Below are 57,671 nucleotides of genomic sequence, written 5' to 3' on the forward strand. Positions count from 1 at the left end.
AGGTAGAGCAAGTCAAATTATTGTAAAAGGCGATGTGCTTACTACCAGTAATGTAAAACATGAAAGCGCTAAAGTTTTTGAAAAAACAGAATCGATAGGTTGGACTGTTCCTAATATTGATAAATGGAAAGACAGAACTTTTGATGGATATCATAGAGAAGATGGGCAGGTAGGAACTGAAAATGTTTGGTTGTTTTTTCCATTAGTTTTTTGTGAAAACAGAAATATCGAAATATTAAAAGATATTTTTGAAAAGGAGTTAATGAAACCCAAAGAGAATGATTATCAGTTACTACTTCGTTCTTTGGTAAAATCAGAAAGCGGTGGCGCTAGTAATGAAGCAGCTTCTAATGATTCTAATTTATTCAATAATATCGAAGTAAAATTTATCACGCATCAAGGTGGTTGCGGAGGAATTCGTCAGGATTCGCATAGTTTGGCAAAATTGTTGGCAGGTTATGTAAATAATCCAAATGTAGCAGGAGCAACGGTATTGAGTTTAGGTTGCCAGAATCTTCAAATACAAATCTTTAAAGATGCGCTAGACGAAATAAACCCAAATAGTAAAAAGCCTGTTTTAATTTACGATCAGCAACAAATAGGAACTATCGAAGCAATGCTAAGTAGTGTTGTAAAAGATACATTTGAAGCTATTAAAAAAGCGAATGAATTACAAAGAACACCTGCTCCATTATCTAAATTAACAATAGGTTTAGAATGTGGTGGATCGGATGGATTCTCAGGGATTTCGGCTAACCCAACACTTGGTATAACTTCAGATTTATTGGCTGCTTTAGGTGGAACTACAATTCTTTCAGAATTTCCCGAATTATGTGGAGTAGAGCAGGAGCTGGTAAATCGTTGTGTGGAGGATGAGAGCGGAAAACGTTTCTTAGAATTGATGAAATGGTATGAAAAAACGGTTGTAGATGCAGGCTCAGGATTTGATATGAATCCGTCTCCAGGAAATATCAAAGATGGTTTAATTACTGATGCTATGAAATCGGCAGGAGCTGCAAAAAAAGGAGGAACATCACCAATAGTAGGTGTTTCAGATTATGGAGAATATATCACTAAACCGGGATTAAATTTGCTTTGTACACCGGGAAATGACGTAGAATGTACTACGGCAATGGTCGGTTCTGGAGCTAATATGGTTTTATTTACAACAGGTTTAGGAACTCCAACAGGAAATCCAATTGCACCCGTTGTAAAAATTTCATCGAACTCTGAGTTGGCCGCAAAAATGTCGGATATTATCGATATTGACACTGGTGGAATCATCACAGGAGAAAAAACTATCGAAGAAATGGGTGATGAAATGCTGGAGTTTATAATAAATGTTGCTAGCGGAAAAATAAAAACCAAAGCAGCAATTTTAAATCAAAACGATTTTATCCCTTGGAAAAGAGGGGTTTCGCTTTAAGATAAAAGTTGACTATATTCTATTTGTTTATCCGCAAAGGACGCAAAGCTTTCAGATTAAAGAATTAACTGTAAAAGGAGCTTCGGGATTGCTATAAAATCCTTTTAATTCTTTTAATCTGTGGCAGTAAACGAGTAAAGACAAACCTTAATTTTTCTTAATATCTTAATGGTGAAAAGAAAATAACTTAACAGTAAAAAACCTAAGAGGTAGTTCTTGCAGATGATTTACGAATGTGTAATTCAGGCTTCAGGACTACCTTTTTTTCTATCATTATTTTATCCGTTTTCTCCATTTGTTCTAAGAAAACACGAGCCGACATTTTTCCCATTTCCAGTGGAGATTGATCAACAGAAGTAATAGATAGTTCCATGAATTTAGTAAACGGTTCGTTACTAAATCCAGCAACACAAAAATCGGCAGGAATATTAATTTCTCTAGCTTTCAATTCCTGAATAGCACCCAAGGCTGCAAAATCACTCGAAGAAAATATAGCATCTGGAGGCGTATCGTATTGCATTAAAATATTTAAAGCTTCTTTACCTGCATCAACACTACTTTTGGATTGAATAACATATTTTTCATCAAATGTTAATCCACTGTCTAACAGAGCTTGTTTGTAACCAAGAAACCTATTTTTGAAAATTTCCAGCGATTGATCACCAGAAAAATGAGCAATGCTTTTGCATCCTTGATTAATCAAATGTTTGGTAGTTTCGTATCCACCTTTAAAGTCATCAATAGTTACAGAACTTACTCCACTGATGTCTTTTTTTCTATCAAAAAATATTAATGGAACGTTATTATTGACGATATTTCTAAAAGCAGCATCATTTTCGTTGCTAACATCTGTAACCGACATTAAAATACCATCTACTTGAGCATCAAGCAAAGTATGTAGATTTTCGTTTTCTCTTTTTGGATCTTCATGAGTTTGACAAATAATAACCTGAAAACCATGCGGATGCAGTTCTTCTTCAATACCTCTAATCACCGAAGCAAAAAAGTTACTATCAATACGAGGAACTATAACACCTATATTATTGCTTCTTCCACTTTGAAGAGCTAATGCAAGTCTGTTTTGCTTATAGTTCATAGCAGCCGCAGTTTCTATTACTAACTTACGTGTGCTTTCTTTTATCTTCGGATTATTATTTAACGCTCTAGATACTGTAGCAGCTGTGATATTTAATCTTTTTGCAATATCGTAGATAGTTATTTTCTCGCTCATGCTGTAGTAGTTTATTTATTAATGCGTTACAAAAATAAGAATTTTTTATCATAAACAACTTGTTGTTGTTATCGATTACTTTATTTCTTTGGCAACTGTTAGTAAATGGATGTTATAACAATAAATTGTTAGTTTTTTTACACTAAATATAATTTTTTTTGTGATTAAAAATTAAATATATAATTTTTATCTAAATATATTTGGCGCATTCAAAGTAATTATATATTTTCGTGTAATCGATTACATTTAAATGTTTAATTATTTCAAAATGAATTTTAAAAAACATACCACAATGCTTATAAACAAATCAGTACTAGCGAATACTAAATATATTTATATAGTAATTACAGCTTTATTTTTATCGTGTCTGACTTCTTCAAAATTACAAGCTCAAAAAAATCCTTGGAAGGAAATGGAAGAAATAATTAAAAAAATTCCTACTACAAAGTTTCCTGATAAAAATTTTAACATAAATGAATATGGCGCAGTAGCCGACGGAGTTACTGATAATACACAGGCGTTTAAAAAAGCCATTGAAGCTTGTGTAGCAAGTGGTGGCGGGAAAGTAGTAGTTCCAAACGGAAAATACCTTACAGGAGCGATACATTTAGATAGCAATGTGAATTTATTTTTAGAGGATAATGCAGAGATTTTATTTAGCACAAATCCTAAAGATTATCCGATAGTTCATACTTCGTTTGAAGGTACAGAAATGATGAATTATTCTCCTTTTATATACGCATACAATAAGACAAATGTTGCAGTTACTGGAAAAGGAACGCTTAATGGGCAGTCTAGTATTAAAAATTGGTGGACATGGGCAGGTAAAGGATACGGATGGGAAAAAGGAATGCCTAGTCAAAACGACCCGCTTAATCGTCCGACTTTGGTCGAAATGGGAGAAATAGGAACACCAGTATCTGAAAGAATTTTTGGAGAAGGACATTATATACGTCCAAATTTCTTAGAGTTCTTTGAATGTAATACCGTTTTAGTAAAAGATGTAAAAATCATCGATGTGCCTTCGTGGGTTATTCACCCAATGAAATCAAGAGATGTAATTGTTGATGGAGTAACTATTATAAGTCACGGTCCTAATAATGATGGTTGTGATCCAGAATATTCTCAAAATGTAATTATTAGAAATTGCACTTTTAATACCGGAGATGATTGTATTGCAATAAAATCGGGACGTGATGGTGATGGAAGAAGAGTTGGGATTCCGAGTAAAAACATTATTGTACAAAACTGCAAAATGATCGATGGTCATGGAGGAGTTGTAATGGGAAGTGAAATATCTGCGGGTGTAAGCAATGTTTTTGTAGAAAATTGCATTATGGATAGCCCAAATCTTGATAGAGCTATTCGAATCAAAACCAATTCGAAAAGAGGCGGACTTACTGAAAATGTTTATGTGAGGAATATTGAAGTTGGAACTGTCGCAGAATCAGTTTTAAGAATAACTATGTTTTACGATATCTACGGTAGTCAGGTTGGGAATTTTATTCCAGCAATAAGAAACATAAATCTAGAAAATATTAAAGTGAAAAACGGAGGGAAATTTGGAATCTTAGCTGATGGATATGAAGAATCTCCTATAGAAAATATAACACTAACCAATGTTATAATCGAAAAAGTTGGAGCTCCATATTCGCTTAAACATGTAAAGAATTTAAAATTTAATAATACCTATATCAATGGTACTAAAATGAAAAGCATAAAATAAAAACCTTAACAAACCTTAACTATTAAAACCAAATTTATGAACAATAACCATTTATTAAAAAAAGGTACAAGAAGTTATTTTGTCTGGACCTTTTTTCTGATAATTTTCATGAGCAATCAAATATCTGCTCAGAATGTCACAGTAGAAGGTACCGTAAAAGACGCAGCGGGGTTAACCCTACCGGGTGTAAATGTATTAGAAAAAGGGACAAAAAATGGTGTTTCTACTGACTTTGACGGACATTTTAAAATAAAACTTACCAACCCAAAAGCAATATTGACTTTTTCGTTTATTGGGTTTAAAACCAAAGAAGCTTCTGTTGCAGGAAAAAATAAAATAGAGATTGTATTAAATGAAGATGCTAATGCATTAAATGAAGTTGTTGTTGTAGGATATGGTACAGTTAAAAAAGGGGATTTAACAGGTGCAGTTTCTACTTTATCAGGTAATGATGTGAGAAAAACACCTATTGCCAACGTTGCCGAAGCTCTGACAGGACGTATAGCTGGGGTTCAGGTAATATCTTCAGAAGGCTCACCAGATTCAGAAATTAAAATTAGAATTCGTGGTGGTGGGTCATTAACTCAGGATAGTTCACCATTAATAATAGTAGATGGATTTCCAGTTAATAGTATGAATGATGTTTCTTCATCAGATATTGAAACTATTACAACTTTAAAAGACGCTTCATCTACAGCTATATATGGATCAAGAGGAGCAAATGGGGTTATTATTATAACTACTAAAGGAGGTAAAGAAGGAAAAATAGCAGTGAATGTAAATATGTTCTACGGTATGAAAAAGATGGCTAATGAAATAGATGTTCTAGAGCCAGAAGATTTCGTAAAGTGGCAATATGAATATGCTTTGCTTGCAAAAGGCAATGCCGATTCGTATGAAAAATATTTTGGATCATGGCAAGATTATGATATTTATAAAGGGGTAAAAGGAGATAATTGGCAAAAACAAATTTATGGACGTACAGGAGAAGTACAGAGTCGTGATTTAGGAATACGCGGTGGTTCGGATAAAATAAATTTCAATTTTAATTATGCGCACTATGATGAAAAAGCGATAATGTTAGGTTCAGATTTTAAAAGAGATAATTTATCACTTGCATTAAAAAGTAAAGCGAGTGACAAAATTGACCTAGCCTTTACGATGCGTTATTCTAATACAGAAATAAACGGAGGAGGAGCTAATGAGCAAAATGAAGTTTCGTCAAATGATTCCAGATTAAAACACGCTGTGGGGTATTCGCCACTTCCAATGCCAGGTTTAACCACAGATGATACAGATGAAGCGGTGTCAGGATATCTTGTAAATCCTTTTGTAGCTGTAGCGGATAATGATCGCGAACAGCTTAGAAAAAACTTCAATATGTTAGGGAGCTTTTCATGGAAGTTAACAGACAAATTGGTGTTTAAAACAGATTTAGGATTAGATAATTATAACTATTTAGATAATCGTTTCTACGGACGATCAACGTATTATGTTGCAAACAAGCCTGCAGCCACTTTGCAAGGAATGCCTGCACTTACAATGACAGATCGCAAAGATGTTCGTTTTAGAAATGCAAATACGCTTAATTATGATTTTAAAAAATCATTAGGAGAAAATCATAATTTAAAAATACTAGTAGGAGAAGAGTCGATAAATTATCAAAGAAATGATGTGAATACTGTATTGCAAGGTTTTCCAAAGTTTTTTGATTTTGAGCAAGCAAAAAAACTAACATCACAGGCTAAACCTTTCTCAGTAGATAATTATTATTTTGCAGATGATAAATTACTTTCATTTTTTGGACGTATAAATTATGATTATAAAGACCGTTACCTTTTTACGGCAACGTACCGTGCTGATGGATCAAGTAAGTTTGCAAAAGGAAATAAATGGGGATATTTCCCAGCGGCGGCAGTAGCTTGGAAGATATCAGAAGAAAGCTTCTTGAAAGAAGTATCTTGGGTAAACTCACTTAAACTTAGATTGAGTTATGGAGAAGCTGGAAATAATAATATTCCAACAGGACAAACAGTACAAAGTTTAGAATCAACCACATCATCTTGGATAAATGGTTCAGATAGTTATTGGGCAGCACCTAATATATTAACTAATCCAGACTTAAAGTGGGAAACTACAGTAACACAAAATTTAGGACTAGATTTTGACTTTTTTAAGAGTCGCATAAATGGTTCTTTTGAAGTTTATAAAAATGTAACACAAGATCTTTTAATAAACTTCCTTATACCGGGATCAGGTTATGCAAGTCAATACAGAAATATGGGAGAGACTCAAAATACAGGTTTTGAGGCTACATTAAATGTTACAGCCATACAAAAAAAAGATTACGGTTTAAATTTCTCTTTTAATATCGGTGTAAACAAAAATCGTATAAATTCACTTGGAGTAATGGATAGTTTTAATCCATCGAGTACATGGAATTCAGCTATAGATGGAGATTATTTAGTAAAAGTTGGACAGCCAATAGGTACGATGTATGGTTTTAAGAATGATGGCCGTTATGAGGTATCTGATTTTGATTATGATGGAACAAAATATACTTTAAAAGCAGGAATTACTAATAGTTCAGGAATTGTAGGAACGGTACAGCCGGGAACTATGAAACTAAAGGATTTAAATGGAGATGGAGTTGTTACAGTAGCAGATCGTGCAATAATTGGTGATTCAAATCCAAAATTCAGTGGAGGTTTTGTAATCAATGGTAATGCCTATGGTTTTGATCTTTCGGCTTCATTTAACTATAGTGTAGGTAATGATGTTTATAATGCAAATAAAGTTGAGTTTACAACTTCTACACCAAACGGGCAATATAGAAATTTAAGTACAGATATGGCTGATGGAGCCAGATGGACAAATTTAAATCCTTCTACAGGACAATTAGTAACTGATCCGACTGAATTAGCAGCACTTAATGCTAACACAACTATGTGGTCACCATATATGAATCGTTATGTTTTTAATGATTGGGCAGTTGAAGATGGTTCATTTTTAAGACTTAATACACTTACATTAGGATATACATCTCCAAGTTCACTTATTTCAGCATTGGGAGTTTCAAAATTAAGATTTTACCTTACTGCTACTAATGTTTTTCTGCTTACAAACTATTCAGGACCAGATCCAGAGGTTTCAACAAGAAGAAAAACACCACTAACTCCGGGTGTAGATTATTCAGCATATCCGCGTAGCAGACAATTGGTTTTTGGTTTAAACCTTAATTTTTAATTTAACACCTATCAAAAAATGAAACATAAAATAATAATAGCAGGATTGATTTTAGCAAGTCTTTTTAGTGCTTGTCAGGAATTTTCAGAAGAAGGTTTGGATGCTCCTGGAAAATCGACATTAGAAGAAGCAGAAGTTTTTTCTAATGAAGGATTAACCAAAAGTGCTGTAGATGGAATTAAAATACCGTTTGCTGATACTAATGGACATAGAGGTCGTTTTCTTCCTTTTTATGGATTTAATACAGATGTTGAATGGTATAATGCTTCGGAGTCAACGTCAGATGACAAACCGGGTTTAAGTACTTACGATGCTAAACCTAATAACGGACAAATGAATGTTGCATTAACAGATGGAGGAGGAGGTAATCCATGGACATCAATGTACACTGGAATTGAACGTGCTAATATGTGCATACGCGGAATTCGTAAATATGCTGATCCAAAGCCAGGAACTGAATTCGGATATTTATTAGGAGAGGCTTTAACATTGCGCGCTGTTTATTACGCTGATTTAGTTAAGGCACATGGAGATATACCAGCTCGTTTTGAGCCTGTAAATAGCGAGACGATATATTTAGCAAAATCAAATCGTGATGTAATTTACAAGCAGATTATTCAGGATTTGGGAGAAGCAGCTACGTTAGTGCCATGGCCAAATGAAAGCCCAGCGACTAGTAGTGTTGAACGAATTAATAAGGCTTTTGTAAAAGGATTGCGTGCTCGTTTGGCATTGGTTGCTAGCGGATTCCAGCAATATCCAGATGGTGTGCGCAGAAGTAATGATGCAGAGCTTTCAGTTGACAAAATGTATAAACTAGCATTAGATGAATCACGTTCGGTAATCCTGAGCGGAAAAGCGAATTTAGAACCTTCATTTGAAACTTTCTGGAGAAAATACAACGAAGAGAATATTGCTGCAGGAGGAGAGTCGCTTTGGGAAATTCCTTTTTCAGATGGTAGAGGAAGAATGCTGTATAGCTTTGCTGTTAAACACACAGATAGCGATCAGTTTCATAAAAACGGAGCTAACCGCGGAGGTACTGCGGGACCACTTCCTTTTATTTTTTATGATTACGATAAATCAGATACCCGAAGAGATGTTACTTGTGTTCCTTACATATATGGTAAGCCAGTAAATGGGATTGCTAAACAAGAATTAGCAGCATTAAATAAATGGTGTTTTGGGAAGTACCGCTACGAATGGATGAAACGTTTGGTTACTTCGACTAATGATGATGGTGTAAATAAAATTTACATGCGCTATGCCGAAGTACTTTTAATTGCTGCTGAAGCGGCAAATGAATTAGAAGGTCCAGCAGCAGCAGCTCCATATTTAAAAGAGGTGCGCAGAAGAGCTTTTGCAGCCGCAGATCATGCTCAGAAAGTAGATAATTATGTAAATAATTTAGGTGGTAAAACAGCAATGTTTAATGCTATTGTAGATGAGAATAAATATGAATTTACAGGAGAAATGGAACGCAAACAAGCACTTATTCGTTGGAACTTACTTAAAGTAAAATTAGATGAAGCCAAGCAAAAAATGTTCGATTTGCAAAAACGTACACAAGAGTATGCCGATGTACCTACCACCTTGTATTATAAATATAAAGCAGATAATGTTAGTTTAGATATTTATGGATTAAATCGTGGAGAAAACGTAAATCCAGGAGCAGATTACACCTCTTTTGCATGGAATGTACTTACAGATAGCAAGATAAATTCTATTTATAAAGTAGGAATCGATCCAAATACAAGACAATTTTGGCCAATATGGCAAATGATTATTGATGGAAGTAATAGCAAGTTGTTCAATGATTATGGCTATTAAAATAGTAATTAAATAACTGGAGAATAATTAAACGTTTTATCATTTTAATTTTAGATTTTCTCGCAAAGCCATAAAAAACATAAAGCTAAAATTAAGCGCCTTTGCGCCTTTGCGAGAATTTATAGTTGCTGAATTCTTATTAAGATAAATAAAACAACGTATTTTTTATTAATTAGGCCCAATGGGGTATAAATTATTTATGTTTATGAAATTAAAATATATACTAAAAGGATTAATAGCCACTTTGTTACTTGCGTTAGCAATTTCTAGTTGTGAAAGTTACAATGAAGGATTACTTGATGGAATAGGGGCAACCAGAGAATTCTCTCCTATAGGAATTAGCGCAACAGTTAGAAATCAAACTGCAGTTGAGTTAAATTGGACAGTAAACGAAAGTGCAGATCATTATGTTGTAGAATTCAGTGCAGATGATCCAGACTTTAAGACTATTTATAAAACAGTTAAAGTTAGTCCAACGGAATTGCCTATTCGAGTACAATTAGAAGGAGAAACTGTTTACTCTGTACGATTAAAAGCTATAAGCAAAACGGGGTTAGAAGACTCTAAATGGACAATTGGAAAAGTAACAACATTATCGGAGCAAATTTTCTTAGCAACTCAAGATGGTGATGTAGAAGCAAATAAAGTAACCTTGAGATGGGGGGCTAATAGTAACGTAACGCAAATTATTGTTAACCCAGGGGCGATTAAGCACGATATCACTGCGGATGAAAAGGCAAAAGGGATAGCAGTCGTTGAAGGATTAAAAGGAGAAACACTATATACAGCAGAATTGTTTAATGGTTCTAAAAAAAGAGGATATTTTACTTTTACAACAGGAATTGATATAGGAACAGGAATCTTGGTAAAACCAGAAGATGATTTAAGTGTTAAAATAGCCGATGCAGCACCCGGAGCAGTATTAGTATTGATGCCAGGAGATTATACTGTTTTTAAAGGTACAATAGCAATAAATAAGCCAATCACAATTAGAGGTTTGTACAGTTTTAAAAAACCATTGCTGCATGTTAATTTCAATCTTAATAATGGATCTTCAATGCTAAGTTTAATAGATTTAGATTTAAATGGAGATAAAATACTTTCAGATGTTGTTAAGTATAATGAAGCAAATGTTAGTTATGGACCGCTTTTAATAAGTGGATGTGTTATTCATGATTTTGCAAAGGCATTAATTTATTCAAGTCTTGCAAATACAAAAGTTACTTCTGCAATAGTAGAGAACTCAATTATATCAAATGTATTGACAGCTAATGGTGATTTTATTGATTTTAGAATTGCTCATATTGGTCAAATCACGTTAAAAAATAGTACGTTTAATAACTGTGCATCAGGGCGTGATTTTATCCGTATAGATAATGCAGCTGGATTAACAGCGACAGGTTTAACAACCAATATATTAATTGATGGCTGTACGATTTACAATAAGTCTATGACAGCTTCAAATAGAATTTTATATATACGTTTTGTTAGCAATGCATCAACTATTCGTAATACATTGTTTGTACAAACAGCAGCAATCTATGCAAATCAAGCAGCCACAGTCGCTCCGACGTTTGTAAATAATAATTACTTCAATTCAGGAGCTCTTTTTGCTACAGCAGCAACTCCAATAAAATTTGATAATTCAGGTAGTTATACAACATTAGATCCTGTACTTGCAAACGCTGCAGAAGGTGATTTTACAGTTGGAAATCAGACATTAAAAGATAACAATATTGGAGACCCTAGATGGCTTAAATAGGCTTACTATATAATTTGGTTTAAGGAAAAGAGGTGTGCATTGCATGCCTCTTTTTTTTGTTTTCAGTTTCCAGTCTCAGTATTCAGTATTCAGTATTCAGTATTCAGTATTCAGTATTCAGTTTCAGTTTCAGTTTCAGTTTCAGTTTCAGTCTCAGTATTCAGTTTCGGTATTCAGTCTCAGTTTCAGTATTCAATATTGAATGGTTACAACTAAATGCTCCAAATCGCCTGTAAACTGCAACTGAATACTGAGACTAATAAAATAACAATCGATTACTTTAATTCAGGTATTTAAATATTATATAAATCATTATAGTAATAAATTACCAGTTTTTTTATACTTATTATAATTTTATTCTTATATATAAATCAAATACACAATTTTTATATAAATTAATTTGGCTCGTTCAAAGTAATTTTATACTTTCGTGTAATCGATTACATAATTATTGTTTTTTAATTTTGAAAAGAACATGATCGACTTAGATGATTGTAAATAAGTTTATAACGTCTTAAAGGGTTGCCGTTTTAATGTGATTATAATGTTAGTTTTTTCATATAGAAAAATAGGTTCATAATGTTTCTGAAACCGATCCACGGAATAAGAGGGATTAATCGCAAGAAAAGCAGATTAGGTTTATTTACTAAAGAATATTAAAAGCATAAATTTTATTAATAGCTATCAATATAAATGATAATAAGTAGAATCAATTATGAACTAAAAAATACTATCAATTAACCAAACCATTAAAACCAAACTATGAACATTAAGCAATTATTAAAGAAAAAAATAAAATACAATCTTGTATTTCTGTTTTTCCTGAATTTTCTGTTGAGCAACACAATAAATGCTCAATCGACAGTAATAGAAGGAAAAATTACTGATGCCGCTGGATTATCTCTGCCAGGAGTGAATATTCTAGAAAAAGGAACTAAAAACGGAACTTCGACAGATTTTGAAGGGAGTTTTAAAATAAATGTAATAAACAGCAAAGCTATCTTAGTATTTAGTTATCTGGGGTTCCAGACCCAAGAAGTTAGTGTTGCAGGAAAATCCAGAATTAATATAAGCCTTATTGAAGATACAAATTCGCTGAAAGAGGTTGTAGTAGTAGGATATGGAACTGTTAAGAAATCAGATCTTACTGGATCTGTAGGTACATTGGATGCTAAAACTTTGACAGAGAGAAACACAACAAGTGTTATGGAATCCATACAAGGAAACGTAGCTGGTGTTCAGATTAGTGCATCAACAGGACGTGTTGGAGATCCATTCGCAATTGCAATTCGTGGAAAAAGCACTATGAGTGGTGATGCTGCACCGTTATTTATAGTTGATGGTGTTCCTACAGATGGAATTGATTTCCTGAATCCACAGGATATTGCTAGGATAGATATCTTAAAAGATGCATCATCTACAGCTATTTACGGATCTCGAGGAACAAACGGAGTTGTTATTGTTACCACCAAAAGCGGTAGTAATATAAAATCGAGTATGACAGTTTCTTTTGATTCTTATATTGGAGGAAAAGAAGTTGCGAGATTACCAGATATGATGGATGGGCAAAAATGGTGGCTATATCATCAATCGGCATACTTGCCTACAGCAAAGAAAGATCCAATTACAGGAACAGTTACAGCAGCAACTTTGGACGCTACAGTAATTGGACCAGAAAACTCATTATTGGCTACAAGAATTGCAAATAATGATACTTTTAATTGGTATAACGCAGTATTAAAACCAGGTTTGCAACAAAACAATTATTTGTCTATTGCCGGACGTTCAGATGGAGGTTTGTCTTATACAATAGGATTAGGATTGCAAAATGAGACTGGGAATATTCAAAATGAATCATTAGATAAATACAATTTTAAAGTTGGATTAACCCATAAAATAAATGATAAATTTACTGTAGGAGTAAATTTGAATGTTGCAAGAACAGAACAAGAATTAGGTAGTGCGCTTGCTATGCAAGAAGCATTTAGATTAAGCCCGTTTTACAAACCTTATGATGAAAATGGAAATTTAATTGCGCTTCCTGGTAAGCCAACAAACGCTGCAGGAGCTTTTTTAATCAATAAAACAAGTACTTACAATCCATTGTTGGAAATTGATAACACAACCAATGAAATCAAAAGTTGGAATGGTGTAGGTAATTTATTTGTAGAATATAAACCAGTTTCATGGCTGAGTCTTAAATCGACATATTCTGCGGGATTAAACCAGACAAAACAAGGACAGGCATGGGGAGCTTTGACAAATACAGGAGTTGCAAATAGAAATTTACCATCGGCAAGCTTACTAGAAACTGAAAGGTTTAACTATACATGGGATAATCAGTTTACAATAAATTATAAATTAAATAAAGATCACGCTTTTACGATTTTAGGACTTCAAAGTTTGTATTCCAATACCTATAATACGATGTCTGCTAGTTCTAGCGATCAGCCTTTTGATGTAGGATATCATAATTTAGGAACAGGAAAACAATCTACTTTTCTTTTAGGCTCATCATATGATAAATTTACCATGTCATCTTATGCCGTACGTATAAATTATAGTTATAAAGATCGTTATTTATTGACTTTATCAGATAGATGGGATGGATCATCAAAGTTTGCTGAAGGTAGTAAATGGGGATCATTTCCATCGGCTGCTCTTGCATGGAGAGTTATCGAAGAAGGTTTTATGAAAAATCAAAAAGTAGTTTCGGATTTAAAAGCCAGAGTAAGTTACGGTTTCACAGGAAATAATAAAGTAGCTTCTTATTCAACGCTTAATAAATTAGAGCAACAAACTTATTACGATTTTAACGGTACCGCTGCAAATGGTTTTGTACAAGGTTCGCCTAGTAATAAAGATTTGGGTTGGGAAAAAATGAGAGAGTTAAACGTTGGACTGGATTTTGGATTTTTGAACAATAGAATTACTGGTAGTGTAGATGTGTATGACAGACTTTCTACAGATTTATTACTGCAACAAAAAACAGCAACAGAAAACGGTTATGCAAAAACTTATCCTAACAATATTGGTTCTGTAAGTAATAAAGGAATCGAAGCTATGCTAACAACCAAAATCATTAATACAGACTTCGTAAAATGGGAAACAACCTTCATATTTTCTAAAAATAAGAACAAAATTGTATCTATTTATGATAAAGAAAATGACGATGTTGGAAACAACTTGTTTATCGGACAATCTATCGATGCAATTTACAACTATAAGTTTATTGGTATATGGCAAGCAAATCAAAAAGCAGAGGCTGCATCGTACGGACAATCTGAAGGACAAGCAAGAGTAGAGGATTTGAACGGTGATGGAAAAATAACTACAGCAGACAGGCAGATCTTAGGACATTCTAATCCAGACTGGACAGGAAGTATTACTTCTAAATTAACAGTTGGAAATTTTGACTTGGCAGCTTCAGTAATTACTAGCCAAGGGGTTTATGTAAATAGCCCATTTCACGCCAACTTTACAAATACCGATGACAGAGGGCGTCAAAAATTAGATATCAACTGGTATATTCCTGCAAACGATGCTGGTCTTCCTGCTCAGGTTTCTAATGAATATCCAATGGCAAAAAATGAAGGGACATATTGGAACGCCAATGGAGTTGGTTATTATAGAGATGCATCATTTGTTAAAATTAAAAATATAGCATTAGGATACACATTTAACAAAAGCGTGATCGAAAAATTTAAAATGAAATACCTTCGTTTTTATGTAAATGTTTTAAATCCATTTGTATTTACTCATTATGATGGATATGATCCAGAGTGGGCAGCAGCAGGTCTGGGGATTGGTCGTGTATCATCAATTACCTATCAAATGGGTATGAGTATTAAATTTTAAAAAACAGCAAAATGAAAAAAATAATAGTAAGCTTATCAATAGCATTATTAACACTTAGTTCTTGTAGTGATTATATAGAAGAAGAAAACCTTTCTTATGCCGAAAATACAGAATACCTTAAGGCATCAGGCTTTGAATCTCTAATCAATGCAAATTATTCTCAATTAAGAGAAATATACGGTGGAGAGCCATGGCTGTTTGTTGCCGGTACCGATTTATATGCAGAAGGTAGAAATACCGAGCCAATAGGAGTAAGCCAATACACGCAGTTAACGTCTTCATCACCAAATGTAGATTATCTTTATAAGGAGTGTTATAAAGCAATTCAAAGAGCAAATACAGCAATTTATTATAGCGCATTAACAGAGAAAACGGCAACTTTAAATTCTCGTATTGGAGAAATAAAATTTCTAAGAGCAAATGCCTATTTTTTATTAGTACAAACCTATGGAGGTGTAACTTTGGATACCGAATATCATTTATCTCCGGTAGTTTCTTTTAATAGAAATTCAGCCGAAGAAGTATATACTTTTATAATTAAAGAACTAGAAGAATCTTTATCATTATTACCGACTGGTGCTTACACTGGGCGAGTGACAAAAAGAGCATCACAAGATTTATTGGCAAAAGTATATTTAACAAGAGCATACGAAAAGTTTGGTGCCGCAGGCGATTTTGCAACAGCGGCCAAATATGCAGATGATGCAATTGCAGGAGAAACCCTAACACTTACTTACGCTGCTTTATGGTTACCAACTAAGGTAGCTGCAGATATAAATAAGGAAACAATCTTTTCGGCTCAGTTTAGTGCAGCTTCTAATACTTCGCCAGCACAAACCACAGGAGGATTACCAGGAACTCAAATTACAGGTAATGGGCAGGCAAGTTATTTCAGTTCTTATTTAGGAGGTTCAGAGGTATCAGGTAAAGCACCTTATCGAACTTACAATTTATTACCAACAGATTATGCAATCGGATTATATGAAAAAGGAGATACCCGTTGGGAAGGAACTTTTATGACGCAAACCTATACCAGATATTACGATTATTATGATGTAGCTAATAAAACAGGATTAGCTGTAACACATTTTTATGTGCCTAAATGGATGACCGATGCAGAGTTAGCAACTTATAAACTGGCAAATCCTAAAACTACCATTCACTTATACGGAACTTATGGTGCTGCCAAAGGTTTAAGTAGTGATTATCAAACAATACCAGTGCGTAAATTTGATGATCCGATAGCGCCATTTGCAACAAGTGCAACAAGCCCAAGAACAAGTACGCGTGACTTTGTAATTTCTAGATTGGGAGAAACATATTTAGTTGCAGCAGAAGCTTATTTACATACAAATCCTAGTACAGGATTGGACAGACTTAATGAAGTAAGAAGAAGGGCAGGAGTGGCAAATGCAACCGCAGGACAATTTACGATAGATTATATTCTTGACGAAAGAGCTAGAGAAATGTTAGGAGAGTACACACGTTGGTTTGATTTGAAACGTACAGGGAAATTAATCGAAAGAGCATCACTTTACAATTACAATATTAAAGCAAGTAATTTTGACGGAGCAAATGGTGAAAAGAAAATTTTAAGACCAATTCCACAAGAAGCTTTGGATTTGAACCAGAATAAATCATACCCACAAAATCCAGCTTATAATTAGGCAATAAAAAGTGGTGTGTAATTAATATAACATATAGAAACATAGATTTTGTACTCTAAAAAAAGGATTTTAACTTGTTAAAGTACAGATAGTTAGCTATATAAGGTAAAAACATTTCTTTTTGTATTCTTTATTTATGCATAAAATTTATGTTTCGATGTGTTAAAAAAATGAATTGTATCCGAACGTTAAACAATATAAAATTGGGTATATCAAATCGAATGATTACAGTATTCAATTTTATTATTTTTAGTTTTTTTGAATTAGATTAGAAGCTTGATGAACCTTCAGGCTTCTAATTCTATATTAAATCACGACGCGAAATAACACATGAGATGAAAAAGATATTTTTGCTTGTTTTCGTTTTATTTATGAATGGTATTAAATCACAAATTCCATATCGTATTGATACGTCGTACACTGTAAAAAGTACTTATACGAAGTTAATAAAGCATTATCCATTTATAACAATTGCACAAGCAAAAAAGAGTAAAGAGGTTAATGCCATTTATGATATCGTTTACAATCAAGAGAAAAACAGAGCATTACATTTAGATGCTTTTATTGATAAAAAGCAAAAAATAAACCCAGCTGTAATAATGATACATGGCGGGGGGTGGAAATCAGGAAATAAAAGTCAAATGCAAGTTTTAGGACAAGAAATAGCTTCAAAAGGATATTCTTGTTTTGCAATAGAATACAGATTATCGCTTGAAGCAAAATATCCACAGGCAATTTATGATGTCAAAAATGCGATAAAATTTATAAAAGATAATGCAAACAGATTCCATGTAGATCCAAACAAAATAGCTATTTTAGGATGTTCTTCGGGAGGTCAAATAGCCGCTTTGATTGGTACAACAAATAACGATCTGGCTCTACGGGATACTTTAAATAAAAGTAAATCAACGGCTACAGTAAATGCAATTATCGATATAGATGGAATTCTAGCTTTTAAACATCCAGAATCAGAAGAAGGAGAAATGGCAGCATTTTGGTTAAATGGAACCTATGAAGAAAACCCGAAGAATTGGGAAAACGCTTCGGCGGTAACACATACCAATAAAAACACGCCACCAATACTATTCATCAATAGTAGCTTCGGTCGATTTCATGCAGGAAGAGATGATATGATAGCCATTTTAAATCAAAATAAGATATATAACGAGGTGAAAACAATTCAAAACTCACCCCATTCATTTTGGTTTTTTAATCCATGGTTTGAAGAAACAGTACAATACACAACGCAATTTTTAGCTACACTATTTAAATAAATTAGAATAAAATGAAAACAGTAATTACATTATCAGCAGCATTAATTTTAGGATTTTCGAGTTGTAAAGCGCAAAATAAATATGACATAAAAACAGCCAAAACCTATGCCGAAATATCAGTTAAAACCGATGGAAAATGGGAAGGGCGCAAGTATATTGGAGGAACTGTATTTAAGAATGTAGATAAATTAAAATTAGCACCAGAACATACCGATCATTCATTTGATATTCGCTACGAAGGACCAGGATGGGAAAGTAATAGAATCGGGTATCGTTTATATTTAGATTGGAGAAATGCTATTGATATTTTTGGAAAAAAAACAGCAGCGATAATTTTACCACAAGTAGGTCAGGATAATTTTGACTCCTATCATGAAATGAGCGATTGGGGAGCAGATATTTTAAAAGCAGGAAAAGGAATCGGAATCGGTTCAATAGATCGTTATTTAGATGGGAAAAAATTACATTTTTATGAAGTAGATTCAACTCTAGCTTATGTAGAGAATAAGGTAAATGAATCTAAAGTAAAAGTGGATTATTTTGGATGGAAAACAGCTTCAGATAAAATTGATTTTACATCAGAATTAACCATTAAACCGGACCAATTATATACGCAGCATACAATTAAGACTTCAAAAGAAATTCAAGGTATTTGTACAGGGATAGTAAAACAGAAAAATACAGAATTACTTAAAAAAGAAAGCAAAAATAAAAAGTGGGCATACCTTGCTACTTATGGAACACAATCGTTAGTTCCAGATAAATTAGGAATGGCAATTTTTTATGAAACCAGTACAATCGAAAATATAGCCGATACCGATTTAGATTATTTATTGGTTTTTAAACCAACGACAAAATCCACCTCATTTTATTTCTTAGGTGCTTGGGAACAAGAAAAAGATGGTATTAAAACAAAAGAAGAATTTATAAAATACCTTGACGAAAGATTAGAAGTATTAAATAAAAAAGGCAAAATGTAATTTTTATTTAGTAGCCACAGATTCTACAGATTAAAATAATTTTGTTTTACGCAGATTTTGCATATTTAATTAAATATCAATTATGGAAAATTATCTGTGCGTATCTACTTAAATCTTTTAAGAATCAGCGTGAAAGGAAAAAAGCTAATAATCAAAAAGATTAAAAATAAATCTGCTTAATCTGCAAAATCGGCGAGAAAAAATATATTTATAAAGAGTCATAGTTAATCAGAGGCAAAAAAATAACAAAGGTGCATGTTCAAATATGTTTTTATAAAGGTAAACCATCCCAATTGGCTAATTGTTTTTCTTCTGCTTAGCAGTAGTTTAATAATGGGACAAAATAAATATGTTGTTGAAAAAGAGTTAAAATGGTCTGAAAAGACTGCGCTTTCAATTATAAACAAATACCCAAAAGCATGGCAGATTGATGGAACCGAAAAGCCAAAGTGGGATTACAAAACTGGATTTGCATTACTCGCTTTTGAAAAATTATATCAAAAGACTCAAAATCCCAAGTATCTGGATTATGTAAAAGAATATGCAAATGAATTAATTGATAGTTCAGGAAACATTAGCGGTTATGATGCAAGAGAAAATAATATTGATTATATCAATCCAGGCAAAATCCTTTTTGAATTATACGATTTAACCAAAGAAGAACGCTATCATAAAGCATTGGTGCTTTTGAGAAATCAAATCGAAAATCAACCCAGAACGGCAAGCGGAGGATTTTGGCACAAGCAAATTTATCCCAATCAAATGTGGCTTGATGGATTGTATATGGCAGAACCTTTTTATGCACGATACACGGTTGAATATGAAAAAGGTAAAAGGCTAGATGATATTGCCAAACAATTTGAGTTAGTCCAAAATCATTTTAGGGATAAAAAAACAGGATTATTATATCACGCTTGGGGCGAAAGTAAACAAATAGCTTGGGCAAATCCAGAAACAGGGACATCGCCAACAATTTGGTCACGAGGAATGGGTTGGTATATGATGGCGCTAGTAGATGCATTAGATTATTATCCAAATAATCACCCGAAGCAAAAAGAATTGGTTTCGTATTTAAATAAATTAGCCAAAGCGTTATTAGCTTATAAAGACAAATCGGGATTATGGTTTCAGGTAACAGATAAACCAGCATTAAAAGATAATTATCTAGAACCATCAGGATCAGCAATGCTTATTTATGCTTTTGCAAAAGGAGTAAATAAAGGATATTTACCTTCGGAATATAAAGCGATTGCCAAAAAATCATTTGACGGATTTATAAAAGAGTTCGTTAGATTTGGAGAAAATGGAGAATTAAATATAATCAATGTTTCATCAAATGTAGGTTTAGGAGGAAAACCATTTAGAGATGGATCAAATGAATATTACATTAACGGAAAAAAGAAAGATAACAGTTCTATAGCATTAACAGCATTTATGATGAGTGCATTAGAGTTGGATAAATAAAAACATAAAGTATATTTTAAAATGAAAAATACAATAAAACGAAATTATTTTGGATCAATAGCATTGGTTTGCGCAATGACATTAATGAGTTGTAAAACTATTTCACAAGAACCAGTAAAAACAGCTGTAGTTATTTCTAAAGATTTAAAATGGTCAGAAAGAATGGCTTTATCAATCATGAAACGTCATCCAGAGTCCTATATGATCGATGATGTAAAAGAACCAAAATGGGATTATGTGCATGGTTTAGTATTAACATCTTTTGAAGAATTATATAAAAAGACAGGAGATATTAAATATTACAACTATATAAAAAAGTATGTAGATGATTTGGTACAAGAAGATGGAAGTATTAAAAGTTATAAATTTGAGACCTTTAATATAGACATGGTAACTGCTGGACGTTTATTGTTTAATTTGTATGATACAACAAAAGATCAAAAATATTTAAAAGCATTAGAACTTTTAAGAAAACAAATAAAAGAACAGCCAAGAACAGCAAGTGGCGGATTCTGGCATAAAAAAATATATCCAGATCAGATGTGGTTGGACGGATTGTATATGGGAGAACCATTTTATGCACAATATACTACTCAGTTTGAAAAAGGAGCAGAGTTAAATGATATTGCAAAACAGTTTGAACTAATTCAAAAGAATGATTTAGATAAAAAAACGGGGCTACTTTTTCATGCTTGGGATGAAAGTAAAAAAATGCCATGGGCAAATCCAGAAACAGGAACATCACCAAATTTCTGGTCGCGTTCATTAGGTTGGTATGCAATGGCATTGGTTGATGTGTTGGATTATTTTCCAAAAGATCACCCAAAGCAAAAAGAACTAGTTACTTATTTAAATCAATTAGCAGAAGCATTGGTAAAATTTCAAGATAAAAAAACAGGACTTTGGTATCAGGTAACTGATATGGGAGATAAAAAAGGAAACTATCTGGAATCATCAGGATCATCAATGTTTATTTATGCATTCGCAAAAGGAGCAAACAAAGGCTATTTGCCAAAAAAATATAAAGACATCGCAAATAAATCTTTTGACGGACTAACTAAACAATTGGTAAAAGTAGATGCCGATGGAGAAATTACGATAACTCAGGCATGTGCAGTTGCAGGATTAGGAGGGAAACCATACAGAGATGGCTCGTATGACTATTACATAAACGAAAGAAAAAAAGATAACGATCCTAAAGTAACAGGCCCATTTATCTTGGCAGCATTAGAATTAAATAGATAAATAGAAATGAAACATATTAAATTCATAGTATTAAATCTAATCACATTATTAGTTTGTAGCACAATGCTGCAAGCACAAAATAATTATAAAAACTGGAGCGATATTATTCGAAAGAGTGATGTGGCTTGGTTTGCAACGCCCGAAGCTCAAGTGATAGCAGAGAATGTGCTATTATATCAACGTAATATTGGCGGTTGGCCAAAGAACATTGAAATGCAGAAACCGCTTTCAGATACAGAAAGGCAAAATTTAATAGCATTAAAAAGCGATCAACATGATATTACAACCGACAATGGAGCCACATATCAGGAAATGCTTTTTCTGGCAAAAATATACAAACAAAAACCAGATGAAAAGTATAAAAAAGCCTTCCTTTTAGGATTAGATTATTTACTGGAAGCACAATATGATAATGGAGGTTGGCCACAATTTTATCCTTTAAAAAAAGGGTATTATACACATATTACTTACAATGATGATTCGATGTTTCATATCCTATCGATACTAAAACAAATTGCAGAAACTTCAGATTATTATGGTATTCCTATTCCACAAGATTATGTTATAAAAGCCAAAGTAGCTTTTGATAAAGGAATAACTTGTATTGTAAAAACACAATACAAACAAAATGGAGTTTTAACAGCTTGGTGCGCGCAACATGATGAAAATACTTTGGCTCCAGCCAAAGCGAGAGCTTATGAATTGCCTTCTTTAAGTGGAAAAGAATCTGCTAAAATTGTGTTGTTATTAATGACAATCGATAATCCATCTCCTGAGGTAATTACAGCAGTTAAAAGTGCTTACGCATGGTTTGAAAAAACTAAAATTACTAATCTTGAGGAAAAACGTATGCTAAATGATGCAGGAAAAGTAATAGATAAAAAAATGATTGCAACTACAAATGCTTTGCCTATTTGGGCAAGATTTATGGAGCTTGACAATAACGAACCATTCTTTAGCGATAGAGACGGAGTTAAAAAGAAATCGCTAGACGAAATAGGAGCAGAGCGCAAAAATGGTTACGCTTGGTACACCGATGAGCCAAAAGAGGTTTTAAAAAAATATCCAAGTTGGGAAAAAAAATACGCTTTTGAAAAAAGCGAAAAAAAAAAGTTGAAAACGTAAATACAATTACCGTAACCCAAGATGGATCAGGAGATTTTAAGCTAATTCAGGACGCGATAAATGCTACAAAAGCATTTCCTGATGAAAGAGTAACGATATATATTAAAAATGGAACCTATTATGAAAAAATTAGAATTCCAGAATTTAATGACTGTATTTCGTTAATTGGCGAAAGCAAAGAAAAGACGATAATTACCTACGATGATTATTTTGGGAAAATGAATTTAGGCAGAAATAGTACTTTTTACACCTACACAATGCTAGTAGAAGGAAATGATTTTTCGGCTACTAATTTAACAATTCAAAATGCATCAGGAGATATAGGGCAAGCAGTAGCTTTATCGATTATGGGAGACAGAGCCTATGTCTTTAATTGTAATATATTAGGAAACCAAGATACATTATATGCTTCAGGAAATAACTCAAGGCAATATTTTAAAGATTGTTATATAGAAGGAACAACCGATTTTATCTTTGGAAAAGCCACAGTTTTATTCGAGAATTGCCAAATTCATAGCCTTAAGAATTCATATATAACAGCAGCATCAACACCAGAAGGCACAGCGTTTGGGTTTGTATTTAAAAACTGTACGCTTACAGCTGATAAAAATGTAACACAAGTTTACTTAGGAAGGCCATGGCGTATTTATGCTAAAACTGTTTTTATAGAATGCAAAATGGGAAATCATATCTTACCACAAGGTTGGGAAAATTGGTCAAAACCAGAAGTCGAGAAAACAGCCTTTTATGCAGAGTATAAGTGCAACGGTGAAGGATATAAACCAAAAGAAAGAGTTTCATGGTCACATCAGTTAACCAAAAAAGAAGCAAAAAAATATACGGTTGAGAATATTCTTTTTAAGGATCAGAGGTTCTTTTAAAGGTTCAAAGGTTCTGAGGTTCAAAGGTTCTGAGGTTCAGAGGTTCAAAGGTTCTGAGGTTCAAAGGTTCAAAGGTTCTGAGGTTCTGAGGTTCTGAGGTTCTGAGGTTCAGAGGTTCAGAGGTTCAAAGGCACAAAGGCACAAAGGTTTGAAGGCACAAAGGCTTCCTGTAGAGGCGCACCGCAGTTCGTCTACGTGATATAGGTTCTTTTAAAGGTTCAGAGGTTCAAAGGCACAAAGGTTTCCTGTAGAGGCGCACCGTAGTGTGTCTACGTAATATAGTTTTTTTAGGTACAAAGGTTCTCAGCAACTAAGGACTAAAAATATAACATTCAAGCAGTCTAAAAAATGAAATACAGCTTTCCTTTAGTTCTATTAATAACATTAAATTGTTTTGGACAAACGGTTGACTTTCCAACAAACAAAGTCGATTCAATCGTAAACAGAATCAAGTTACCAATAATTCCTTCATATCAAATAAATGTTGTTACGCTTGGAGCGAAAGGAGATTCCGTGAGTGATAGTAAACCAGCTTTTGATAAAGCAATGGCAATGTGCAAGAAAAATAAAGGAGGAACAATACTAGTTCCCAAAGGTGTATACAAGCTCAACGGCCCAATACATTTTGTTAGCAATGTAAAAATAGTAATAGAAAAAGATGCTAAAATAAAATTTAGTGATAATCCAAATCATTATCTGCCAATGGTACTTACAAGTTGGGAGGGAACGATGTTATATAATTACAGTCCGCTAGTGTATGCATATAATTGTACAAATATTGCTATAACAGGCGAAGGAACAATTGATGGCGAAGGAGGAAAAATATGGAAAAGTTTTAAAGCAAAAGAAGGAGCAGGGAAAAAATTAAGTCGTGAAATGAACCATAATAAAGTGCCATTAAAAAATCGAAAATTTGGAGAAGGCTATTTTTTAAGACCACAAATGATTCAGTTTTTTAATTGTAAAAATATTTTAGTAGAGAAAATAAGAATCGAAAATTCCCCTTTTTGGTGTTTACATTTATTAAAATCAGAAAGTATAACAGTTAGAGATTTAACTTATAAATCATTAAATCATAACAACGATGGAATTGATCCAGAGTATGCAAAAGATGTTTTAATAGAGCGAATTACATTTAACAACGGTGATGATAATATAGCAATCAAAGCAGGAAGAGATCACGAAGGAAGAGCAAATAGTGCTACGCCAAGTGAAAACATTGTGATTAGAAATTGTAATTTTAAAGGACTTCACGGAGTAGTTCTAGGAAGCGAAATGTCGGCAGGAATTAAAAACGTATATGTAGAGAATTGTAAAACTGTTGGGTACTTAAAAAGAGGAATTTATTTAAAAACAAATGCAGACAGAGGTGGTTATATAAAAGATATTTTTGTTCAAAATATTCAGTTAGATGAAGTAGAAGATTGTCTTTATATTACGGCTAATTATCATGGAGAAGGAAAGGGGTTTCCATCAGAAATATCAAATGTTTCATTCTCAAATATCACATGTAATAAAGTAACAGGAACAGGAATCGTTATTCAGGGATTCCCAGAGAAAAAAGTTAAAAATATCTCTTTGGATAACATTGAAATAAAATCAGCTAAGAATGCAATTTCCAATAGCAATGCCGAAAATGTCACTATGAATGAGGTTTATATAGGAGAAAAAGCAACAGTACCTACGGCGGTATCTCTAGGGAAGCTTTAAGGGTTTGAGGTTCAAAGGTTCTTTTTTAAGGTTCAAAGTTGCAGAGGCACAAAGGCACAAAGGTTCAAAGGTTTCCTGTAGAGGCGCACCGCAGTGCGTCTACGTAATATAGTTTTTTTTAGGAACAAAGGGGGCAAAAGCCTAAGAAGTCTAAAAATCTGAAATTCTAAGAAGTCTAAAAAAAATAAAGAAGTCTAAAAAATGAAATATTATCTATTAATTATATTGTTAGTTACACTTAACATTACAGCACAAAAAACAACTTTATATAGCATTGGAGATTCTACAATGGCAAATAAAAAAGACTCAGAACGAAATCCAGAACACGGTTGGTGTCAAGTATTGCAATCTTTCTTTAGTGAGAATATTGTAGTTGATAATAGAGCAGTTAACGGACGAAGTACAAAAAGTTTTATAGCCGAAAAACGATGGGATTCTGTATATAAATCTCTTAAGAAAGGAGATTATGTTTTTATTCAGTTTGGACATAATGATGAAAAAATAACCGATTCTTTAAGATATACTAATCCGCATACAGCATATCGTCATAATTTAATTCGTTTTATAACCGAAAGCAGGGGAAAAGGAGCAATTCCGATATTGTTTTCATCGATTGCCAGAAGAAATTTTAATGAACAAGGCGTTTTAATAAGTACACATGGGGATTATCCGTTAGAAACTAGATTGGTTGCTCAGGAATTAAAAGTACCATTTATTGACCTGGAGTATTATACCGAATTACTAGAGCAATCGTATGGCCCTGAGCAGTCCAAAAAACTACATTTGCATTATAAAAAAGGGGAGATACCGTTTTATCCGGAAGGCAAAGATGACGATACTCATCTTTCATTATTAGGAGCAACAGAAATTGCTAAATTAGCAGTCAAACAAATTAAAACTTCGGATAATCGCTTACTTAAAAAACTTAAAAGTGAAATTAGGTATAAATTTGATAATTAAATATTTACTCCAAATACATAACCTACTAGAGCAGATACGCCCATTGCAAAAGTACCCCAAATAGAAATTCTCACCACTGCTTTGATAGTGCTAGAACCTCCAACTTTGGCGGCTAACGCTCCAGAAAGAACAAGGAATATTATAGCAAAAGCATACTGCGATATAACAATATTTTTAAGAGGGGCAAAGATAGAAACGAGCAGCGGTAAAACTCCCCCAATAATAAATGATGCAGCAGATGCAAAAGCAGCTTGGAGAGGTTTAGCCTGAGTAATTTCGTTAATGCCCAATTCATCTCTGGCATGAGATTCTAATGCATTATGAGCAGTTAATTGAATTGCTACTTCTTTGGCAAGTTCAGGAGTTAATCCTCTCTTTTCATAAATCTCAGATAGCTCTAAAAGTTCTAATTCAGGCATAGTTTCTAAAGCTATGCGTTCTCTATCCAGATCAGCAGTTTCAATATCAGATTGGGAACTTACCGAAACATATTCACCAGCAGCCATAGATAAGGCGCCAGCTACTAAACCAGCTATAGTTGCCAAAATGATAGGTTCACGAGTAGTACTCGCAGCAGCGATACCAATGGCTAAACTAGTAGTTGACAAAATACCATCGTTAGCACCAAGTACAGCTGCACGAACCCAGCCGCTTCGGTTTATATAGTGCTGTTCCTTTTCCATAACATTTTAATTACTTTTTGGAAGGGTTTTGATAAATTCTTCCTGAACTTTTTGGACACCGCCAAAACTATCTTTTAAAGCACTTTTTACTTGTAAATGCGTCTTATTGCTAAAAGCTTTTTTCCAATCATTTAAGTCATAAATATGGATTTCTTTTGCGTAAATATTTGTAGCAAAGGTAATTCTAGATATAGAATATTTATATGATTTTAGTTCATGCGATACCTGTCGGTTAGGTACAATGATGAGTATTGTTTCCCATTGTAAGTAATCTTTAGGAATATCTTTACGTTTATTTAGACCGATAGCATCAAAAAAAAGCTTTATTTTTTCATCATTAAGCTTATTTATTTTCTTGTCTATTGCAGAGAGTTCCTTCCTTAATAAGGCTTCATTTTCAATAGTACTCATGGTTATAATTTTATAATTCAATTAATAAAATTAATATTAAAAATTGGCAAAGCGCCAGCTAAGGTGGTTAGACTGGTTCTAAATTTTATAAGAAGATTATTTTGCTTTATTTGATATTATTTTACGAAACGGTTATCAGTTAAAAACAGTGTTTTTGTGACTTTTTGTCAGTTATAATAGCTTATTGTTGTTTTTTTAATGTCAATAATTCATTTTTTTAAGGCTAAATTCATTTTTTAATGATTTGGTATTTATTTTGTAATAAACAGGATGTTGAACAAAATTTTTAATGATTATTAAATTAATGTATAACTATTAAAAACTAAATCATCATGTTAAGTATCAGAAAAAATGGAAATAATTCACAATCATTCCCATCATTGTTAGATGATATTTTTGGTCGTGAACTTTTTAACTGGGAAAACAGTAATTTTTCGGCTACAAGTACAACAGTGCCATCAATAAATATTAAAGAAACAGCCGAAAATTTCGAGGTAGAACTTGCTGCCCCAGGAATGGATAAAAATGATTTTAAGGTTACTCTTGACGATAATTTATTAACGATATCATCTGCTAAAAAGGATGAAAAAGAAACAGTTGAGGATAACTTTACTCGTCGAGAATTTAGTTATCAATCATTTCAACGAAGTTTTGAATTACCAAACAACGTTGTAGATGAAGAAAATATAAAAGCGCATTACGATAACGGACTTTTACAGCTTGTTATTCCTAAAAAAGAAGAAGCAAAGGAAAATAAAGCTCCGCGAGTAATTGAAATTAGTTAATTCTAAATTCAGTAACTCATATATAATTACATTTAGTTTTTTTAATAGGGGTTGTCTCAATACGAGATGACCCTTATTTTTTTATGAAATAACAAGAGGATGTAATTTTAAAAGATATTGAGGTAAAAGAAAGATAATAGTTGTTTGGATATAAATAGATTGTAGTTTTTTTGATTATAATTCACTAAATTTAATCATTCCTATTATTTTAAAGAATTTTTATAAAATAAAAAATATCAATTTAATTAATACTTTTTACTATGAATTATATCCCTTTAATCGGCAGAATCTTATTTAGTACAATTTTCATGTATTCTTCAATTGCAAATTTTTCAGATTATTATATTTATGAGGCAACCACCAAAGGAATACCATACTCATATATTTTGGTTCCCTTGGTTGGAGTTTTTGAATTATTGGGAGGATTAAGTATCTTGACTGGATTTATGGCAAAATGGGGAGCATGGTTAATAATTCTAATTCTTTTACCTGTAACAATTATCATGCATGATTTTTGGAATATCGAAGATCCTGTTCGCCATCAATATATACTTATGACTTTTATGAGAAATTTATCTATTATTGGTGCTGCCTTAATGATTTCATTTTTTGGTGCCGGCCCCTACAGCTTTGATGAATATAAAGCGAGGTTATGATTTGTAAATCAAGATTATAGATTTTAATGTAAAAGTAATTTTATTGAGTTATATCGTTTAGAGTTATGATTGAAACTTCTAATATTAGCAGATTAAGTAATGTGAGTTTATTTAAGTTTAGCACTTGTATTTCCTTACATTACTTAGATCGTTAGAAATGATTTTTTACTACAATTGTTTATATTTTTTTCGACTTTTTAGATGAAGAAGAATCATCTTTACGTTCACCAATTTGTTGTCTCCACATTGCATAATACAATCCTTTCTTATCAATAAGTTCATAGTGAGTTCCTTGTTCAATAATTTTCCCACGTTCGAGTACAAAAATTGTATCGGCATGCATTATAGTCGAGAGGCGATGAGCAATAAGAATAGTGATTTGCTGCTTATCGGCAGATATTTCTCTAACAGTTTCTGTAATTTGAGACTCAGTAAGAGAATCTAATGCCGAAGTTGCTTCATCAAATATTAGTATCTTGGGTTTACGCAATAAAGCTCTGGCTATCGAAAGGCGTTGTTTCTCGCCACCCGAAAGTTTTTTTCCTCCTTCGCCAAGAACGGTATCAAGACCTTTACCTGAATTAACTATAATGGGAGTTGCAGAAGCTTTTTCTATTGCCGAAAGCATTTCTTCGTCTGTAGCATCGGGTTTAACAAAAAGCAGATTCTCACGGATTGATCCAGAGAATAGCTGAGTATCTTGAGTTACAAATCCCATTTGTCTTCGAACGCGATTGTATCGCAAATCTTTAATAGATATATCATCATAAAGAATATCACCTTCAACAGGGCGGTATAAACCTACCAATAGTTTTACAAGAGTAGATTTCCCAGAACCAGATGGCCCTACAAATGCAATATTGTCGCCTAGTTTTGCTTTAAATGAAATATTCTGAATTGCATTGTAGCTAGCATTTTTATGTTTGAAAACAACATCGTTAAAATGTAATTGGCTAATTGCACCAACTTCTACAGGGTCTTCGGGACTATATTCGGGTTGCTTTTGCATTAGCTCATTAAAAAGAAATAAAGCTGTTTCGGCCTCGCGATAAGATATAATGATGCTTCCGAGATCTTGTAACGGACTTATAATTCCAGATGATATAAATTGCATAGAAATTAGTTCACCAGGAGATAAAACGTTCTTAAAAATAAGCCATAATAAAATGAATAGAATGGATTGTTTAAGGAATATTAAAATACTGCCTTGCAGAAAAGTAAGCGTTCGCATTTTCTTGACTTTCTCCATTTCTAGGTCATAAATTTCTTGAGTATGAACCTTTAAACGTCGAATTTCTGGATAAGTAAGACCAAGGCTTTTAACAAGTTCAATATTTCGAAGGCTTTCGGTTATGGTACCACTCATTTGACGATTTTGCCGAATAAGCGAACGTTGTAATGTTTTGATAGATCGGCTTAAAATACTAGTCAATCCACCCAGAATAACTACACCTATAAAAAAAACTGGAATAAGAGCCCAATGTTTGGTAACAGCATACCACATTAAGAAACCAATACCCACTACGGAGGTAAATAAGATATTTATAAATGCCGAAATAAATTTTTCGGTATCAGAGCGTACTTTTTGCAAAACAGATAAAATTTCTCCACTGCTCTGGTCTTCAAATTCCTGAAAAGGTAATCTTAGTGTTTGCCTAAGTCCGTCATTAAAAATTTGCATTCCAAATTTTTGTACAATCATGCGTAATACATAATCCTTGAGCGATAGAAATAAACGAGCCGCAAGTGCAATAATAACAGCTATTATCAATAGTTTTATAACCCCGCTTTCTTTACTACTATCACTTTGTTTGTTATTTAAAGCATAATCATCGATGATTTTTCCAAAAATAATTGGGTCATAAAGAGAAAGTATTTGCGATATACCTGCAAAGAATAAAACAAGAACGATAAGCCAACCATACGGTTTAAGGTATTTCCAGAATAAAATCATATAAATCTTAATTGAAATGAATGTACAGCCATAACTAGCAAAAGAATTATAAAGATATTAAATAAAGAAATGAATAGTTGAGATTTAGAAATTCAATTGTTTTACTAGTAATATTTTTTATTTCATATTTAAAATACAGAAAAATTATAGTATAGTTAATTTATTTTTATTTTTTGGTAATAATTTGTATTTCAGTCATTTATGTTTTTGTTTTTTTGTTTTAGTTAGTGTTGTGTAGGAATTTGTTCTTACCTTTATTTTTCCAAAAACTTCTTTTTTATTATAAAAACAGACTACACATTTTAGCTGTTAATCCTACTTAGTTTTAGAATTATTTAAAGTAATACCACAGGTTTAATTTCTGAGCATGTTAAAACGATTGTTTAATCTGATCGTATTCCGTGTTCTTATATTTTGCAATATCATACAACGATTAGTGAATTTAACCGTATATAAACCCCAAAAATTAACCTATTATGTCATTAGAAAAAAACCTCATTCTGCTGAAACAAATTGATGATTGTTTCTTAGCGCTTAACGGAAAAAACCTTCCGAGTCCTGCAAATATTTCAGACCGTTACAAATGGTTACATGAAGATGCACCTTATAGTATATTGGCACAAAATGCTGATGCTGAACCTTATTTTATTTATGCAAATAAATATGCGTTGTCTTGTTTTAGATACACAGATGAGGAAATACTAACGTTTCCATCTAGCTTTAGCGCCGCGATTGAAAATAGGCATGAGCGAGAATTACTGTTTAATAAAGTTGCGCAAGATAGTATTGTATATAATTACACAGGAGAACGTGTCGATAAGTATAAAAATAGTTTTATAATTCATGATACTATAGTTTGGCAATTAGAAAATACTATAGGAGATGTATGGGGGCAAGGGGCATTATTTTGGAGAGAAGAAAAACAACGTCCAGATTGGTATTTTGATGTTTAATTAAAAAATAACGGTATAAAAGTATACCAGTTTGTTGTTATATTAAGTGAAATTAACTGAAAGCCATTTCTTTGAAATGGCTTTTTTGTGCTATTAATTTTAAAAATATTTTAAAAGATTATAGCTGTATTTATTGAGGTTAAGTGAGATATATCAAAAAAAATAATCTTTCAATACTATTTTGATAAAGTCATAATTTTACAGAATTTCATTTTTATATTCTTAAAACCAGTAGGTACTAGTAGGATTGTTTTGTATAAGTATTTATTTTTGGTTTTCTATGTGAGTACAAATAATTTAGGATATTAGCTTTAGCCCGCATTATAAGTTTCTTATTATCTAATTTAATGGCATATAAAAATCTGTACTAATTAACCAAACAAACGATACAAATCAGCAAATAATAATGAATGATATTTTAATCCAGAATACAACCCGTTTTTTTAAAGAAAAATTCGGGAATGAACCACAAAAAATTGTTCTTTCACCAGGAAGAATTAATATAATTGGAGAGCATATTGATTATAATGACGGATATGTTTTACCAGCAGCAATAGATAAAATTATTTGTTTTGCTTTGGAAAAAAATCATTCTAAAAAATCAAAAATATATGCGATAGACATAAATGATGAATTTGAATTTGATTTAACAAAAGAGATTCAATTAAGTCATATTGTGTGGACAAATTATATTTTAGGTGTTGTAAAGCAACTTCAAGATAACGGATTTACTTTAGAAGGATTTAATTGTGTATTCAGTAGTAACATTCCAGTTGGTTCAGGATTATCTTCTTCAGCAGCATTAGAATGTGGGATGATTTATGGAATAAAAGAACTTTTTGACCTTACTATCAAAAAAGTTGATATTGCATTATTAGGACAAAAAGCAGAACATTGGGTAGGGATTAATTGTGGTATTATGGATCAGTTTTCAAGTGTTTATGGTCTACAAAATAAAGTTATTAAATTAGATTGTAAAACGTTGGAGTTTGAATATCATGAAGCAAATTTTAATGATTATGCTTTGGTTTTATTTGATAGTAATGTAAAACATTCATTATTTACATCTGAGTATAATACGCGTCGAGAAGAGTGTGAAAAAGGACTGTTGATAATTAAAAACAATTTTCCAGCAATCAAAAGTTTTAGAGATTGTACAGAAAACCAATTATTGAGTATTCGAGATAAGATGGATAAAACTGTTTTTAAAAGAGTACATTATGTTATAAAAGAAATTAGTCGTGTTTCTCAAGCTTGCGAAGCGTTAGATAATGGAAATATTGAGCTTTTAGGACAGTTACTCTTTGACACTCATGATGGTTTATCTAATGAGTACGAAGTGAGTTGTGAAGAATTAGATATGCTTGTTGCAACAGCAAAAGAGAATGATGCTATAATAGGTTCTAGATTAATGGGTGGAGGTTTTGGAGGGTGTACAATCAATTTAATTAAAAAAGGAAAAGAAAATGAGGTGAAAAATAAGTTTTCGTCCCTTTATTTAGATATATTTGGGATTGAATTAAAATTTTACGACGTAAAAATAGGAAACGGAACATCACTTTTCAACTTAGATAAATAAATGAGAAACTTTAACATTAATGAAGACCCCCACAGAAGGTACAATCCATTACTCAACGAATGGGTTCTTGTTTCACCTCATAGAGAAAAACGCCCTTGGCAAGGACAAAATGAACTAATTACCTCAGAACCTTTGCCAAAACACGATTCAACTTGTTATTTGTGTCCAGAAAATGTAAGAGCAAACGGAATAAATAACCCCAAATATGAAGGTAGTTTTGTATTTGATAATGATTTTGCTGCCATGAAGCAAGATGAAATTATATACGAAGAGGATATTGTATATACTTTTTTTCTAGCTAAACCAGAAAGAGGAATCTCGCGAGTTGTATGTTTTTCGCCAAGACATGATCTTACATTGCCAGAAATGGAAATTAAAGACATTGAAAATATTATTAAAACATGGCAAAAAGAATACGCTGAATTAGGTGCAATCAAATACATAAATTACGTTCAGATTTTTGAAAATAAAGGAAGTGTAATGGGATGTAGTAATCCGCACCCACACGGACAAATCTGGGCGCAGTCATCATTACCCACTCAAGTAGAAAAAACCCAAAATAGTTTAAAAAGTTATTTTGATAAATATGGTAATACTCTTTTGCAAGATTATCTCAAAGCCGAATTAAAAAAAGAAACTCGAATTGTTATTGAAAATGATCATTTTGTTGCATTGGTTCCTTTTTGGGCAATATGGCCGTATGAAACTATGATTATAAGTAAGAGAGCTTTTGGAAGAATAACTGATTTTACAGAAGAAGAAGCTGTTTCGTTTGCTACAATTTTAAAACAGCTAACTATAAAATACGATAACCTTTTTAGTACTTCTTTCCCTTATTCATCAGGAATACATCAAGCTCCTACAGATGGAAATGAACACCTGGAATGGCATTTTCATATGCATTTCTATCCGCCATTGTTGCGATCAGCTTCAGTTAAGAAATTTATGGTTGGCTACGAAATGTTAGGAGAGTCACAACGAGATATGACTCCAGAAAAAAGTGCTGCTATTTTAAGAGAACAATCAAACGTTCATTACAAAATGGAATCATAATCGTAAAATAAAAAATCATTTGCCACTCATTTTCATTTGTTTTTCCCATAATACAAATGAATTTTAAATAAGTTATCTACTAAGAATAAGGAAGCTTCGGTTTCCTTATTCTTTTTTTTTACCCTATTTTTACTTAAAAAGTATTAATTATCGGTTTATTTCGTAATAAAATCAAAAGATTATATATGAGGTAAGTTTGAGAATCATTTAAATAAAAAGACATGAAAATAGGACTAATAGGATTTGGAAAAACAGGTAAATCAGTAGCTTCAGTACTGTTAGAAAATAAGAATTTTTGTTTAGAATGGGTTTTAAGACAAAGTACAGTACTGGAGCATCGATCAGTTCCAGAATTTTTTGGCGTTCCATCGGAGGAGCCTGGATTAATATATTCAAGTTCCAAAACAACAATGAAAGAGCTTTTAGATAAGCACCCTGTTGATATTATTATTGATTTTTCGTCAACTATAGGTATTCATACTTATGGTGAAATTGCAGCTCAAAGGGGAGTTAAAATAATATCAGCGATATCTCATTATACCGATAAAGAGTTAAAGCTATTAAAAAAATTAGCTAGTAAAACAACCGTGTTCTGGTCACCAAATATTACTCTTGGAGTAAATTATTTATTATTTGCAGCCAAATTTTTGAAGAAAATTGCTCCTTGGGTAGATATTGAAGTAAATGAAGAGCATTTTAAATTAAAGCAAGGAACATCTGGTACAGCTATTAAAATCGCCGAAGCTTTAGATGTAGAAAAAGAAAATATAAATTCGGTCAGGGCAGGAGGTATCGTAGGTAAACATGAAGTAATATTTGGATTCCCTTATCAAACAGTACGACTCATTCACGAATCGATTTCGAGAGAAGCATTTGGTACAGGCGTTATTTTTGTCGCAGAAAATATTGAAAATAAGGAAATTGGATTGTATAATTTTGAAGATCTTTTAGCTCCATATTTTCAAATTGATAAGTAAAAATAATTAATCATAAAATTTGCGTATCCCGAATAACTATCGGGCTACGCGATTTAAATCTGTTTAAACTTTTATTATATGCTTATTTCCCTACTCTGTCAATAGGCCTAAAACGCAATGCACTCCAAGTTTCATCTATAGAAATAGCGGTCACTGTTTTTAATCCAAATTCTTCTCCAGTTACGCGGATTGTATCTCTGTTTATGTCGGTTTTTATTTTTGAAGTACCTTTCGGATAGGCAAACCATAATACGCTATCAGATTCAATATTTTCTAAATCATATTTAAGAAAATTTAAAAACTCCTGGTTATTATTAATAAAAATTAAGGTGTTTGTGTTTTTTGTTTTTTTGTCAAAAGTAATTTTCATTCCAAGTTTAATAAACTCTTCTTTTATTCCTTTTGGCGCATTAAGAACAGTTCCGTTGTCCTTAAATTTTAGTTTTTTGATAACGTCTAGCATTATTTATAAATTGCTTGGTTTAGTTAATGCTAATATAAGTGTTTTTTTTAAGGTTCAAAGATTCAGAGTGACAGGGGAAACAAAGGTTAGAGTTACTAAGGAGTTGATATTGATACTAAAACCTTTTTCTGGCGAAGCTTATTTTTCAATAGTTCGCAGAGCTTTTTTTATTATATAAGCTGTTTCTTTAGTAGGGCTATTTTTTTTCCAATTTTCACAAATTTCAATAACAAATTCAGGATTAGTTTTGCTGGCATCATTCAGCCAGTTCCCAACGCTATCTTGTACATATTTCGCGTTATCCGATTTTAGAGGTTCTAAAATGATTAAACCTAATCTGGGATTTTGTTTTATTTCCTCGAGATGCTCACACCAAACTCCTCTTGGTCTCGTAGCTTCACTTGCAAACCGTCTTATATTCTCGTCAGAGTGTTTTGTCCATTCTGATAAGATTGTCAAGCTTTCGGTTAGATTTTTAGTTATAGATGATCTTACAGTCAACCAGCAAATTTCTCTAACGCCAAAATGTTTATCAGCAGAAAAGGGCTGAATCTGATCTAACATTTCACTAATTGACAGTTCCGTATTTTTTCCAATAGTATAGGTTGCCCAACACCTAACTAAGTCTGATTTATGAGTTGATAGTATTGCAAAAAGCGCAGTGTCATTTTTTTGTTTTGCTAACTTAAAAAGGCTTGTTCCAATAGTTTCATTTATTGTATTGACAGTTTGTTTTTTTAGAGAATCAATATTGGTAATGATTGTTTCTAAATAGCTGGAACGATCAGTTTGTAGAAGGAAGTTTTTAAGTAAAAGTCTTTGGTCAATAGCCAACCATTCTACTAAATTGGCAGTTTCAATTTCTCCCTTATTTAGTTTTTCCAAAATAGCAGTAGGTATATCCTTAGTTGAGCGCGATCCTTTACGTTTAATTTCTGTCATAATGATTTATCAATTCTTAAGGGCGCAGTTCATTAAGTATCGTATTTACTTAACTAAATTAGTTGACCATTATTTTATTAATTTTGCAAAGATTCAAAACATTATTTGCATGTGCAATAACGCATATTATTAGCACATAGGGATAAAAAAGTCACTATTATGAAAACAAAGGAAAGAAGTTCAGAAAATAAAATTTGCCCATTAGAAGTAGCCGTTAATTCTATTAGTGGGAAATGGAAAGTTCCTATTGTTTGGCAAATCAATGAAGGTAAAAAGAGACCTAGTGAATTTTTACGTGGAATTGCAAAAGTTGACAGGAGAGTTTTGAATCAACAGTTAAAAGAAATGGAACAAGATGGCATTTTGACCAAAGTGTCTTTTAATGAACTTCCACCAAGAGTAGAATATTCACTCACAGAATTAGGAGAAAAATTAGTCACAATTTTATGGATGCTAAATGATTGGGGCAAATTAATGATACCTGCTGAGGAAGATTAATTTATTTAAGACAGCATTAGGCTTTAAGTTAAAGTAAAGCCCTGTTTGTTATAAAATATGCTAGTTCTTCTTCACTTCTTGTTAAGTTACTTAATCGCTTAAAACCTGCTTTTTGCAATACATTTTGAGATCCACTATTGTCAAGATCTGTTATAGCAACGACTTCGTTTTTATCTGTATTTGAAAAAGAATATTGAGTAAGCGCTTTGCATACTTCTGTAGCAATACCTTTTCCCCAATATGGTTTGCTAAGTACATATCCAATTTCTATTTGATTAGTGTTATCTACAAAAATACGAGCGACACACATTCCTATAAAATTATTATTTGTAGTGTCGAATATTGCCCATCGGCTAAGATTTCCTGTTTTATAATTTTCAAGCAATTCGTTGAACATTTCAACATATCTTTCTGGAGAAACTTGAGGTAAATATTGGGTAACTTCAGGATCTTTAAACAAGTTTAAAAATGTTTGTTTTTCTTCTGGTAAAAATTCACGAATGATTATTTTTTGGCTTTGGTATAGGTTTGACATGTTATTGATTTGTATTTACCAAAAGTAAAAAAATAAAATACATATATTCGCAATTAAAAAATTAGTTAGATTTAAGAATGGAAATACAGCAAATAATAAGGTTTATATTGCCTTTAGTAAGTGTCGTTATGGGATTAGCAATAAGAAATTCAGATAATAAAAATTACGCCTCTATAAAAAAATATTGGTGGTTTTTTGTTGTGATAGGAATCCTTTTGTTCTCATACCGATTATATAAGTTTTTGAATTAATCGATATCATGTAGTTCATATAAAATTAAGTTTATTTAAGAGCGTTAACTCAAATAATTGATTATATTTATTGTAAGATTAGTTTACAATTAATTAGTGGATAATCACTGAATTATACTTTAAGTTATTCTTGATATAAGTTTAGATAATGGGCTTATTATTAATATCTAATAAGGAATATCTATCAATAATAAATTAATATTTTACGCTATGAAATTTTTAAAATCATTAATAATAGGAAGCTTTTTTCTGTTGTCATTTTCGAATAGTATTGCCCAAGATTTAAAACCTGGATTTGATAAAGCAGAATATAGAGAGTTGATATATATAGCTACTCAATCGACAGAATCTCCTGAAAAAGCAAAACTAATTCCTCAGCCAGAGCACTCTAAATTAGTGTATAGAAGTAAGCCAATAGGATTGGACAATCTTTGGGAATTATGGCTAAAGGATGAAAATACAGCTGTATTATGTACAAGAGGAACTACTGAAAAAGGCGAAAGCTGGCTTGCTAACCTTTATGCTGCAATGACACCAGCAAAAGGTGAATTAAAAATTTCAAATTCAGATACTTTTCAATATGAATTATCTACAAATAAAGACGCAGCAGTTCATACAGGATATCTGTTAAGTACAGCTTTTATTTCTAAAGAAATGCTTCCAAAAATTGATTCTTGTTACAATTCAGGAATTAAGAATTTCATAATAATGGGACATAGCCAAGGTGGAGGTATAAGTTATTTGCTTACGGCACACTTTTATAACTTACAAAGTAAAGGACTTTTACCTGCTGACATTCGTTTTAAAACGTATTGCAGTGCAGCACCAAAACCTGGAAATTTATATTTTGCTTATGATTACGAGCGTAAAACGCAAAATGGTTGGGCATTTAATGTAGTAAGTGCAGTAGATTGGGTACCACAAACTCCTTTTTCAGTCGAAACAACAGAAGATTTGCCTATAGTAAGTCCGATTCCATTAGTAGAAGAAACGATTAAAAGCCAAACTTTTTTTAAGAGAATGTTTTTAAACATGGTATATGGTAAATTAACAGCCCCATCGTACAAAACAGTTAAGACTTATCAGAAATTGTTAGGTAAAGAAATTGCAAAAAGAGTGAAAGAATTTTTACCTGAATTTGTGCCACCTCCATTTTATAGCAGTAATAATTATGTGAGAACAGGAAATACGATTGTTCTATATCCGAATCCAAATGATGCGAATTACTATGAGAAATTCCCAAACAATACAAAGGACATAATGATGCATCATTCTTTTCCTCCATATTTATATCTCTTAAACCAATTGGAGTAAGTTTATATCCGTAAAGTTTTGCGCAATTAACTTTTTTTAAATCACCTGATAAGTAAGTCCCAAGGGAACATCATGTTCATAGGAAAGTTTTTTTTTCATAAGAAGCGCATTGGGGGTGTTATATTTAATACCCCGAGATAGGTATTGCTCCGCTGGAGCTATTAAAATTGATTTCTTGCGCTCCGTAACTTTGAGATCGGCCAAAAATAATAACTAAAAATAGCGATTGCATAACCTGAAACCAGAAACAAAAAATCTGAACTAAAAAAATTAGTTAGAAGTAATTTGATAAGCACATCTTCTATCACCTCCGATTATATGACTAACACGATTGATTATAACTTCTTTTCCTAATACAGATCTAAATGTATTTAATTCAGAAGAGCAAAATCCCTGACAAATTGTAGCCGCTGCACAAATAGGACAGTGGTTTTCGACCAAAAGATAGCCTTCCTCATTTTTGGAGTATTCAGCCATATAACCTTCTCTCGTTCTTATTTCGACAAGTTTTTGTAATTTTTGTTCAAGGTTATCAATAGTATCAATTTCTTCATGATACTTCTTTTTCCCTGTTTCTTCATAAACATCAATAACAGTTTGCATGGTGTTTTCTCCCATTGCGCTAATAATGTTTATTAGTTTTAACGTTAATTCGGCATGTGTATCTGGAAATTTTGAATTTCCATCAGCAGTAAGACTAAACATCTTTTGAGGTCTGCCTACACCTTTTGATTCTTCCTGAGGATGAATAAAACCATCCTCAACAAGTTTAAGTAGCTGTTGTCTAACGCCTTCTTTTGTTATCTTAAGTTCATGTGCAATCTCGAGAGCCGTGAGAGAACCTCGCATTTTGAGCAGCATTAATATTTTATTTGTAGTCATAAATTAATAAAACAAGTATTTGGTTGTTTTATTATGCAAAATTATTAATTTTGCATAACTTTTCAAAGCTGATCGGTGATATTATTAACCTAATCCCAATCAATCTGGTAAGTTACAGAATTAATCAATGTAAAATTATAGATTATGTTATTAGAATTACAAGAGCTTCCCATTAGTTCATATGATATGATTGATCTACCCGTATATATTGTTCCGTACTGGAATGTGCTAATGGAGATTTTAAAAACCTCATAGACCTTAGTTAAATAGTGAAACATTTTTTACAGCGTGCTCAACAAGTTTGAATAGTATTCAAATTGGGCTGGGGATACCTATGTCCAAAAACTAGGAAGTTCCAAAAAAAATTAAAATTCAATAATACCTAAATTTTTTAATAATCAGAATATGGAAATAATAAATAAAATAGATGCTTCGGGGATACAAACACTTGATTTACGCCATTATAAACCCAATGGGAATGATTTTATAGTATTTGATATTGTATCATTTCTTATAGAAGATTTTCTATTACAGGAAAAAACATTTCGATCAGAAATGGCTAAGATAGATTGGAATCAATTTACAGGGAAAGATGTGGTTATCTGTTGTTCTAATGATGCTATTATCCCGCTTTGGGCTTATGCATTAATTAGTTCATTGTTAGCTACTCATGCATCTATTATTGTGTACTCAGTAACAGGAAATCATGAAAGTATTTTGTGGATGGAAAGAATAAGAAAGATAGAATTTTCGGCTTATATAGGTCAGAAAGTAGTTTTAAAAGCAAATACAGCCATACCTGAAGAAATTCTAGTATTGGCTACAAGTCAATTAATTAAATACGTACAAACCTTAATGTGGGGAGAAGCAGGTTCTCCTTTAATGATTTATAAAAGAAAATAAGAGATATAATGAAAAAAACAATAGCAATTCTGTTTATAGGAACACTTTCGATGGTTTCATGTAATACAAAAAGTACAGAACAAATAGAAAGTCCGACAGCATATCCAACACTTACACTAAAGGCTCAAGAAGCGAATGTTTCTGTTGAATATCCAACAACATTAGAAGGGGAACAAACAGTCGAAATACGCTCTAAAATTGACGGATATATTGAGCAGGTTTATGTAGAAGAAGGTTCGGTTGTTACCAAAGGAAAGCCTTTATTTAAAATAGATGCCAATAGTTATTTACAAGAAGTAAACAACAAAAAAGCAGCAGTTTTGGCAGCTGAAGCCAGTTTAGAAACAGCAGTTATTCAAACCAAAAGAACAGCAGCATTGGCAGAAAAGAAAATTATAAATACTTATGAATTAACTTCTGCTAAAAATATAGAACGAGTAAAAAGAGCCGAGTTAAGTCAGGCAAATGCCGATTTATCAGCTGCTAAATCAAAACTCGGTTTTACAAATATAGTGAGTCCAATAAATGGAGTAGTAGGAAGCCTACCGTATAAAATAGGAAGTTTGGTGAGTAGTTCGGCACCAGATCCTATAACTACAGTTGCCAATACCAAAAATATTTTTGCTTATTTCTCATTGAGTCAGCAACAGCTAAATTCTTTTTTGGGTCAATATTCAGGAAATCAATTAAAAGATAAATTTAAGAATATGCCAGAGGTTTCTTTACTAACTGCTGATGGAGAAATGTATCCACTAAAAGGAAAAATTCAAACTTTAAGTGGAGTCTTAAACGCAAGTACTGGTGCTGCAAATTTTAAGGCGGTTTTTCCAAATCCAGCTGCTAAACTTTGGAGTGGAGCAAGCGCTACGATAATTATTCCAACACAACTAGAAGATGCAATTTTGGTTCCTAAAAAAGCTGTATTTGAATTGCAAGGACGCTTTTTTGTTTTTACTGTAGATGCAAAAAACGTAGTGCATAATACCGAAATAAAAATAAGAAACACTGCAACCGAAAAAGAATATGTAGTAACAGAAGGTGTAAAATCTGGTGATAATATAGTTACTGATGGAATAGGGAATTTAAGAGATGGAGTAAAAATAGCACCGATAGCTTCTTTAGCTAAAAAATAACAAGTTATGTTTAGAAAATTTATAGAAAATCCGGTATTATCCACCGTTATATCGATAATAATAGTGATTCTGGGATTATTAGGATTAGCTTCATTGCCTATCTCTCAATATCCCGAAATTGCTCCACCTACAGTTGTTGTAAGTGCATCTTATCAAGGTGCAAGTGCCGATGTAGTCATGAAAAGTGTGATTGTACCGCTAGAAGAACAAATAAACGGAGTTGAGAATATGAGCTATATGACTTCTACTGCGAGTAGTAATGGTAGTGCATCAATAACAATATTCTTTAAGCAGGGAACAAATCCTGATATGGCTGCAGTTAATGTTCAGAACAGAGTTACAAAAGCTACAAGTTTATTGCCCAATGAGGTTATAAAATCTGGGATTACAACAAGCAAACAACTAAGTAGTACTGCTTTTAGTTTTTTGTTATATAGTAAAGACGGAAAGTATGACGAAAAATTTCTAGATAATTATTTGAGAATAAATATTATGCCTGAGATGAAACGTGTTGAAGGTGTAGGAGGAACTGAAATATATACAAGTCAGGAATATTCAATGCGTATTTGGTTAAAACCTGATGCAATGGCAAGCCAAGGCTTAGTTCCCGATGATATTATTACAGCATTAAAAGAACAAAATATTGAAGCTGCTCCAGGGAAAATTGGAGAAAATAGTAAAGAATCTGTTCAATATGCGCTAAAATTTACCGGAAGATTAGAAAAACCAACAGAGTTTGAAAACATTGTTTTACGAAGCGGTAAACAAGGTAGTTTGTTACGTCTAAAAGATGTAGCCGATATTGAATTTGGTGCTTTAGATTATACGACTTCACTAATTACTCAAGGAAAAGTTTCTTCGGGAGGAGCAATAAGTCAAATTTCGGGATCCAATGCCAGAGAACTTATTATTGCTTGTGAAGACATATTAAAAAAAGCATCCAAAGATTTTCCACCAGGATTAGAGTATCATACATTTCTAAATGCTAATGATTTTCTAGACGCTTCAATCGAAAAGGTAATTTATACTATTATTGAAGCTTTTATTCTGGTTTTTATAGTTGTATTTATCTTTTTGCAAGATTTTAGATCTACATTAATTCCTGCAATTGCAGTTCCAGTATCGATTATAGGAACCTTCTTTTTCTTAAAGTTATTTGGTTTTACTATTAATTTATTAACTCTTTTTGCTTTGGTTCTTGCCATTGGTATTGTTGTCGATGATGCGATTGTAGTTGTCGAGGCGGTTCATGCAAAATTAGATCAAGGCGCAAAATCAGCTAAGAAAGCAACTATACATGCTATGAGCGAGATTAGCGGAGCGATTATTTCGATTACTTTAATTATGTCGGCAGTATTTATTCCAGTTACATTTATCACAGGTTCAGCGGGAGTATTTTACAAACAATTTGGTTTAACATTGGCTGTAGCCATATTAATTTCGGCAGTTAATGCATTGACTTTAAGTCCTGCACTTTGTGCTATTTTATTAAAACCACACGACTCTCAAAAATCAAATCATCCCAAAGGTTTCTTGCCCAAATTCTATGCGAGTTTTAATGTAGCTTTTGAAACCGTTACAAATAAATACATTAATGCAGTTCGATTCTTGATTCGTAGAAAATGGATTTCATTAATTGCAATTGCAATCTTCGGAATAGTGTTTTATGTACTTATGAAAAACACACCAACAGGTTTTGTACCTAATGATGATGGAGGAGCCATTTTTGGAAATGTAGTTTTACCACCATCATCGACTCTGGAGCGTACCGAAGAAATTACAAAAGAAATTGATAGTATTGCGAGAAGTATTCCCGAAATAGAACTTTCTTCAACTCTTTCTGGAATGGATTTAATTCACGGAAATGGGGGTTCTTATGGAGCATTGTTTATTAGGCTAAAGCCATGGAATGAAAGAAAAGGCAAAACTCAGGATGTTAATTCTATTGTTAGTCAGTTGTTTGAAAAAACTGCACATATAAAAGGAGCAAGCATTATTTTCTTTGCAGCACCAACCTTACAAGGATTTGGAAATAGTAACGGATTTGAAGTACAATTGCAAGATAAAACAGGAGGCAGCTATCAGAATTTTGATAAGAATATCGGAAAGTTTATGGCAGCAATTAATCAACGTCCTGAGATAATGTATGCCACAAGCCCATTTAATATCGGTTTCCCCGAAATGGAAGTCAATGTTAATGTTGCGAAGTGCAAAGATGCGGGCGTATCTGTAAATACTGTGTTAAATACGCTTCAAGGGTATTTTGGTGGAATCTATGCTTCGGATATTAATAGATTTGGAAAACAGTATCGAGTGATGTTACAATCACATCCTGATTATAGAGCAAAAGAAAGCGACATCAATAAAATTTTTGTTAGAACAGATAAAGGGCTAATGGCTCCGATATCGGAATTTGTAACGTTGAAAAAAACGTATGGTCCAGAATTTCTAAATAGGTTTAATTTATTTACTTCTACTACAGTTACTGGTGCACCAAATGCAGGATATAGTTCTGGTGATGCGATAAAGGCAATCGAAGAAGTAGCTGCTCAAACATTAGACAGAGGATATACATATCAGTTTTCTGGTTTAACCAAAGAAGAACTTTCTAGCGGAAGCCAAACAACCTTAATTTTCGGACTTTGTTTAATCTTTATTTACTTCTTGTTAAGTGCACAATACAAGAGTTATATCTTACCATTTTCGGTTTTATTATCCTTACCAATAGGACTCGCTGGGGCATTTATATTTGCGAATCTTTTTGGGGTTGACAATAACATTTTCCTTCAGATAAGTTTGATTATGCTAATTGGTCTTTTGGCAAAAAATGCAATTCTTATTGTAGAGTTTGCATTATTGCATCGCTTAAGCGGAAGAAGCCTTGTGCAGTCGGCAATATTCGGTGCAAGAGCCAGATTGAGACCAATATTAATGACCTCTTTTGCTTTTATCTTCGGACTAATTCCGCTGATGATTGCCACTGGAGCAGGAGCATTAAGTAACAGATCAATTGGTACAGCTGCTGTTGGCGGAATGTTGATTGGTACATTATTCGGGGTGTTTGTAATTCCGGTGCTGTTTATCATTTTTCAGTCTTTACAGGAGAAAATTGGAGGTGTCAAAGAACCAGTTCATGAGCCGAGAGTAATTGATTAAGGAAGGTTCAAAGGTTCAGAGTTGCAAAGGTTCAGAGGGAATAGCTTTGTGATGTTTAAAGGTTTAAAGGTTCAAAGGTGCAGAGTTTCAAAGGTTCAGAGGGAATAGCTTTGTGATGTTTAAAGGTTCAGAGTTTTGTGTTGAGCCAGCTTTGCGAACTTTACCTGAAACTATCAGCTAAAATAGGCTTCGCGAACCTTGCGGTTAAAATTATTGATTAAAACAAAAAACATATAATAATGAACAAATACAATTATAAATTAATAGTCATCGTACTGCTTGTTAGTAGTATATGGAGTTCGTGTAAAATCACGAAACCCTATACAAAACCAGCTACGACAGTAACTTATCGTGAGCCTGTGAATAAGGACACTACAAACATGGCAACGATGAAATGGTCGGAATTATTTACAGATACTAATTTGCAACAACTTATTTCAGATGGATTGGCAGCAAATCTAGATTTAAAGATTGCTGTAGAACGCATCAACCAATCAACAGTTAATCTTAAACTGAAAAAAGCTGCTTTTTTGCCTTCGCTAGATGGAAATGTTTCGGTAAAAGAATCCAGATTGGCTTTTCCGCAAGGGTTTGGGCTTTTTGACCAATCTACGCAATATGATTTAGGAATTACTGCTGGATGGGAAGTTGATATTTGGGGAAAATTGAAAAGCGCCAAAAAAGGAGCTATTGCTAATTTATTGGCTACAGATGCAGCTAAACGTGCCGTTCAAACGCAATTGATTGCTAATATTGCTAATGCGTATTATGAGTTACTCATACTCGATGAACAATTAAAAGTACTTAAAAAGACTGCTAAGAATAGAGAAACAGATGCGGAAACAATTAAGGTTCTTTTTGAAAATTCTATTATTAATGGGGTAGCAGTTGTGCAGAGTGAAGCCAATTTTTATGAAGCTGAATTAGCTATTCCGGATATCGAACAAAAGATAACCGAAACCGAACATGCTTTATGCGTACTTCTTGCTAAATCTCCAACTAAGATTGAACGTAGTTCCCTAGAACAACAAAAACTTGTTTATGATCTTAAAATTGGAGTTCCGATGCAACTTCTTGCCAATAGACCAGATGTACAACAAGCCGAATATAATTTCAGAACAGCATTTGAAGAAAGTAATGTTGCAAGAGCTTATTTTTATCCTAGTTTGACTATTAGCGGAGCAGCAGGTTTTTCTAGCTTCGGGTTAAAAGATTGGTTTACAAACGGAGGGCTTTTTGGCAATATAGCTGGAGGACTTACACAACCCATCTTCAATAAAGGAATCAATAAGGCAAGATTAGCTACAGCATTGTCTTTGCAAAAAGAAGCGCTGTATAATTTTGAACTTTCGATGCTAAAAGCGAGTGAAGAAGTTTCGAATGCTTTGTCTAAATATGATAAAGCCACTTTAAAAGAAGAAAAAAGGAAAAAACAATTAGAAGCTTTATTCAAAGCAGTAGATTTTAATAAAGAGTTATTAAATAATTCTACGACCAATTACACCGATGTATTAACAGCTGAACAGAACTTGCTAAATGCGCAATTAAGAGGAATTGACGATCAAAGTCAGAAACTGCATGCTGTTGTGAATTTGTATCGTGCTCTTGGTGGAGGATGGAATTAATTTAAGATAATCTAAGAAAAACAATAAAGCCCAATTCTATTTTTTTTAGAGTTGGGCTTTGGTTCTATTTATAAGTTAATTAAGAACGTAGTTATTAAAACAAGGTATAAGCAACATTAACAAAAAAGTTTCTTCCTTGTCGCGGAATTTTATTCCAATCAGAGAATGTAGTATAGTATTTATCAAATATATTTTCGATTCCAGCCTGAATGCTTAGCTTGTTATCGTTCCAAGGAAATGTATATCCAGTATTTAAATTAAAAATTACATAATCGGGAGTTTTAGTTTCTCCATATACAGAAGCAAATTTTGTTTGCGCTAAATTTCCTGATGCACCAAATCCTATATTAAACTGTTCTTTTTTGTATTGAATATCCCCCGAATAACGCAACGGACTTATAAATGGGAGATTATTGTTATTATCATCTTTTCCGTAGCTATAAACAAACATTGTTTTAAAGTTCCAGTTTTCTGCTAATTTATATTCCAGATTCAAATCGGTATTAAAAATTGTGGCATAATTTAGAGCATTATATATTTTTACTCCCGAAGCTCCAATAGTCATAGGTTGTATGTTGCTATCAATTTTCCCAACGATATAATCCTGTATATGAAAAAAGGATGAAGTTAGGTTTGAAGTAAATTTTCCGGTTTTAAATCCAAATGAGAGATTAGCTTCAAAGGACTTTTCGTTTTCTAGATTTGGATTTCCGATATAATCATAAAAATCATTGCTATTGTATAAATAATAGCCATAACCTTCAGAAACGGATGGTGCTCTTTCGCCGTAGGCTAAACCAAAACCATATTCAAATTTATTATGATGCAAAATGTAATTTCCAGACAGACTTTTTAATATTCTATTTTTGGATGCATTCATATCGGGATAAAATATCTGAAGACTTTGTAAACCAAATTCATCTGCTACTTTATTTGAATGAATTCCAATAGTAGTAGATACTCTAATATTAGCATTTTGTGAAACCTGTATTGCATCTTCTAAATACAATCCATTATACAATGTTCGGACATCGGGCCAAGTGTACATAAACATTGCATTTTCTTTGGGATTATTTGGATACATTGTCATTTCGGCAATCGATTTATTGTAAAAACCATTGAGGTTTGCCATAAAGTGATGTTTTTTAAATTTTCCTTTCAATTTTGAATAGTATCCGTAGGTGTCTGACCAACCTGGCATATCCATATGAATAGGTACGCTTGGCCTTTTGGTGTCATCCATTCTGTGGGTAATGGTATTAAAATATACTTTCGTTTCCCAATTGGTAAAATAGGTAGCAGTAGGAGTATAGTTATAGCGCAATGAAGTTATTGTCGCTTTCGCCAAAGAAACATCCATCGGTAGCGCAGGATAACCTACATCTGTAGCTTTGTCATAAATTATAGCACCTTCGATTGCACTTTTTTTGTTTAAATAATAACCTGCTGTGGCCGATAGATTGTATTTTGTAAATTGTGAAAAATTAATTTCCTGATGATTTCCAGCTTTATAGTTTTGGGCATCGCGATAAGTAAAATCGGTATTGAAGTAAAATGAACTATCGTTATATCCTATAGATGTTCCGATGATTTTTTGCTGATTATTGGTTTCGTAGCCTGTTTTAAAAATACCATTCCATCCTAATTCTTTTTGCATAAGATTAGTTCGTTTCATATCAATTGCTCCACCAATTGTAGGGCCGTGACAACTTCCTTGCTGACCAGAAGCAATAGTAGCTTCGGATAAGTTTGATACTTCAACGTAGGAGGTCACAGGATCCATTTTATCAGTACAGGCACCAAAAATTCGCATACCATCAATTGTTATAATAGTTCGCTCAGTAGTCATGCTATTAATAATAGGTTCAAGAGCGTATCCGCCTCGTCTTACCATATTTACTTTAGATGATTGCTGTAAGTATTCCTCAACTGTTGCTAGCGATTTGGGTTGTTTTTTATATGCTGGTATTTTTTTGCCAATAACAATAATTTCATTGAGACCTATTGGAGAAATACTATCTTTTTCTTCTTTCTGCGCAAAACAAATACTCGTAAATGTGGCTAACAGAATTGTTGCTATAGTTTTCATAATATCATAAATAATTAGAACCAAGCGCTATCACTTGGTTCTTTCTTGTTAGTAATAGAATGATTAAAATTCAACCTCAAAAAAGAGACTGCTTGGTAGATTTTCTGGAGTAAATTCTTCCCCTTTTAGTATTTGGTCTGAAGTGTTTAATAGTTGTAGGTTAATTTTCCAATACCCTGTCATAGTTAAGGAAAGCTTTCCGTTATATAAACCTCCTGATACCGATTGTACTAAATCAGTATTGTTTGGCGAGCTGTGATTACCCATACTTGGCATTCTTGGATCGATTTTTACTTTAAAATTATCGACTGCAGTAAACGTCATCATATCTTCCATTTTATATAAACCTACGGTCATATTGTTTAGACCTATTTTTGGATTTTTAGGGTTTATGTAAGCCAAGATGTATTTTACGCCATCTGTTCCTGTAAAAGAGTTTACGGTACGTTTATCTGAAGCAGAAACACTTATTGGTGCCGTTACAGTATAATCAATAGCATTAATGATATAATTAATTTTTAATTCCCAAAAAGCAGAAGTGTTTTGAGCCATTTGAAAAATAATATCACCATTGTATAGCGTTTGTTTACCAGAAACCTTTTCGATTAAAGATTTAGGGCAAGAATGTTTCATTGTTGACATATTCATTATTGGCGTCCAGTTAAGAGAAGCGTTAGTAATGTATTTGTTAGTTGTTTTGTCTTTTATCCTTAATGAGATTTGATTATAGCCTTGTATAAGCTTTCCAGTTTCAGTATAAAGTTCAACAGTATGATTGTCATTAGATAGTTCTTGAACTTTAACAAGTCCTGAAGTTTCATTAATAGGATTTTCTTGAACTGAATCACTATCAGAAGAACAAGAAAAAAAGGCAATTGCTAAAAGAAGAATAGATAAATATTTTAAATTTTTCATGAGTATTAAATTAAGAATGGATAATAAAGTACTTGTCGGTTGAGTGACCGAGAAGACAATTAATAAAGATTTCGAAAATTAATACAGTAGTGCAGGTGGGCGAAACAGAAGGTTAATATTAGAATAAGAATAGAGATTTCTAGGAAGAATATCCTTCTTTAGTATTGATTCAACAGCGAGGTTAAAATTAAAAGAGTTCATTTTTTCAATAAACAATAAATCAATTCCTGTTGGGAATATTTTTTTTTCTGTTGATGGGGAAGAATCATTCTCGGAGGCTTTACCTAATTCCTTTTTTAAATAACATTTTCCTTTACAATCTAGTTGTGGCTGACTTTTGTTCTCACAAAGTTCGGTTGCTATATAATCATAATTAATAATGTAATCTAAGACTGGAAATACCGGTCTTAAAATTATGGCTATTAAAAAGATGTAAGCAAGGCTTCTCATTATATTTCTTGAAACCACAAAGTTAAGAGCAACTTTTTTTATAAAATATGATTCTTGTCATATTAATATAAATGGACAATAAGCGCCCTTTTTTATTTATAATTATGAAAATTTTGTAGTTAGATTACATAATTAAGTGATTGGTAATCAAAAGAAAACGTTTTCGGTGGCATTTACTTGTTAAAGCCTAGTGAAATTTCTTTTTTTGTTTCAATACTTTGTTTACTTTTGACCCCAAATGAGAAAACTGATTGTGTTATTTGTGTATTTAGGATTGCTTCTGCTAGGCGGGGGACAATATCTTAATGCGGGTACACATCAAAATCCTAATTCTCATAGTTTAGAGAAAAAACACCGAGTAAAATTTACGAATCAAGATTCTGGCAACTCATTAATTGAGGATGCATATTTAGATATCGACGAGGAGCATCTTGGTGGTGACATCAAAGATGGAATTTCGGATAAACTTTTTGCTAGAAATTATAGCTTATTAGATAATTGGTACTTGACAATCACTTGTCAATCACTTTTAAACCATTGTCAAAAGAATTTCAAAATCTTCACGCCATTTTGTGGCCAAACCAATCCTATTTATATTACTCAACGAGTATTAAGAATCTGATAAACAAGATACATCGGTTACCTAAAGTGTAATGATGCATATCTTGTGGTTGTATATTAAATTTACATCTTCTTGTATGACTGTTCATGCATAACTATGGTTACTGATGTTTTTTTTACATCTAAAGGAATCCTTGCATTCCAAGCATTCAATCGCTTAATTACCATTTTTATACCATGAAGAGAATAGTCGTGTTAACGGGCGTTATTGCCTTGTTGTACCTTACAAGTTGTACAACTAAAAAAGAAGAAAAAGAAGAAGCTGAAAAATTTACAGTGACCAATCCTGTAAAAATTGATACTTCATTTACTAAGGAGTATGTTTCGCAGATAAAATCTGTGAGAAACATAGAAATTCGAGCACAAGAAAAAGGTTTCTTGCAAAACATTTATGTTGATGAAGGTCAATTTGTAAAAGCAGGACAAGTGCTGTTTAGAATTCAGCCTAAAATGTACGAAGCAGAGTTACTTAAAGCTCAAGCAGAGCAAAAATCTGCGGAAATAGAATTACAAAATACAAAGACATTAGTAGCCAAAGACATTGTTTCAAAAAACGAACAGGCAGTTGCTTTGTCTAAACTTCAGGCAGCAAAAGCCGAAGTTGCATTGGCAAAACTTCATTTATCATTCACCGAAATTAGAGCTCCATTTGATGGTACAATCGACCGTATCCCATTAAAATTAGGAAGTCTTATTGAGGAAGGGGAGCTATTGACGAGCCTTTCTGATAACAGTCAGATGTTTGCCTATTTTAACGTGTCTGAACCAGAATATTTACAATATCAAACTGATGTAAAAGATCGTGCAGAGACTAAAGTTAGTTTGCTTTTAGCCAATGGACAAGTTTTTAAGGAAAAGGGAAATGTAGAATTAATAGAAAGTGAATTTAACAACGAAACAGGGAATATCGCCTTCAGAGCAAGATTTCCTAACTCAGGTAAATTGCTTCGAAATGGAGAAACAGGTCAGGTTCAAATGTTAGTACCTCTTAAAAATGCTATTGTGATTCCGCAAAAAGCAACTTATGAAATTCAGGATAAAAAATATGTTTTCATTATTGATAAAAACAATAAAGTGAGCTCTAAAGAAATCACTATTACAGGTGAAATTCCAGATTTATACGTGATTAGCAATGGACTTACTGAAAACGATAAAATTTTACTTGAAGGGGTTCAGAAAGTTAAAGAGAATGATAAAATTAAATATGAATTCCAATCTCCAAAAGCAGTATTGAATAATTTACGTTTAAAAGCAGAATAAGACTAAGTATTCAGTAGCAGTATTCGGTAACGGTTTACAATATAGTACTTACAGTTTACAGGCTACATTTCACTTTGTGAAATTCTAATTTGGTTTAATCATTAAAAAAATATAAAATGTTTAATAAATTTATACAAAGACCTGTGTTGTCGATAGTGATATCGCTGATAATTGTCTTTTTGGGGGTATTGTCGGTACTAAATTTACCGATTACCCAATTCCCTTCCATTTCTCCTCCAATGGTAAATGTTACGGCAGATTACCCTGGATCTAACGGCGAATTGATGATTAAATCAGTAGTTATTCCTTTAGAAAGAGCTTTAAACGGAGTTCCAGGAATGAAATATATGACCTCTGATGCTGGAAATGATGGAGAAGCAAGTATTCAAGTAGTATTTAACTTGGGGACTGATCCGAACCAAGCAGCAATTAACGTTCAGAACCGTGTAGCTTCGGTTACTAATAAGTTACCACCATTAGTAGTAAGAGAAGGTGTAAAAATTACTCGTGAAGTTCCTAGTATGTTGATGTATGTGAATCTTTATAGTACGGATAAAAATACCGACATGAAGTTTCTGTACAATTACGCAGATATTAATGTATTATCAGAACTTAAAAGGGTTAATGGTATTGGATCAGGAGATATTTTAGGAACACGTGAATATGCAATGCGTATTTGGCTTAAACCTGATCGTATGCTGGCTTATAAAATATCGGCTGATGAGGTAATGGAAGCATTATCAAGTCAAAGTTTAGAGGCTTCGCCTGGTAAAACAGGAGAAAGTTCTGGTAAGCGTTCTCAGGCATTTGAATATGTGTTGAAATATTCCGGACGTTTTACTACCAAAGAACAATATGAAAATATCGTAGTAAGATCAACTAGTAATGGAGAGCTTTTGCGCTTAAAAGATGTTGCTAAAGTTGAATTCGGTAGTTCGATGTATGATATTTATTCTAATTTAAATGGTAAACCATCAGCAGCTATAGTACTGAAACAATCGTTTGGAAGTAATGCAAATCAGGTTATTGAAGATGTAAAAGCTAAATTAGAAACTATTAAGAAAAAATTTCCAAAGGGAATGGATTATGAAATTTCATATGACGTTTCTAAATTTTTGGATGCATCTATCGAAAAAGTAATTCACACGCTGATTGAAGCTTTTATTTTGGTAGGATTGGTTGTGTTTCTTTTCTTAGGTGATTGGCGTTCTACGATTATTCCAGCAATTGCTGTACCGGTTTCTTTGATCGGAACTTTTATTTTCATGACATTCTTCGATATTTCATTGAACTTAATTACATTATTTGCTTTGGTTCTGGCTATTGGAGTCGTCGTCGATGATGCTATTGTGGTTATTGAAGCTGTCCATGCTAAGATGGAAGAAGAGCATCTTTCGCCACTTAAAGCAACTAAAAAAGCAATGCATGAAATTGCTGGAGCAATTATCGCTATTACGTTTTTGATGGCTGCTGTATTTATTCCAGTTGCATTTATGTCTGGTCCAGTTGGTGTTTTTTACAGACAGTTTTCGATTACAATGGCAACAGCTATTATACTTTCAGGGATTGTTGCATTGACTTTAACGCCAGCACTTTGTGCGATGATGTTAAAAAATAATCATGGTAAAGCCAAAAAGAAAACACCTGTAAATAGATTTATAGATGGTTTTAACAATAAGTTTAATCTGGCACAAGGCAAATACCAAAATGTATTAGAGAAAATTGTAAACAGGAGAGCTGTTACAATTATTGCGCTTTTAGGTTTTTGTGCAGGAACATGGTTAATTAGCAGCACAGTTCCTTCAGGATTTATTCCAAATGAAGATCAGGGTATGTTTTATGCTATTATTCAAACACCTCCCGGTTCATCATTGGAAAGAACAAATAATATAGCAGAGAAATTACAAAAATTAGCTGAAGGAGTAGAGGGAGTAAAATCAGTTTCTTCATTAGCAGGTTATGAAATTTTGACAGAAGGTACAGGATCTAATGCAGGAACTTGTTTGATTAACCTTAAAGATTGGAACGATAGAAAGCAATCTGTTCAAGAGGTTATGACAGAATTAGAAGAGAAGTCAAAAGATATTCCAGGTGCAAATATTGAATTTTTCCAACCGCCAGCAGTACCAGGATATGGAGCGGCAGGAGGATTTGAGCTTCGTTTGTTAGATAAAACAGGTTCGGGAGATTTCAAAAAAATGGAAACTGTTAATAAAGAATTTGTAGAAGAATTGAACAAGCAACCAGAGCTATCTAATGTATTTAGCTTCTTTAGTGCTAGTTTTCCTCAGTATATGATGAAAGTAGATAATGATTTGGCACAACAAAAAGGAATTTCTATCGAAAATGCGATGAATACTTTGTCAACTCTTGTCGGAAGTAACTACGAAATTAGCTTTATTAAATACGGAATTAATTATAAAGTAATTGTTCAGGCAGCTCCTGAATATCGTGCACAGCCAGATGATATCTTAAAGCTCTATGTGAAAAATAATCATGACGAAATGGTTCCTTTTTCTGCTTTTATGAAATTAGAGAAGGTATATGGTCTTTCTGAAATCACAAGACATAATATGTATAATTCTACCGAAATTAGTGGTGGTGCAGCTCCAGGATATAGTAGTGGTACAGCTATTAAAGTGATTCAGGAAGTTGCTGCTAAGAAATTACCTAGAGGATATGATATCGACTGGGCGGGTATTTCTGCGGATGAAGTTGCACAAGGAAATCAGGCTCTTTGGGTTTTTCTTATTTGTTTAGGTTTTGTGTATTTAGTATTGGCAGCACAATATGAAAGTTTCATTTTGCCATTATCAGTAATTCTTTCTTTACCAGCAGGTATTTTTGGAGCTTTCCTTTTGCTTAAGTTAACCGGATTAGAAAATAATATTTATGCTCAGGTTGCTATGGTAATGCTTATTGGTTTACTGGGTAAAAATGCGGTGTTAATTGTGGAGTTTGCCATACAAAGGCATGCCGCAGGTAAATCAGTTTTTGAAGCGGCTTTAGAAGGTTCTAAGGCTCGTTTCCGTCCAATCTTAATGACATCGTTTGCATTTATAGCAGGATTACTACCGCTAGCTTTTGCTTCAGGTCCAGGTAAAATTGGTAATAGGACTATTGGTACTGCAGCTGCAGGAGGAATGCTTATTGGAACTATTTGTGGTGTATTTGTGATCCCTGGATTGTATTACATATTTGGTAGAATTGCTGAAAAACACAAACTAGTAAAACATGAAGAAGAAAATCCATTAACAGAAGAAATTGATAACAATCATGTATAAATTGAAATTATATAAATATAGTATTGTTTTGGTAGTATGTCTTGCTGTAGTAAGTTGTAAGACTCCACAAACGGTAGCAGAAACTCCAAAGAATCCAATTCCTGAGTCTTTTGGAAGTAATAAGGATACGACAAATATGTCGGACATTAAGTGGAATAATTATTTTAAAGACAAAAATCTTGTAGATTTAATTGATACTGCATTGGAAAACAATCAGGAATTAAACATCACTTTGCAAGAAATCGAAATTGCTAAAAATGATATTCGTGTTCGTAAAGGAGCGCTTTTACCTACTGTAGGAGTACGCGCTGGTGCTGGAGTTGAGAAAGTAGGGCGATACACTAGCCAAGGGGCAGGTGATGCCACCACAGAGATTAAGCCAGGTAAAGAAACACCCGATCCGCTAGGTGATTTTACTATAGCTGCTTATGCAAATTGGGAAGTCGATATCTGGAAAAAGTTGCGTAATTCTAAAAAGGCTGCAGTAAGCAGGTATTTAGCTACTGTAGAAGGGAAGAACTTTGTAATCACAAATTTAATTGCAGAGGTTGCCGATTCTTATTACGAATTATTGGCTTTAGATAGTCAATTGGATATTGTAAAACAGACTATTAAGTTGCAAACAAATGCTTTAGAGATTGTAAAAGTTCAGAAGCAAGCGGCAAGAGCAACAGAATTAGGTGTTCAGAAATTTCAGGCTGAAGTTTTGACGTCAAAAAGTATGGAGTTTGAGATTCTTCAAAAAATAAAAGAAGCAGAGAATAAAATTAACTTTTTACTAGCTCGTTATCCACAAGAAATCAAAAGAGATAATACAGACTTTTTGGCTTTGTTGCCAGCATCAGTTAATTCTGGGATTCCATCACAATTACTAATAAATCGTCCTGATGTAAAACAGGCGGAGTTAGAATTAGTGGCTGCAAAACTTGATGTAAAAGTAGCTCGTGCTGAATTCTATCCTTCGCTGGATATTTCTGCTGCAATAGGAGTACAGGCATTTAAACCTACTTATCTGTTTACTATGCCAGAGTCATTGCTTTATTCGCTTGCAGGAGATTTGGCAGCGCCATTAATTAACAGAAATGCAATAAAGGCAGAGTTTAGCAGTGCAAATGCACGACAGCTTCAAGCGTTGTATAATTACGATCGTACGGTTTTGAATGCTTATTTAGAAGTATCCAATCAGTTATCTAAAATTGATAACCTACAAAAAGGATATGATCTTAAATCGCAACAAGTTGCAGCTTTGAATAGATCAATTGATATTTCTAATGACTTATTTAAGTCAGCTAGAATTGATTATTTTGAAGTATTGATGACACAACGTGATGCATTAGAAGCTAAACTAGAATTAATAGATACTAAAAAAGAGCAACTTAATGCTGCAGTTTATGTTTATAAGGACTTAGGTGGTGGTTGGAAATAAAATTAGTTATTTGTAGTTAAAAACCTCTTGAGAGTAAAATCTTAGGAGGTTTTTTTGTTTTGATAGGTTTTAAGTTTTTCATTTTAAATGGATTGAATTAGAATTTTGATTATAGATAATTTTAAGTAAGAATTGTTGCCAATAATTTTGAATAAATTTGACTAGTTTTGTTTTGTAAGAAATATATAATTTAAATCTTGTATAATTATAAAAATAATCAGAATAATAAAAAGTCATGAAAGTAAAATTGTTAATAATTGTTTTTTTTGTTTACCAAATTAATTTTGCTCAGTATAAACTTGAAGCTGGAAAGTTTGTAATCAATAATGATGGAGAATTCAATACTGGTTTTAATAGTGGAAATGTTGCTAGTATGATTATGGGGTATGATGGAAGAACAGGATTTGTTAAATTTGGGACTCATACAGGAAATGGGCATAGAGATAATATCATTTATATGAGAGGTATGGATGGAAATGTTGGTTTAG

Annotated in this window: 43 protein-coding genes (2 of these 43 running past the window's edge); 32 read left to right on the forward strand and 11 right to left on the reverse strand. The window is 32.7% G+C overall.

What is annotated here, in order from left to right; all coding sequences use genetic code 11:
• A protein-coding gene (locus OIU80_RS12695; RefSeq protein WP_264287379.1) for a UxaA family hydrolase crosses the window boundary here: on the forward strand, nt 1-1,426 show its 3' portion. The gene continues 191 nt to the left of window position 1, outside the view; only the last 1,426 of its 1,617 coding nucleotides appear in the window; its start codon lies beyond the left edge, outside the window; the stop codon is at nt 1,424-1,426.
• 202 nt (nt 1,427-1,628) lie between these two features.
• Here the strand turns inward: OIU80_RS12695 and OIU80_RS12700 are convergent, their stop codons facing one another.
• Nucleotides 1,629-2,657, reverse strand: coding sequence for a LacI family DNA-binding transcriptional regulator (locus OIU80_RS12700; protein WP_264287380.1), 1,029 nt, complete (start codon nt 2,655-2,657; stop codon nt 1,629-1,631).
• A 268-nt stretch (nt 2,658-2,925) separates the two neighbouring features.
• On the opposite strand from OIU80_RS12700, the gene OIU80_RS12705 reads away from it, so the two are divergent.
• The 14 genes from OIU80_RS12705 (at nt 2,926) to OIU80_RS12770 (ending at nt 26,385) form a co-directional block, all read left to right on the forward strand.
• Nucleotides 2,926-4,383, forward strand: a complete 1,458-nt coding sequence (locus tag OIU80_RS12705; protein WP_264287381.1) for a glycoside hydrolase family 28 protein — start codon at nt 2,926-2,928, stop codon at nt 4,381-4,383.
• Nucleotides 4,384-4,419: 36 nt separating this feature from the next.
• Nucleotides 4,420-7,629 carry a SusC/RagA family TonB-linked outer membrane protein gene (locus tag OIU80_RS12710; protein WP_264287382.1) on the forward strand — a complete coding sequence of 1,070 codons (3,210 nt, stop codon included), beginning with the start codon at nt 4,420-4,422 and terminating at the stop codon, nt 7,627-7,629.
• Between the two features lie 18 nt (nt 7,630-7,647).
• The gene (locus OIU80_RS12715) at nt 7,648-9,459 is read left to right on the forward strand and encodes a RagB/SusD family nutrient uptake outer membrane protein (protein WP_264287383.1); all 1,812 of its coding nucleotides are present in this window, start codon (nt 7,648-7,650) and stop codon (nt 9,457-9,459) included.
• A 205-nt stretch (nt 9,460-9,664) separates the two neighbouring features.
• A complete protein-coding gene (locus OIU80_RS12720; protein ID WP_264287384.1) occupies nt 9,665-11,221 on the forward strand; it encodes a DUF5123 domain-containing protein in 1,557 nt (518 codons plus the stop codon).
• 762 nt (nt 11,222-11,983) lie between these two features.
• Nucleotides 11,984-15,079, forward strand: a complete 3,096-nt coding sequence (locus OIU80_RS12725) for a SusC/RagA family TonB-linked outer membrane protein (protein ID WP_264287385.1) — start codon at nt 11,984-11,986, stop codon at nt 15,077-15,079.
• A gap of 11 nt (nt 15,080-15,090) precedes the next feature.
• On the forward strand, nt 15,091-16,746 hold the full coding sequence (locus OIU80_RS12730) for a RagB/SusD family nutrient uptake outer membrane protein (protein ID WP_264287386.1): 1,656 nt from the start codon (nt 15,091-15,093) through the stop codon (nt 16,744-16,746).
• A 335-nt stretch (nt 16,747-17,081) separates the two neighbouring features.
• Nucleotides 17,082-18,020, forward strand: a complete 939-nt coding sequence (locus OIU80_RS12735) for an alpha/beta hydrolase (RefSeq protein ID WP_264287387.1) — start codon at nt 17,082-17,084, stop codon at nt 18,018-18,020.
• A gap of 11 nt (nt 18,021-18,031) precedes the next feature.
• On the forward strand, nt 18,032-19,000 hold the full coding sequence (locus OIU80_RS12740) for a DUF4861 domain-containing protein (RefSeq protein ID WP_264287388.1): 969 nt from the start codon (nt 18,032-18,034) through the stop codon (nt 18,998-19,000).
• Nucleotides 19,001-19,333: 333 nt separating this feature from the next.
• Complete coding sequence (locus tag OIU80_RS12745; protein ID WP_264287389.1) at nt 19,334-20,464, forward strand: glycoside hydrolase family 88/105 protein; 1,131 nt, start codon at nt 19,334-19,336, stop codon at nt 20,462-20,464.
• Between the two features lie 21 nt (nt 20,465-20,485).
• Entirely contained in the window at nt 20,486-21,709 is a 1,224-nt protein-coding gene (locus tag OIU80_RS12750) for a glycoside hydrolase family 88/105 protein (RefSeq protein ID WP_264287390.1), read from the forward strand.
• Between the two features lie 6 nt (nt 21,710-21,715).
• The gene (pelA, locus tag OIU80_RS12755; RefSeq protein WP_264287391.1) at nt 21,716-22,834 is read left to right on the forward strand and encodes a pectate lyase; all 1,119 of its coding nucleotides are present in this window, start codon (nt 21,716-21,718) and stop codon (nt 22,832-22,834) included.
• A 56-nt stretch (nt 22,835-22,890) separates the two neighbouring features.
• Nucleotides 22,891-23,715, forward strand: a complete 825-nt coding sequence (locus OIU80_RS12760) for a pectinesterase family protein (RefSeq protein ID WP_264287430.1) — start codon at nt 22,891-22,893, stop codon at nt 23,713-23,715.
• Nucleotides 23,716-24,063: 348 nt separating this feature from the next.
• Nucleotides 24,064-25,425, forward strand: a complete 1,362-nt coding sequence (locus OIU80_RS12765) for a glycoside hydrolase family 28 protein (RefSeq protein WP_264287392.1) — start codon at nt 24,064-24,066, stop codon at nt 25,423-25,425.
• Between the two features lie 201 nt (nt 25,426-25,626).
• Nucleotides 25,627-26,385, forward strand: a complete 759-nt coding sequence (locus tag OIU80_RS12770; protein ID WP_264287393.1) for a rhamnogalacturonan acetylesterase — start codon at nt 25,627-25,629, stop codon at nt 26,383-26,385.
• On the opposite strand, the gene OIU80_RS12775 is transcribed toward OIU80_RS12770, so the two are convergent.
• Entirely contained in the window at nt 26,382-27,068 is a 687-nt protein-coding gene (locus OIU80_RS12775) for a VIT1/CCC1 transporter family protein (protein WP_264287394.1), read from the reverse strand. The two genes, OIU80_RS12770 and OIU80_RS12775, sit on opposite strands and share 4 nt — an antisense overlap.
• A gap of 6 nt (nt 27,069-27,074) precedes the next feature.
• A complete protein-coding gene (locus OIU80_RS12780; RefSeq protein WP_264287395.1) occupies nt 27,075-27,479 on the reverse strand; it encodes a hypothetical protein in 405 nt (134 codons plus the stop codon).
• 332 nt (nt 27,480-27,811) lie between these two features.
• On the opposite strand from OIU80_RS12780, the gene OIU80_RS12785 reads away from it, so the two are divergent.
• Both OIU80_RS12785 and OIU80_RS12790 read left to right on the forward strand, forming a co-directional pair.
• Nucleotides 27,812-28,264 (forward strand): Hsp20/alpha crystallin family protein, encoded by a 453-nt coding sequence (locus OIU80_RS12785; RefSeq protein ID WP_264287396.1) that lies wholly within the window; start codon nt 27,812-27,814, stop codon nt 28,262-28,264.
• A gap of 260 nt (nt 28,265-28,524) precedes the next feature.
• Complete coding sequence (locus tag OIU80_RS12790; RefSeq protein ID WP_264287397.1) at nt 28,525-28,920, forward strand: DoxX family protein; 396 nt, start codon at nt 28,525-28,527, stop codon at nt 28,918-28,920.
• A 178-nt stretch (nt 28,921-29,098) separates the two neighbouring features.
• Here OIU80_RS12790 and OIU80_RS12795 read toward each other — a convergent pair whose 3' ends face one another.
• Nucleotides 29,099-30,874: an ABC transporter ATP-binding protein gene (locus OIU80_RS12795; RefSeq protein ID WP_264287398.1), complete on the reverse strand. Its 1,776-nt coding sequence runs from the start codon at nt 30,872-30,874 to the stop codon at nt 29,099-29,101.
• A 476-nt stretch (nt 30,875-31,350) separates the two neighbouring features.
• On the opposite strand from OIU80_RS12795, the gene OIU80_RS12800 reads away from it, so the two are divergent.
• From OIU80_RS12800 to OIU80_RS12815, 4 genes are all read left to right on the forward strand, one after another.
• The gene (locus tag OIU80_RS12800) at nt 31,351-31,827 is read left to right on the forward strand and encodes an MEKHLA domain-containing protein (RefSeq protein ID WP_264287399.1); all 477 of its coding nucleotides are present in this window, start codon (nt 31,351-31,353) and stop codon (nt 31,825-31,827) included.
• A gap of 406 nt (nt 31,828-32,233) precedes the next feature.
• Nucleotides 32,234-33,406, forward strand: a complete 1,173-nt coding sequence (galK, locus tag OIU80_RS12805) for a galactokinase (protein ID WP_264287400.1) — start codon at nt 32,234-32,236, stop codon at nt 33,404-33,406.
• A complete protein-coding gene (locus OIU80_RS12810) occupies nt 33,407-34,459 on the forward strand; it encodes a UDP-glucose--hexose-1-phosphate uridylyltransferase (protein ID WP_264287401.1) in 1,053 nt (350 codons plus the stop codon). It begins immediately after the preceding gene.
• 221 nt (nt 34,460-34,680) lie between these two features.
• On the forward strand, nt 34,681-35,436 hold the full coding sequence (locus tag OIU80_RS12815; protein ID WP_264287402.1) for a dihydrodipicolinate reductase C-terminal domain-containing protein: 756 nt from the start codon (nt 34,681-34,683) through the stop codon (nt 35,434-35,436).
• Between the two features lie 82 nt (nt 35,437-35,518).
• Here OIU80_RS12815 and OIU80_RS12820 read toward each other — a convergent pair whose 3' ends face one another.
• Together OIU80_RS12820 and OIU80_RS12825 are read right to left on the reverse strand one after the other, a co-directional pair.
• Complete coding sequence (locus tag OIU80_RS12820) at nt 35,519-35,899, reverse strand: hypothetical protein (RefSeq protein ID WP_264287403.1); 381 nt, start codon at nt 35,897-35,899, stop codon at nt 35,519-35,521.
• 138 nt (nt 35,900-36,037) lie between these two features.
• Nucleotides 36,038-36,841: a DNA alkylation repair protein gene (locus OIU80_RS12825; RefSeq protein WP_264287404.1), complete on the reverse strand. Its 804-nt coding sequence runs from the start codon at nt 36,839-36,841 to the stop codon at nt 36,038-36,040.
• A gap of 159 nt (nt 36,842-37,000) precedes the next feature.
• On the opposite strand from OIU80_RS12825, the gene OIU80_RS12830 reads away from it, so the two are divergent.
• Nucleotides 37,001-37,339, forward strand: a complete 339-nt coding sequence (locus OIU80_RS12830) for a winged helix-turn-helix transcriptional regulator (RefSeq protein ID WP_264287405.1) — start codon at nt 37,001-37,003, stop codon at nt 37,337-37,339.
• A 28-nt stretch (nt 37,340-37,367) separates the two neighbouring features.
• Here OIU80_RS12830 and OIU80_RS12835 read toward each other — a convergent pair whose 3' ends face one another.
• Nucleotides 37,368-37,874 carry a GNAT family N-acetyltransferase gene (locus OIU80_RS12835; RefSeq protein ID WP_264287406.1) on the reverse strand — a complete coding sequence of 169 codons (507 nt, stop codon included), beginning with the start codon at nt 37,872-37,874 and terminating at the stop codon, nt 37,368-37,370.
• A 461-nt stretch (nt 37,875-38,335) separates the two neighbouring features.
• On the opposite strand from OIU80_RS12835, the gene OIU80_RS12840 reads away from it, so the two are divergent.
• Nucleotides 38,336-39,439 (forward strand): lipase family protein, encoded by a 1,104-nt coding sequence (locus OIU80_RS12840; RefSeq protein WP_264287407.1) that lies wholly within the window; start codon nt 38,336-38,338, stop codon nt 39,437-39,439.
• Between the two features lie 270 nt (nt 39,440-39,709).
• Here OIU80_RS12840 and OIU80_RS12845 read toward each other — a convergent pair whose 3' ends face one another.
• Complete coding sequence (locus OIU80_RS12845) at nt 39,710-40,288, reverse strand: helix-turn-helix transcriptional regulator (protein WP_264287408.1); 579 nt, start codon at nt 40,286-40,288, stop codon at nt 39,710-39,712.
• A gap of 438 nt (nt 40,289-40,726) precedes the next feature.
• On the opposite strand from OIU80_RS12845, the gene OIU80_RS12850 reads away from it, so the two are divergent.
• From OIU80_RS12850 to OIU80_RS12865, 4 genes are all read left to right on the forward strand, one after another.
• On the forward strand, nt 40,727-41,224 hold the full coding sequence (locus OIU80_RS12850) for a DUF2480 family protein (protein WP_264287409.1): 498 nt from the start codon (nt 40,727-40,729) through the stop codon (nt 41,222-41,224).
• 8 nt (nt 41,225-41,232) lie between these two features.
• A complete protein-coding gene (locus OIU80_RS12855) occupies nt 41,233-42,357 on the forward strand; it encodes an efflux RND transporter periplasmic adaptor subunit (RefSeq protein WP_264287410.1) in 1,125 nt (374 codons plus the stop codon).
• Nucleotides 42,358-42,363: 6 nt separating this feature from the next.
• Nucleotides 42,364-45,513: an efflux RND transporter permease subunit gene (locus OIU80_RS12860; protein WP_264287411.1), complete on the forward strand. Its 3,150-nt coding sequence runs from the start codon at nt 42,364-42,366 to the stop codon at nt 45,511-45,513.
• 239 nt (nt 45,514-45,752) lie between these two features.
• Entirely contained in the window at nt 45,753-47,138 is a 1,386-nt protein-coding gene (locus tag OIU80_RS12865) for a TolC family protein (RefSeq protein WP_264287412.1), read from the forward strand.
• Between the two features lie 94 nt (nt 47,139-47,232).
• On the opposite strand, the gene OIU80_RS12870 is transcribed toward OIU80_RS12865, so the two are convergent.
• From OIU80_RS12870 to OIU80_RS12880, 3 genes are all read right to left on the reverse strand, one after another.
• The gene (locus OIU80_RS12870) at nt 47,233-49,227 is read right to left on the reverse strand and encodes a TonB-copper family protein (RefSeq protein WP_264287413.1); all 1,995 of its coding nucleotides are present in this window, start codon (nt 49,225-49,227) and stop codon (nt 47,233-47,235) included.
• 63 nt (nt 49,228-49,290) lie between these two features.
• Nucleotides 49,291-50,142 carry a hypothetical protein gene (locus OIU80_RS12875; RefSeq protein ID WP_264287414.1) on the reverse strand — a complete coding sequence of 284 codons (852 nt, stop codon included), beginning with the start codon at nt 50,140-50,142 and terminating at the stop codon, nt 49,291-49,293.
• A gap of 78 nt (nt 50,143-50,220) precedes the next feature.
• Complete coding sequence (locus OIU80_RS12880) at nt 50,221-50,592, reverse strand: hypothetical protein (protein WP_264287415.1); 372 nt, start codon at nt 50,590-50,592, stop codon at nt 50,221-50,223.
• A gap of 238 nt (nt 50,593-50,830) precedes the next feature.
• On the opposite strand from OIU80_RS12880, the gene OIU80_RS12885 reads away from it, so the two are divergent.
• The 5 genes from OIU80_RS12885 to OIU80_RS12905 form a co-directional block, all read left to right on the forward strand.
• Nucleotides 50,831-51,214, forward strand: coding sequence for a hypothetical protein (locus OIU80_RS12885; RefSeq protein ID WP_264287416.1), 384 nt, complete (start codon nt 50,831-50,833; stop codon nt 51,212-51,214).
• Nucleotides 51,215-51,390: 176 nt separating this feature from the next.
• Nucleotides 51,391-52,473 carry an efflux RND transporter periplasmic adaptor subunit gene (locus tag OIU80_RS12890; RefSeq protein ID WP_264287417.1) on the forward strand — a complete coding sequence of 361 codons (1,083 nt, stop codon included), beginning with the start codon at nt 51,391-51,393 and terminating at the stop codon, nt 52,471-52,473.
• Between the two features lie 116 nt (nt 52,474-52,589).
• Nucleotides 52,590-55,757, forward strand: a complete 3,168-nt coding sequence (locus OIU80_RS12895; RefSeq protein WP_264287418.1) for an efflux RND transporter permease subunit — start codon at nt 52,590-52,592, stop codon at nt 55,755-55,757.
• Nucleotides 55,750-57,183 (forward strand): TolC family protein, encoded by a 1,434-nt coding sequence (locus OIU80_RS12900; RefSeq protein ID WP_264287419.1) that lies wholly within the window; start codon nt 55,750-55,752, stop codon nt 57,181-57,183. Before OIU80_RS12895 ends, OIU80_RS12900 begins: the two co-directional genes overlap by 8 nt.
• 235 nt (nt 57,184-57,418) lie before the next feature.
• Nucleotides 57,419-57,671: the beginning of a tail fiber protein gene (locus OIU80_RS12905; RefSeq protein WP_264287420.1), read on the forward strand. The gene runs 905 nt beyond the window's last position; 253 of the gene's 1,158 nt are visible here — the first part of the coding sequence; its start codon is at nt 57,419-57,421; the stop codon falls past the right edge of the window.

It is taken from the genome of Flavobacterium frigoritolerans, assembly GCF_025847275.1.
GTDB classification, from domain to species: domain Bacteria; phylum Bacteroidota; class Bacteroidia; order Flavobacteriales; family Flavobacteriaceae; genus Flavobacterium; species Flavobacterium frigoritolerans.

What these genes read in the sequence shown, in the direction of transcription:
- OIU80_RS12700 (WP_264287380.1), bottom strand. Translation starts at nt 2,657, where the DNA reads ATGAGCGAGAAAATAACTATCTACGATATTGCAAAAAGATTAAATATC.
- OIU80_RS12705 (WP_264287381.1), top strand. Translation starts at nt 2,926, where the DNA reads ATGAATTTTAAAAAACATACCACAATGCTTATAAACAAATCAGTACTA.
- OIU80_RS12710 (WP_264287382.1), top strand. Translation starts at nt 4,420, where the DNA reads ATGAACAATAACCATTTATTAAAAAAAGGTACAAGAAGTTATTTTGTC.
- OIU80_RS12715 (WP_264287383.1), top strand. Translation starts at nt 7,648, where the DNA reads ATGAAACATAAAATAATAATAGCAGGATTGATTTTAGCAAGTCTTTTT.
- OIU80_RS12720 (WP_264287384.1), top strand. Translation starts at nt 9,665, where the DNA reads ATGAAATTAAAATATATACTAAAAGGATTAATAGCCACTTTGTTACTT.
- OIU80_RS12725 (WP_264287385.1), top strand. Translation starts at nt 11,984, where the DNA reads ATGAACATTAAGCAATTATTAAAGAAAAAAATAAAATACAATCTTGTA.
- OIU80_RS12730 (WP_264287386.1), top strand. Translation starts at nt 15,091, where the DNA reads ATGAAAAAAATAATAGTAAGCTTATCAATAGCATTATTAACACTTAGT.
- OIU80_RS12735 (WP_264287387.1), top strand. Translation starts at nt 17,082, where the DNA reads ATGAAAAAGATATTTTTGCTTGTTTTCGTTTTATTTATGAATGGTATT.
- OIU80_RS12740 (WP_264287388.1), top strand. Translation starts at nt 18,032, where the DNA reads ATGAAAACAGTAATTACATTATCAGCAGCATTAATTTTAGGATTTTCG.
- OIU80_RS12745 (WP_264287389.1), top strand. Translation starts at nt 19,334, where the DNA reads ATGGGACAAAATAAATATGTTGTTGAAAAAGAGTTAAAATGGTCTGAA.
- OIU80_RS12750 (WP_264287390.1), top strand. Translation starts at nt 20,486, where the DNA reads ATGAAAAATACAATAAAACGAAATTATTTTGGATCAATAGCATTGGTT.
- pelA (WP_264287391.1), top strand. Translation starts at nt 21,716, where the DNA reads ATGAAACATATTAAATTCATAGTATTAAATCTAATCACATTATTAGTT.
- OIU80_RS12765 (WP_264287392.1), top strand. Translation starts at nt 24,064, where the DNA reads ATGAAATACAGCTTTCCTTTAGTTCTATTAATAACATTAAATTGTTTT.
- OIU80_RS12770 (WP_264287393.1), top strand. Translation starts at nt 25,627, where the DNA reads ATGAAATATTATCTATTAATTATATTGTTAGTTACACTTAACATTACA.
- OIU80_RS12775 (WP_264287394.1), bottom strand. Translation starts at nt 27,068, where the DNA reads ATGGAAAAGGAACAGCACTATATAAACCGAAGCGGCTGGGTTCGTGCA.
- OIU80_RS12780 (WP_264287395.1), bottom strand. Translation starts at nt 27,479, where the DNA reads ATGAGTACTATTGAAAATGAAGCCTTATTAAGGAAGGAACTCTCTGCA.
- OIU80_RS12785 (WP_264287396.1), top strand. Translation starts at nt 27,812, where the DNA reads ATGTTAAGTATCAGAAAAAATGGAAATAATTCACAATCATTCCCATCA.
- OIU80_RS12790 (WP_264287397.1), top strand. Translation starts at nt 28,525, where the DNA reads ATGAATTATATCCCTTTAATCGGCAGAATCTTATTTAGTACAATTTTC.
- OIU80_RS12795 (WP_264287398.1), bottom strand. Translation starts at nt 30,874, where the DNA reads ATGATTTTATTCTGGAAATACCTTAAACCGTATGGTTGGCTTATCGTT.
- OIU80_RS12800 (WP_264287399.1), top strand. Translation starts at nt 31,351, where the DNA reads ATGTCATTAGAAAAAAACCTCATTCTGCTGAAACAAATTGATGATTGT.
- galK (WP_264287400.1), top strand. Translation starts at nt 32,234, where the DNA reads ATGAATGATATTTTAATCCAGAATACAACCCGTTTTTTTAAAGAAAAA.
- OIU80_RS12810 (WP_264287401.1), top strand. Translation starts at nt 33,407, where the DNA reads ATGAGAAACTTTAACATTAATGAAGACCCCCACAGAAGGTACAATCCA.
- OIU80_RS12815 (WP_264287402.1), top strand. Translation starts at nt 34,681, where the DNA reads ATGAAAATAGGACTAATAGGATTTGGAAAAACAGGTAAATCAGTAGCT.
- OIU80_RS12820 (WP_264287403.1), bottom strand. Translation starts at nt 35,899, where the DNA reads ATGCTAGACGTTATCAAAAAACTAAAATTTAAGGACAACGGAACTGTT.
- OIU80_RS12825 (WP_264287404.1), bottom strand. Translation starts at nt 36,841, where the DNA reads ATGACAGAAATTAAACGTAAAGGATCGCGCTCAACTAAGGATATACCT.
- OIU80_RS12830 (WP_264287405.1), top strand. Translation starts at nt 37,001, where the DNA reads ATGAAAACAAAGGAAAGAAGTTCAGAAAATAAAATTTGCCCATTAGAA.
- OIU80_RS12835 (WP_264287406.1), bottom strand. Translation starts at nt 37,874, where the DNA reads ATGTCAAACCTATACCAAAGCCAAAAAATAATCATTCGTGAATTTTTA.
- OIU80_RS12840 (WP_264287407.1), top strand. Translation starts at nt 38,336, where the DNA reads ATGAAATTTTTAAAATCATTAATAATAGGAAGCTTTTTTCTGTTGTCA.
- OIU80_RS12845 (WP_264287408.1), bottom strand. Translation starts at nt 40,288, where the DNA reads ATGCGAGGTTCTCTCACGGCTCTCGAGATTGCACATGAACTTAAGATA.
- OIU80_RS12850 (WP_264287409.1), top strand. Translation starts at nt 40,727, where the DNA reads ATGGAAATAATAAATAAAATAGATGCTTCGGGGATACAAACACTTGAT.
- OIU80_RS12855 (WP_264287410.1), top strand. Translation starts at nt 41,233, where the DNA reads ATGAAAAAAACAATAGCAATTCTGTTTATAGGAACACTTTCGATGGTT.
- OIU80_RS12860 (WP_264287411.1), top strand. Translation starts at nt 42,364, where the DNA reads ATGTTTAGAAAATTTATAGAAAATCCGGTATTATCCACCGTTATATCG.
- OIU80_RS12865 (WP_264287412.1), top strand. Translation starts at nt 45,753, where the DNA reads ATGAACAAATACAATTATAAATTAATAGTCATCGTACTGCTTGTTAGT.
- OIU80_RS12870 (WP_264287413.1), bottom strand. Translation starts at nt 49,227, where the DNA reads ATGAAAACTATAGCAACAATTCTGTTAGCCACATTTACGAGTATTTGT.
- OIU80_RS12875 (WP_264287414.1), bottom strand. Translation starts at nt 50,142, where the DNA reads ATGAAAAATTTAAAATATTTATCTATTCTTCTTTTAGCAATTGCCTTT.
- OIU80_RS12880 (WP_264287415.1), bottom strand. Translation starts at nt 50,592, where the DNA reads ATGAGAAGCCTTGCTTACATCTTTTTAATAGCCATAATTTTAAGACCG.
- OIU80_RS12885 (WP_264287416.1), top strand. Translation starts at nt 50,831, where the DNA reads ATGAGAAAACTGATTGTGTTATTTGTGTATTTAGGATTGCTTCTGCTA.
- OIU80_RS12890 (WP_264287417.1), top strand. Translation starts at nt 51,391, where the DNA reads ATGAAGAGAATAGTCGTGTTAACGGGCGTTATTGCCTTGTTGTACCTT.
- OIU80_RS12895 (WP_264287418.1), top strand. Translation starts at nt 52,590, where the DNA reads ATGTTTAATAAATTTATACAAAGACCTGTGTTGTCGATAGTGATATCG.
- OIU80_RS12900 (WP_264287419.1), top strand. Translation starts at nt 55,750, where the DNA reads ATGTATAAATTGAAATTATATAAATATAGTATTGTTTTGGTAGTATGT.